The 57,671-nt window shown below is 61.1% G+C and carries 47 protein-coding genes, 3 tRNA genes, 2 pseudogenes and 1 riboswitch (2 of these 53 only partly in view); of the genes and pseudogenes, 26 read left to right on the top strand and 26 right to left on the bottom strand.

The window, feature by feature from the left end:
• Positions 1-7,106, bottom strand: the 5' portion of a protein-coding gene (locus tag ABTW55_RS18495) for a non-ribosomal peptide synthetase (protein WP_319864442.1). Its footprint begins 2,911 nt before the window's first position; 7,106 of the gene's 10,017 nt are visible here — the first part of the coding sequence; it begins with the start codon at positions 7,104-7,106; the stop codon falls past the left edge of the window.
• A 527-nt stretch (positions 7,107-7,633) separates the two neighbouring features.
• On the opposite strand from ABTW55_RS18495, the gene pqqU reads away from it, so the two are divergent.
• The 4 genes from pqqU to ABTW55_RS18475 all read left to right on the top strand — a co-directional run bounded on the left by pqqU (position 7,634) and on the right by ABTW55_RS18475 (position 12,872).
• Positions 7,634-9,763: a TonB-dependent receptor PqqU gene (gene pqqU, locus ABTW55_RS18490; protein ID WP_060421668.1), complete on the top strand. Its 2,130-nt coding sequence runs from the start codon at positions 7,634-7,636 to the stop codon at positions 9,761-9,763.
• Positions 9,764-9,910: 147 nt separating this feature from the next.
• Complete coding sequence (locus ABTW55_RS18485) at positions 9,911-12,283, top strand: glucose/quinate/shikimate family membrane-bound PQQ-dependent dehydrogenase (protein WP_041035770.1); 2,373 nt, start codon at positions 9,911-9,913, stop codon at positions 12,281-12,283.
• A 227-nt stretch (positions 12,284-12,510) separates the two neighbouring features.
• Positions 12,511-12,696, top strand: coding sequence for a hypothetical protein (locus ABTW55_RS18480; RefSeq protein WP_033648139.1), 186 nt, complete (start codon positions 12,511-12,513; stop codon positions 12,694-12,696).
• Entirely contained in the window at positions 12,693-12,872 is a 180-nt protein-coding gene (locus ABTW55_RS18475; RefSeq protein ID WP_033635123.1) for a hypothetical protein, read from the top strand. Before ABTW55_RS18480 ends, ABTW55_RS18475 begins: the two co-directional genes overlap by 4 nt.
• Here ABTW55_RS18475 and ABTW55_RS18470 read toward each other — a convergent pair.
• The 10 genes from ABTW55_RS18470 to ABTW55_RS18425 all read right to left on the bottom strand — a co-directional run bounded on the left by ABTW55_RS18470 (position 12,837) and on the right by ABTW55_RS18425 (position 21,329).
• Positions 12,837-13,538 (bottom strand): LuxR C-terminal-related transcriptional regulator, encoded by a 702-nt coding sequence (locus ABTW55_RS18470; protein ID WP_079656596.1) that lies wholly within the window; start codon positions 13,536-13,538, stop codon positions 12,837-12,839. The two genes, ABTW55_RS18475 and ABTW55_RS18470, sit on opposite strands and share 36 nt — an antisense overlap.
• A 109-nt stretch (positions 13,539-13,647) precedes the next feature.
• Entirely contained in the window at positions 13,648-14,469 is an 822-nt protein-coding gene (locus ABTW55_RS18465; protein WP_223181969.1) for an adhesin, read from the bottom strand.
• Positions 14,470-14,542: 73 nt separating this feature from the next.
• Positions 14,543-15,085, bottom strand: coding sequence for a fimbrial protein (locus ABTW55_RS18460; protein WP_369783166.1), 543 nt, complete (start codon positions 15,083-15,085; stop codon positions 14,543-14,545).
• Positions 15,086-15,099: 14 nt separating this feature from the next.
• Positions 15,100-15,591 carry a fimbrial protein gene (locus ABTW55_RS18455; protein WP_050438937.1) on the bottom strand — a complete coding sequence of 164 codons (492 nt, stop codon included), beginning with the start codon at positions 15,589-15,591 and terminating at the stop codon, positions 15,100-15,102.
• Between the two features lie 15 nt (positions 15,592-15,606).
• A complete protein-coding gene (locus ABTW55_RS18450; RefSeq protein ID WP_033638535.1) occupies positions 15,607-16,089 on the bottom strand; it encodes a fimbrial protein in 483 nt (160 codons plus the stop codon).
• A gap of 21 nt (positions 16,090-16,110) precedes the next feature.
• Complete coding sequence (locus ABTW55_RS18445) at positions 16,111-16,740, bottom strand: fimbrial protein (RefSeq protein WP_194243208.1); 630 nt, start codon at positions 16,738-16,740, stop codon at positions 16,111-16,113.
• Positions 16,741-16,788: 48 nt separating this feature from the next.
• Positions 16,789-17,547 (bottom strand): fimbria/pilus periplasmic chaperone, encoded by a 759-nt coding sequence (locus ABTW55_RS18440; RefSeq protein ID WP_060421670.1) that lies wholly within the window; start codon positions 17,545-17,547, stop codon positions 16,789-16,791.
• 33 nt (positions 17,548-17,580) lie between these two features.
• A complete protein-coding gene (locus ABTW55_RS18435; RefSeq protein ID WP_049197304.1) occupies positions 17,581-20,106 on the bottom strand; it encodes an outer membrane usher protein in 2,526 nt (841 codons plus the stop codon).
• Between the two features lie 61 nt (positions 20,107-20,167).
• The gene (locus ABTW55_RS18430; RefSeq protein WP_033647884.1) at positions 20,168-20,713 is read right to left on the bottom strand and encodes a fimbrial protein; all 546 of its coding nucleotides are present in this window, start codon (positions 20,711-20,713) and stop codon (positions 20,168-20,170) included.
• A 91-nt stretch (positions 20,714-20,804) separates the two neighbouring features.
• Entirely contained in the window at positions 20,805-21,329 is a 525-nt protein-coding gene (locus tag ABTW55_RS18425; protein WP_033653555.1) for a fimbrial protein, read from the bottom strand.
• A 775-nt stretch (positions 21,330-22,104) separates the two neighbouring features.
• Between ABTW55_RS18425 and ABTW55_RS18420 the strand changes: the two genes are divergently transcribed.
• A complete protein-coding gene (locus ABTW55_RS18420; RefSeq protein WP_039565339.1) occupies positions 22,105-22,377 on the top strand; it encodes a hypothetical protein in 273 nt (90 codons plus the stop codon).
• 62 nt (positions 22,378-22,439) lie between these two features.
• On the opposite strand, the gene ABTW55_RS18415 is transcribed toward ABTW55_RS18420, so the two are convergent.
• The 3 genes from ABTW55_RS18415 to ABTW55_RS18405 form a co-directional block, all read right to left on the bottom strand.
• Entirely contained in the window at positions 22,440-23,873 is a 1,434-nt protein-coding gene (locus ABTW55_RS18415) for an EmmdR/YeeO family multidrug/toxin efflux MATE transporter (protein ID WP_033653553.1), read from the bottom strand.
• Between the two features lie 114 nt (positions 23,874-23,987).
• Positions 23,988-24,386, bottom strand: coding sequence for a type II secretion system pilot lipoprotein GspS (gene gspS / locus ABTW55_RS18410; RefSeq protein WP_033635132.1), 399 nt, complete (start codon positions 24,384-24,386; stop codon positions 23,988-23,990).
• 76 nt (positions 24,387-24,462) lie between these two features.
• A complete protein-coding gene (locus ABTW55_RS18405; RefSeq protein ID WP_015378375.1) occupies positions 24,463-24,663 on the bottom strand; it encodes a hypothetical protein in 201 nt (66 codons plus the stop codon).
• Between the two features lie 217 nt (positions 24,664-24,880).
• Here ABTW55_RS18405 and ABTW55_RS18400 point away from each other — a divergent pair, with 217 nt between their 5' ends.
• Complete coding sequence (locus tag ABTW55_RS18400) at positions 24,881-25,315, top strand: DoxX family protein (protein WP_060421674.1); 435 nt, start codon at positions 24,881-24,883, stop codon at positions 25,313-25,315.
• 56 nt (positions 25,316-25,371) lie between these two features.
• On the opposite strand, the gene ABTW55_RS18395 is transcribed toward ABTW55_RS18400, so the two are convergent.
• On the bottom strand, positions 25,372-26,004 hold the full coding sequence (locus ABTW55_RS18395; RefSeq protein ID WP_033647887.1) for a helix-turn-helix domain-containing protein: 633 nt from the start codon (positions 26,002-26,004) through the stop codon (positions 25,372-25,374).
• Positions 26,005-26,139: 135 nt separating this feature from the next.
• Complete coding sequence (locus tag ABTW55_RS18390; RefSeq protein WP_033635136.1) at positions 26,140-26,946, bottom strand: IclR family transcriptional regulator C-terminal domain-containing protein; 807 nt, start codon at positions 26,944-26,946, stop codon at positions 26,140-26,142.
• Between the two features lie 190 nt (positions 26,947-27,136).
• Here ABTW55_RS18390 and ABTW55_RS18385 point away from each other — a divergent pair, with 190 nt between their 5' ends.
• From ABTW55_RS18385 to pcaC, 6 genes and pseudogenes are all read left to right on the top strand, one after another.
• A complete protein-coding gene (locus tag ABTW55_RS18385; RefSeq protein WP_033647888.1) occupies positions 27,137-27,826 on the top strand; it encodes a 3-oxoacid CoA-transferase subunit A in 690 nt (229 codons plus the stop codon).
• A 10-nt stretch (positions 27,827-27,836) separates the two neighbouring features.
• The gene (locus tag ABTW55_RS18380) at positions 27,837-28,490 is read left to right on the top strand and encodes a 3-oxoacid CoA-transferase subunit B (RefSeq protein WP_033647889.1); all 654 of its coding nucleotides are present in this window, start codon (positions 27,837-27,839) and stop codon (positions 28,488-28,490) included.
• Between the two features lie 10 nt (positions 28,491-28,500).
• Complete coding sequence (gene pcaF, locus ABTW55_RS18375) at positions 28,501-29,703, top strand: 3-oxoadipyl-CoA thiolase (protein ID WP_033647890.1); 1,203 nt, start codon at positions 28,501-28,503, stop codon at positions 29,701-29,703.
• A gap of 3 nt (positions 29,704-29,706) precedes the next feature.
• On the top strand, positions 29,707-31,050 hold the full coding sequence (locus ABTW55_RS18370; RefSeq protein ID WP_041035779.1) for a 3-carboxy-cis,cis-muconate cycloisomerase: 1,344 nt from the start codon (positions 29,707-29,709) through the stop codon (positions 31,048-31,050).
• A pseudogene (pcaD, locus tag ABTW55_RS18365) lies at positions 31,047-31,790 on the top strand (3-oxoadipate enol-lactonase); the annotation flags it as partial. The gene ABTW55_RS18370 and the pseudogene pcaD, both read left to right, overlap by 4 nt.
• Entirely contained in the window at positions 31,791-32,201 is a 411-nt protein-coding gene (gene pcaC / locus ABTW55_RS18360; RefSeq protein WP_223182120.1) for a 4-carboxymuconolactone decarboxylase, read from the top strand. It abuts the pseudogene before it with no gap.
• A 9-nt stretch (positions 32,202-32,210) separates the two neighbouring features.
• On the opposite strand, the gene ABTW55_RS18355 is transcribed toward pcaC, so the two are convergent.
• Genes ABTW55_RS18355 through pcaH form a run of 3 tightly spaced genes read right to left on the bottom strand, consistent with a single transcriptional unit; the run spans position 32,211 to position 34,559 of the window.
• Positions 32,211-33,143, bottom strand: a complete 933-nt coding sequence (locus tag ABTW55_RS18355) for a LysR substrate-binding domain-containing protein (protein WP_060421677.1) — start codon at positions 33,141-33,143, stop codon at positions 32,211-32,213.
• A 58-nt stretch (positions 33,144-33,201) separates the two neighbouring features.
• Positions 33,202-33,822 (bottom strand): protocatechuate 3,4-dioxygenase subunit alpha, encoded by a 621-nt coding sequence (gene pcaG / locus ABTW55_RS18350; protein WP_033635143.1) that lies wholly within the window; start codon positions 33,820-33,822, stop codon positions 33,202-33,204.
• Positions 33,822-34,559 (bottom strand): protocatechuate 3,4-dioxygenase subunit beta, encoded by a 738-nt coding sequence (pcaH, locus tag ABTW55_RS18345; RefSeq protein ID WP_033647894.1) that lies wholly within the window; start codon positions 34,557-34,559, stop codon positions 33,822-33,824. Before pcaH ends, pcaG begins: the two co-directional genes overlap by 1 nt.
• A 229-nt stretch (positions 34,560-34,788) precedes the next feature.
• On the opposite strand from pcaH, the gene ABTW55_RS18340 reads away from it, so the two are divergent.
• From ABTW55_RS18340 to ABTW55_RS18330, 3 genes are all read left to right on the top strand, one after another.
• Complete coding sequence (locus ABTW55_RS18340) at positions 34,789-36,684, top strand: bifunctional sugar phosphate isomerase/epimerase/4-hydroxyphenylpyruvate dioxygenase family protein (protein WP_060421680.1); 1,896 nt, start codon at positions 34,789-34,791, stop codon at positions 36,682-36,684.
• Positions 36,685-36,939: 255 nt separating this feature from the next.
• On the top strand, positions 36,940-38,316 hold the full coding sequence (locus ABTW55_RS18335; RefSeq protein WP_033653547.1) for an aromatic acid/H+ symport family MFS transporter: 1,377 nt from the start codon (positions 36,940-36,942) through the stop codon (positions 38,314-38,316).
• Positions 38,317-38,496: 180 nt separating this feature from the next.
• Complete coding sequence (locus ABTW55_RS18330) at positions 38,497-40,866, top strand: glucose/quinate/shikimate family membrane-bound PQQ-dependent dehydrogenase (protein ID WP_060421683.1); 2,370 nt, start codon at positions 38,497-38,499, stop codon at positions 40,864-40,866.
• A 235-nt stretch (positions 40,867-41,101) separates the two neighbouring features.
• Here the strand turns inward: ABTW55_RS18330 and ABTW55_RS18325 are convergent.
• Positions 41,102-41,191, bottom strand: a tRNA-Ser gene (locus tag ABTW55_RS18325).
• 92 nt (positions 41,192-41,283) lie between these two features.
• Here ABTW55_RS18325 and mtfA point away from each other — a divergent pair.
• Both mtfA and ABTW55_RS18315 read left to right on the top strand, forming a co-directional pair.
• Entirely contained in the window at positions 41,284-42,084 is an 801-nt protein-coding gene (mtfA, locus tag ABTW55_RS18320; RefSeq protein WP_033635147.1) for a DgsA anti-repressor MtfA, read from the top strand.
• Between the two features lie 99 nt (positions 42,085-42,183).
• Positions 42,184-42,259, top strand: a tRNA-Asn gene (locus tag ABTW55_RS18315).
• A 54-nt stretch (positions 42,260-42,313) separates the two neighbouring features.
• Here the strand turns inward: ABTW55_RS18315 and gap are convergent.
• The 4 genes from gap to ABTW55_RS18295 form a co-directional block, all read right to left on the bottom strand.
• Positions 42,314-43,324 carry a type I glyceraldehyde-3-phosphate dehydrogenase gene (gene gap, locus ABTW55_RS18310; RefSeq protein WP_047571446.1) on the bottom strand — a complete coding sequence of 337 codons (1,011 nt, stop codon included), beginning with the start codon at positions 43,322-43,324 and terminating at the stop codon, positions 42,314-42,316.
• Positions 43,325-43,400: 76 nt separating this feature from the next.
• The gene (locus ABTW55_RS18305; RefSeq protein ID WP_060421686.1) at positions 43,401-44,375 is read right to left on the bottom strand and encodes a GlxA family transcriptional regulator; all 975 of its coding nucleotides are present in this window, start codon (positions 44,373-44,375) and stop codon (positions 43,401-43,403) included.
• Between the two features lie 126 nt (positions 44,376-44,501).
• Positions 44,502-45,236 (bottom strand): SDR family NAD(P)-dependent oxidoreductase, encoded by a 735-nt coding sequence (locus tag ABTW55_RS18300; RefSeq protein ID WP_060421688.1) that lies wholly within the window; start codon positions 45,234-45,236, stop codon positions 44,502-44,504.
• Positions 45,237-45,249: 13 nt separating this feature from the next.
• A complete protein-coding gene (locus tag ABTW55_RS18295; RefSeq protein ID WP_033635151.1) occupies positions 45,250-46,272 on the bottom strand; it encodes an LLM class flavin-dependent oxidoreductase in 1,023 nt (340 codons plus the stop codon).
• A 149-nt stretch (positions 46,273-46,421) separates the two neighbouring features.
• Positions 46,422-46,524, top strand: a riboswitch (TPP riboswitch).
• Between the two features lie 62 nt (positions 46,525-46,586).
• Here ABTW55_RS18295 and ABTW55_RS18290 point away from each other — a divergent pair.
• From ABTW55_RS18290 to ABTW55_RS18275, 4 genes are read left to right on the top strand one after another with little or no spacing between them, the layout of a single operon-like run.
• Entirely contained in the window at positions 46,587-47,270 is a 684-nt protein-coding gene (locus ABTW55_RS18290; protein WP_060421691.1) for a TenA family protein, read from the top strand.
• Complete coding sequence (locus tag ABTW55_RS18285) at positions 47,267-48,007, top strand: ABC transporter ATP-binding protein (RefSeq protein ID WP_060421693.1); 741 nt, start codon at positions 47,267-47,269, stop codon at positions 48,005-48,007. Before ABTW55_RS18290 ends, ABTW55_RS18285 begins: the two co-directional genes overlap by 4 nt.
• Positions 48,004-48,771 (top strand): ABC transporter permease, encoded by a 768-nt coding sequence (locus tag ABTW55_RS18280; RefSeq protein WP_060421696.1) that lies wholly within the window; start codon positions 48,004-48,006, stop codon positions 48,769-48,771. Before ABTW55_RS18285 ends, ABTW55_RS18280 begins: the two co-directional genes overlap by 4 nt.
• A gap of 35 nt (positions 48,772-48,806) precedes the next feature.
• Positions 48,807-49,742: an ABC transporter substrate-binding protein gene (locus tag ABTW55_RS18275; protein WP_060421698.1), complete on the top strand. Its 936-nt coding sequence runs from the start codon at positions 48,807-48,809 to the stop codon at positions 49,740-49,742.
• On the opposite strand, the gene ABTW55_RS18270 is transcribed toward ABTW55_RS18275, so the two are convergent.
• Positions 49,743-50,483, bottom strand: a complete 741-nt coding sequence (locus ABTW55_RS18270; protein ID WP_047571435.1) for a transporter substrate-binding domain-containing protein — start codon at positions 50,481-50,483, stop codon at positions 49,743-49,745. It abuts the gene before it with no gap.
• Between the two features lie 286 nt (positions 50,484-50,769).
• On the opposite strand from ABTW55_RS18270, the gene opgB reads away from it, so the two are divergent.
• The gene (gene opgB / locus ABTW55_RS18265) at positions 50,770-53,073 is read left to right on the top strand and encodes a phosphatidylglycerol--membrane-oligosaccharide glycerophosphotransferase (protein ID WP_060421701.1); all 2,304 of its coding nucleotides are present in this window, start codon (positions 50,770-50,772) and stop codon (positions 53,071-53,073) included.
• A gap of 138 nt (positions 53,074-53,211) precedes the next feature.
• Positions 53,212-54,675, top strand: a complete 1,464-nt coding sequence (locus ABTW55_RS18260) for an AMP nucleosidase (RefSeq protein ID WP_060421704.1) — start codon at positions 53,212-53,214, stop codon at positions 54,673-54,675.
• Positions 54,676-54,711: 36 nt separating this feature from the next.
• Here ABTW55_RS18260 and nac read toward each other — a convergent pair whose 3' ends face one another.
• Positions 54,712-55,635, bottom strand: coding sequence for a nitrogen assimilation transcriptional regulator NAC (gene nac / locus ABTW55_RS18255; RefSeq protein ID WP_033635160.1), 924 nt, complete (start codon positions 55,633-55,635; stop codon positions 54,712-54,714).
• Positions 55,636-55,973: 338 nt separating this feature from the next.
• On the opposite strand from nac, the gene ABTW55_RS18250 reads away from it, so the two are divergent.
• From ABTW55_RS18250 to ABTW55_RS18240, 3 genes and pseudogenes are all read left to right on the top strand, one after another.
• Positions 55,974-56,049: transfer RNA gene (locus ABTW55_RS18250), tRNA-Asn, on the top strand.
• Between the two features lie 177 nt (positions 56,050-56,226).
• Positions 56,227-57,500: pseudogene (locus ABTW55_RS18245) on the top strand (tyrosine-type recombinase/integrase).
• A 116-nt stretch (positions 57,501-57,616) separates the two neighbouring features.
• A protein-coding gene (locus tag ABTW55_RS18240) for a hypothetical protein (protein ID WP_060421707.1) crosses the window boundary here: on the top strand, positions 57,617-57,671 show its start. 851 nt of this gene lie beyond the right edge of the window; the window shows 55 of its 906 coding nt (coding positions 1-55); it begins with the start codon at positions 57,617-57,619; its stop codon lies beyond the right edge, outside the window.

Here is a 57,671-nt window from a genome sequence, read left to right as displayed (position 1 = left end):
AGCGGCAGCGTATTGACGAAGAACCCGATCGCCGAGCGGGTCTCCGCCACCGGCCGGTTGGCGACCGGCGTGCCGACCAGAATGTCTTGCTGGCCGCTGAAGTAACCGAGCAGCAGGTTAAAGGCCGCGAGATACAGCGCAAACGGCGTGACGCCCTGGCGCCGGGCGAACTGCGTCGCCTGCATCGTCAGGGTCTCCGGCAGCGCGATGACGTGGTTGGCGCCGCGATGATCGAAGCGGGCCGGCCGCACGAAATCGAGCGGTATTTCCAGCGCCTGCCACCCATCCAGCGCTTGTCGCCAATACGCCTTCGCCTCATCCGCCTGAGCGGATTCCAGCCAGCGCCGCTGCCAGACGGCATAGTCGCCATAGTGCAACGGCAACGCCGCCAGCCCGGCCTCTTGCCCTTGCCGCTGCGCCTGATACAGCACATCCAGCTCCTGCAACAGCACCGGCTGCGACCAGCCGTCAAACGCCAGGTGATGCACCAGAATCAGGCTGTAAGTCACCCACCCGCCATCCGGCTGCGCCACCCGGTAAACGGCTGCCCGGATCGGCAATTCCGCCCCCAGCGCGAACGGCCGGTCGATATCCTGCCGCAGCCTGTCCGGCCAGTGCGCCGCCGCCAGCGTCACGCGCTCCAGCGAAAGCGTCAGTTCACAGGCACGGGCGACGGCGCTTTGGGATGGCATCTGGACAATCAGGCTGTGCAAGACCTGATGCCGGGCGACCACCGCCTGCAAACTGCGCTCGTAAGCCGCCAGGCACACCCCGTCGCCGAGACGGAACAGCATCGGCACGTGGTAGAGATTGCCGCCGCCGTTCAAATTCTCGATAAACCACAGCTGCAGCTGTGAAGAAGAGAGCGGATACTCGCGCTGCCGCAGCGGCGGGATCGACACCGGCGCGGCGCCCTGCTCCTGTTGCGGCAACGCGCGGCACAGCGAGCGGATCGTCGGGAAGCGCCCCAGCTCGCTCAGCGTGACCTCGCGCGCCAGCCGCCGGCCGATCTGATAGCAGGCCTGAATAGCCAGAAGAGAGTTGCCCCCCAGCGAGAAGAAATTGTCCTCCACGCCGATATCCTGCCGCTGCAGCAGATCGCGCCACACCGCCAGACAAGCGTTCTCCCATTCGCTCTGCGCCGCGACAAACTCACGCGCCGCCCTTTCCGGCTGCGGCAACGCCTGTCGCGCTATCTTGCCGTTTTCGGTCAGCGGCAGCTGCGCCAACTGCATCAGCGCCTGCGGCACCATGTAAGGAGGCAGTTGGCGGCTCAAATGCTGAGCCAGCGCCTGAGGGGCGATCGCCTCATCGGCAACGTAATACGCGGCCAGGCAGGGCTGCGGTTGCGTGACGAGCATGCAGCAACAGGCGGTCACGCCCGGATAGGCGAGCGCGGCATGTTCTATCTCCCCCAGTTCGATGCGATAGCCGTTCAGTTTGATCTGCTGATCGAGGCGCCCCATAAACTCCACGTTGCCATCCTCCAGCCATCGGCCCGCATCGCCGGTGCGATACACCCGCTCCTGCAGCTCGTCATGCCAGAAGAAACTCTCGGCGGTGCGTTGCGGATCGCCGTAATACCCGCGCGCCAGGCCTTCCCCCGCCAGATAGATTTCGCCTCGGACACCCGGCGCGGCGGGCCGCCGCCCGGCATCCAGGATATAGCAACGCTGGTGCGGCAACGGTTTGCCGTAAGGAATGCTGACCGACCGAATTTTCTGACCGCGCGGCACTTCGTACAGCATGGTGAAGATCGCCGCCTCCGTAGCGCCGCCGGCGCTGCAAAAACGGCCGTGCGGCGCCCAGGCCAGGCAGCGTTCCGGCAGTGAGGTGGCGATCCAGTCGCCCCCCACCATCACCGCCCGCAGCGCCGGTGCCGGCCCGGCCGTCAACCCCGCGCCGTTCACATAATCCAGCAACAGCTCCATCAGCGCCGGTGCGCTCAGCCATTGCGTCACCCGATGGGTCATCATCAGCTGATACCAGGCCTGCGGATTGGTCCGATCCCGCTCGGCCGGCATTACGACCGCGCCGCCGGCGCTCAACGGGCTGAAAATGTCGAAGATCGCCAGATCGAAGCTCAACGCGCTGAGGGCCAGGCTGCGATCCCGCTCGTTGAGGCCGAAATACCGCCGCACGCCTTCCAGCATATTCACCGCGCTGCGATGTTCGATCGCCACGCCTTTCGGTGTGCCGGTCGATCCCGAGGTGAAAATGATATAGGCCAGGCTGTCGGGCCCAGCATCCAGCGCCGGCAGGCGCTGTTCCGGCAGCGGCAGCTGCGCCGCCAGCCCTGCGGCATTCAGTTCGATCAGATTGATCTCGTCGCAGGCCCAGGGCGCATCGCTGAGCAGCGTATTGATGCCGGCCTGCGCCATCACGTTCAGCCGCCGCTGCGGCGGCCATGCCGCCTCCATCGGCAAAAACGCCTTGCCGCACATCAGCGCCGCCAGCAGGGCTACCGGTTGCCGGCGCCCCTTGTCGGCAATGACGGCGATGGCGTCACCGGTCATCCGCCCTTGCACGCGCAGCTGAGTGGCAAGCGTCAGCGCCGCCGCGTGCAGCTCGCCGTAAGTCATTTCGCCCTGCTCGTCGACAACCGCCACGGCCTGCGGATTGCGCCGCGCATGCTGCACGAAGTCCTGTTGCAGGCTGCGTTCAAACGCATAGCCGAAGGCGGGCGACGCCGGCAGCGCCTGGCTCTGCGGTTGCAGACGGATATTTTCCAGCGGCCAGTCGTCGTGGTGCGCCATCTGCTGCAACACGGCGAGATAGTAGCCGGCCAGCCGATCCATCGACGCTTTGCTGAACAGCGCCGAAGCAAAGTTGAAGCGCGCGCGCATCTGCTCCCCCTGCGGCGTCAGCGTGAGCGTAAGATCAAACTTGGCGGTGCGTTCATAAGCGCTCAGATCGACCACCGACAGCCAGTCCGGGCGCGCCTGCGCGCCGCCCTCGCTCTCCAACGCGAACATGACCTGGAACAGCGGATGGCGCGAAAAATCGCGCGGCAGCGCCAGGTCGTCCACCAGCGCTTCCAGCGACAGCGTCTGATGCTGCTGCGCCTGCAGCGTCGTGGCCGCGACCTGCCGCACAAACTCCACGACGCGATGGCGCGGGTCGATCTGCCGGCGCAAAGGCAGCGTATTGACGAAGAACCCGATCAGATTCTCCAGTTCAGGGCGGCTGCGGTTGGCCAACGGCGTGCCGACCATGACATCGTTCTGGCCGCTGTAGCGGGACAGCAGCAACATGAACCCCGCCAGCATCACCGCATGCAGCGTCACCCCCTCTCTGCGCGCCAGCGCATCCAGCGCCTTCACCAGCGCCGCCGGCAACGGCACTTCGCTGTTGTCGCCGCGCTCGTCGAAGACCGCCGGCCGCAAAAAGTCCAACGGCAGCGAGAGTTGCTGGCAGCCCGCCAGCGCTTGCCGCCAAAAGGCCAATTCTTCCGCCCGGCGCTGCACATTTTCCGGCGCTTGTTGCCAGCACGCATAGTCGAGGTATTGCAACGCCGGCTCTGTCGCCTCGCGCCACGTTCCCCGATAGCGCGCGTCCAATTCCTGCAGCAGCACCTCAAGCGACCAGCCGTCAAAGACGATGTGATGGAACACCAACAGGCAAACGGTCGTTTCCCGCTCCGCCGCATCGCGGTAACGGTAGCGTGTGGCGCGCAGCGGCAGCTCGCGCGTCAAATCCATCGGCTGGCTGCAGGCTTGCGTCAGCGCGGCGTCAAATTCATCGGCGCTCAGCGTTAGCACAGGCACCGGCAACGCGGTGTCGCTGACCCACTGGCTGGCTTCGCCCCGATCATTCTGGCGAATCAGGCTGCGCAAGATCTGGTGGCGCTCGACGATCGCCTGCAGGCACTGCGCAAAACGTTCGTCATCGATATCCGGCGACAGCCGCAGCAGCACCGGCGACAGATAATGCGTGGCGTTCACCGACAGTTGCTGAACAAACCACAGCCGCGACTGCTGAAGCGACAGCGGCGCCTCCCGCAGCCCGCCGGGGAGGATCGGCAGCTCGTCCGGCGGCGCCTGACGCTGGGCAGCGATGTGCTCGCTCAGCGCGGCCACCGTCGGGTGCTGATTCAACGTCAGCACCGAGATCTTCGCCCCCGGCAGTTTATTCACTTCGTGGCACAGCCTGATCGCCATCATGGAGTTGCCGCCGAGGCGGAAGAAGTTGTCATCCACGCCGACATCGCCCCCCAGCAGCCGATTGAACAGTGCCGACAGGCGAATCTCCAGCGGCGAACACGGCCGGCGAAACGCCGTTTGCGGCTCGATCGGCAGCGGTTCCGGCAATGCCCGGTAATCGACCTTGCGGCTCACCGTCAGCGGCAGCGCCGCCAGCGCCCGCATCGCCGAGGGCAACATGTAGTGCGGCAGCTGCGCCGCCAGCCGTTGCAAGATGTCGCCGGCCTCCGGCTCCGCGCCAGGTTGCGGCACATACCAGGCCGCCAGCTGGTCCGTAGTGCCGGGACGCAGACTCACCACCGCCTCGGCCACCCCAGGCAGCGCACGCAGCTGCATTTCTATCTCGCCCAATTCGATGCGATAGCCGTTGATCTTGATTTGCTGATCGTGCCGTCCGAGGTACTCCAGACTGCCGTCGGCCAAGCGCCGCACTCTGTCGCCGGTGCGGTACAGGCGCCGGTACGGCTCACGCAGTTCAAAAGGATTGGCGATGAACGCGGCCTCCGTCAACGTCGGCAGGTTCAGGTATCCGCGCGCCAGGCCGGCGCCGGCCAGGCACAGCTCGCCTTCCGCCCCCAGCGGCAGCAAGTTATCGTGCTCGTCAACCACATAGCAGCGCATGTTGGCGATGGCGTTACCGATATTGCGCGCGCCGTTGCGGCGATAAATATTCAGGCTGGCGCTGACCGAAGCTTCGGTCGGGCCATACATGTTGGCGACCTGCATGCCGCGGGCCAGGTAATGGTCGAGCGCTTCCTGCGCGCTCGCCTCGCCGCCGGTCGCGAGATAGCGCACCGAAGCCGGCAATTCAGGGAAGGTGCCAAGCAGCGCCGGCGGCAAGAAGCAGGCCTCGATGCACCAGGCCGCCATCTGTTCGCACAACAACGCCGGATCTCGTCGCTGCGCTTCGCTCGCGATGAACAGCCGGTGGCCGTTGCCCAGGGCCATGAACACCTCAAAGACGTGCGCATCAAAGGCCAGCGACGCGAACTGCAGGCAGTTGAGCGCATCAGGCTCATTACGCAACAAACGCTGCTTATGGCCACGCACCATATTGGCCGCTCCCCGGTGTTCGCACAGCGTGCCCTTCGGCCGCCCGCTGGTGCCGGAGGTGTAAATCACGTAGGCCAACTGCCGGGCGTCCACACGCGGCAAGCTCGCGGCATCCGCGTCGGCGAGCGGTTCATCCGCCGACAGGCAAAGATCGCCCGGCGCCAATCGCTGCGCCGCGGCCTGCAACGCGCTTTCGGTCAGGACGATCGGGCTGTTCACCTCTTGCAGGATATAATCCAGCCGCTGCGCCGGCGCGGCGGGATCCAGCGGCACATAGGCACCGCCCGCCTTCATGATGGCCAGCATCGCCACCACCGCCTCCGCGCTGCGCTGCAGATACAGCGGGATCAGCGTCTCCGGCGGCATGGCCACGCCGCGCAGCCGTTGATACTCCGCCCGCAGCCGCAGCGCCAGACGATCGCTGCGCTGCGCCAGCTGGCGGTAGCTGAGCGATCCTTTGGCGTCGGTCACGGCGATGCGTTCCGGGTGACGGCGCGCCTGGCGGGCCAGGCCGTCGAGCAGCGTCGCTTCCGCGTCGGCCGTTGCAGGCCCGCTCTCCCAGGCGTCGCGGCAGCGCAAAACCTGTTGCGCCGTCAGCTGCGGCCAAGCGGCAATCGGCGCATCCGGTTCGGTTAACGCGCGCTGCAATAGCCAGAGATACTGCTCCGCCATCTCCGCCATCTGGGTCGCGTCGAACAGATCGGGGCGGTAGCGCAGGCGAAACTCAAAGGCCTGCTCGGTGGGCTGATACTCCAGCAGCAGTTCCGAACCGGCCAGATCGACATTGAACCGGTGATTGACGCCAATGCGACACCCCTCGAGCGCCAGCGGCGCATCTTTCAGGTAAGCCTGGGTAAAGTTGACGTTCAGCTGACGCACCGGACTGAGGCTCAGCATGTCATAAACCGGTAATTGGCTGTGCCGCAGCTTGCCAGCCACCTTGAGCGCTTTGCTGTAGGCCAGCGTCGCGCGGTACAGCTGATTGAACGTGGCTCCCGGGGCGAGGGTCAAGGGAAACACCGCAGTGTTGACCTGTGCGCCGAAGAACAGCGCCTCGCCACCCTCCGGCGCGATGGGATAACCGATATGCACCGTTTCCTGCGCAGATTGTCGGGCGATCAGCAGCGCCCACAGCGTTTTGAAGATCAGGAAAGGATTGGCATACCTGACGCCGGATTTCAGCGCTTGCCACTCAGCGAACGGCAACGCAAAGCGCACTTCGCCGGCGCCGGGCGCTTCGGCCGCAGCGCCGGGGAGATAAGGCAACGCCACGCGCGGGGCGCATTCGGCCAGCATGTCGCCCCAGAATGACGCGGAACCGAACTCGTGTTTCAACGCCGCGATATCCGCCTCATAGCGCCGGTACAATGTGCTGATGTCCGTTTCATCCGCCTGCGGCGGCGTCACCGCCGTGCCGCGATTGTAATAGGCAGAAACGGCGCTGTAGAACTCCTGTCCGGACAGGCCGTCGATCAGGATGTGATGAACGACAATGATCAGGTTATAGCGCTGCGGAGCCAGCTCAATCAGGTAGAAGCGGCACAGCGGCCCTTCCCGGAGATCGAACGGCGCATTGATTAACTTACCGACATCGCAATCGGCATCGAGCGTTTCCAGCGCAATTTTTTTCGCCGACCTTACCCAGCGTAATTGCGAGGCGCTGTCATCCAGAACGTGGTGAAACAGAATATAGTCACGGCAAACCCCGTCGATCGCCGCGCGCAGTCGGCCGACGTCCAATTCTCCCTCAATCGTCTGATCCAGCACCAGGTTGTACTCGCAGGAGTGTGGATTGAGCATGTACTCATTCCAAAATGTGTGGGTATAGGGTGAAGCGATGAGCGCGTCCATAAATCAATTCCCTTTTAATATATTCCGTAAATGTATAAATAGATACTTATGCATGACATAAATACCGTAAGCGTTATACGATTGAGCTGTTAACTGAAAACCTAAAAAACATAAGAGGGAATATTATTTTATTTTTATAAAAAATAAAGCCACAAAAATACAAATAAATAAATATAATAAAAATCAATCAGATATAATATGTTTTTATTTTTCACCAATGAATTAACCACGTTGCATTCATTAATAAAATAAATGAGATGAACAAATTAAAAAAACGAATAGGATTATGTTTAAGATAAGCCTGGGTAATTTAAAAACGCCCGGCACATCGCTATTGAATAGAGAATTTTCTTAATTGAAAACACGCCTCTTTCGGCTGCGCTATTCCAAAGCACACGATATCGGAATATCCTATACTCTTTGCAGGATGCAGTTTCCTTCCCCTTGAATGCCGGTACAGGGAGTCAAAATGACTATTTTCGCCCCCTTGCGAGCAACTCTTTCAGCATTATTGGCAGAATTATCTGATGAATAAAAAACGTCCCGCCTTGACCCCGGCAACCCTGTTATTGCTACAGCCGATCTATATCGGCTCGGCCCTGGCGGCGGAGCAAAAAGACAGCGACACCCTGGTGGTGATGGCGCAACCCACCGGATTGACGGAGCTGGGGTCGCCGGTCTCCGTCAGCGTGATCGACGGCGAAGACCTGCGCAACGCCGCGCCGCAGATTAACCTGTCGGAAAACCTCGGCAGCGTGCCGGGCCTGCAGATCCAAAACCGGCAAAATTATGCGCAGGATCTGCAGCTGTCGATACGCGGGTTCGGTAGCCGCTCGATGTTCGGCGTGCGCGGGGTGCGCATGTATGTCGACGGCATTCCCGCCACCATGCCCGACGGCCAGGGGCAAACCTCCAATATCGACATCAATTCCGTCGAACGTATCGAGGTGCTGCGCGGCCCCTATTCCGCGCTGTACGGCAACGCCTCGGGCGGGGTCATCAATGTTGACACTATTACCGGCACCCAGCCGCCGACGCTGGAAGCCGGCGGCTATTTCGGCAGCGACAACACCTGGCGCTACGGGGTGAAAGCGACCGGCGCCACCGGCGACGGCACCCAGGCCGGCGACGTCAACTACGCCATCTCCGGCACCCGCTTTACCACCCAGGGCTACCGCGATCACAGCGCCGCGCGGAAAAACCTCGGCAACGGCAAGCTCGGCGTGCGGCTGGACGACGTCAGCACCCTGACGCTGATGTTCAACAGCGTCTCGATTGACGCCGGCGATCCGGGCGGCCTGACCGAGGCGGAATGGAAGGAAAACCCGCGCCAGGCGCCGCGCGCGGATCAATACAACACCCGCAAATCGCTCGACCAGACCCAGGCCGGCCTGCGCTATCAGCGCCAGATGAGCGAGCGCGACGAACTGACCCTGACCGCCTACCACGGCGAGCGCCACACCACGCAGTACCAATCGATCCCGATGGGGCCGCAGCTCAACCCCACCCACGCCGGCGGGGTGATCGTGCTGGAAAGAAAATATCAGGGCATTGACACTCGCTGGAAGCATGAGGATACTCTCGCATCGTTACCGGTAACACTGATCGGCGGTCTGGATTATGAAACCATGACCGAACGCCGGCAGGGGTTCGAAAACTTTATTCTGCGAGACGGCACAGTGGACTACGGCGAGAAAGGCGACCAGCGGCGCAACGAGAAGAACCGCATCTGGAACCTGGATCCTTACCTGCAAACCTCCTGGCAACTGACGCCGCACTGGACGCTGGATGCCGGCCTGCGTTACAGCACGGTCAGCTTCGACTCGACCGACTATTACATCACGCCGCGCAACGGCGACGACAGCGGCAGCAAGCGCTACCACCAGTGGCTGCCGATGGGCTCGCTCAACTACAAGATCAATCCGGCGTGGAACGTTTATCTCTCCGCCGGCCGCGGCTTTGAAACCCCCACCATCAACGAGCTCTCATACCGCCCCGACGGCCAGGCGGGCCTCAACATCGGCCTGCAGCCGTCTACCAGTGACACCGTCGAGCTGGGCAGCAAGCTGCGCCTCGGCAACGGCCTGGTGAGCGCCGCCCTGTTCCAGACCGAGACCGACAACGAACTGGTGGTGGCGGAAAGCAGCGGCGGGCGCACCAGCTATGCCAACGCCGGTAAAACCCGGCGGCGCGGCCTCGAGCTGGCGCTGGATCAGGAGTTTGCGCTGGACTGGCGCCTGAATATGGCCTGGACGCTGCTGGACGCCACCTACCGCAGCGATATGTGCGGTAAATCCGGCTGTACCCCCGCCGGCAATCGCCTGCCGGGCATCGCGCGCAATATGGGCTACGCCTCGCTGGCCTGGGCGCCGCCGGAAGGCTGGCACGCCGGCGCGGAGCTGCGCTACATGAGCGACATTCAGGCCAACGACGCCAACAGCGCGCAGGCGCCCTCTTACACCGTGGCCGGCGTAAACGCCGGTTATCGCTTTACCTGGAACCGCTGGGCGCTGGACGTCTTCAGCCGGGTAGACAATGTGTTCGATCGCCGTTACGTCGGTTCGGTGATCGTCAACGAAGGCAACGGCCGCTATTTCGAGCCGGCGCCGGGTCGCAACTGGGGTGGCGGCGCCACCTTGTCTTACCGCTTTGAATAAGGCAAAGCACCTTAAGGTTAAAAAACGGGATGGGTTTTACGTCACCCTAGCGGCTTCCCGCTGAAATATTAGGGATAAACCGCGTGTTTTTTCCGATTTGGCTTAATCTCTAAATCGGGGACTTTCATTTTTGGTAAGGGTATTGCTATGCAAAATAAAGCGTCACTATCGCCGCTTATCGTCATAACGGCGCTATTTGCCGCGCTGAGCGGGCTTTATCTGCTCGGCGGCGGCATTTGGCTGGCCAAGTTGGGCGGTTCGCTGTATTACATCATCGCCGGGCTGGTGCTGCTGGCGACCTCCTGGCTGCTGTTCCGCCGCCGCGCCACCGCGCTGCTGCTGTACGCGGTATTCCTGCTGGGCACCACTATTTGGGCCCTGTGGGAAGTCGGCCCGGACTTCTGGGCGCTGACGCCGCGCCTGGACGTCACCTTCTTCTTCGGCCTGTGGCTGGTGCTGCCGTTTATCTACCGTAAGCTGGTCGCCAACGGCAAGTTCGCCTACGGTGCGCTGAGCGCGGCGCTGGCAATCACCGTCATCGCGCTGGCCTATGCCGTATTCAACGATCCGCAAGAGATCAACGGCACTCTCGACGCCGCGCAGGTGCAGCCGAAAGACGCCAACGGCGCCGACTGGCCGGCCTATGGCCGCACCCAGGAAGGCACCCGTTACTCGCCGCTGAGCCAGATCAACGACAAAAACGTTGGCCAGCTGCAAGAGGTTTGGCGTTTCCAGACCGGCGATCTTAAGACCGCCAACGATCCGGGTGAGATCACCAACGAAGTCACGCCGATCAAGATCCGCGATACCCTTTACATGTGTACGCCGCACCAGAAGCTGTTCGCGCTGGATGCCGCCACCGGTAAAGAAAAGTGGAAATTTGATCCGCAGCTGAAGTACAACCCGACCTTCCAGCACATCACCTGCCGCGGCGTGTCTTACCACGAAACCGCTGCAGCCGCGGGCGCCGCCGGCGATGCCGCACCGGCGATGTGCTCGCGCCGCATCATTCTGCCGGTCAACGACGGCCGCCTGTTCGCGCTGGACGCCGACACTGGCAAACCCTGCCCGGACTTCGCCAACAACGGCGAGCTGAACCTGCAGAGCAACATGCCGTATGCGACGCCGGGCCACTACGAGCCGACTTCGCCGCCGGTGATCACCGATAAAGTGATCGTCATCGCCGGCGCCGTGACCGACAACTACTCCAACCGCGAGCCTTCCGGCGTCATTCGCGGCTTCGACGTCAACAGCGGCAAGCTGCTGTGGGCCTTCGATCCGGGCGCGAAAGATCCGAACGCCATCCCGGCGGACGAGCATCACTTCGTGCCGAACTCGCCGAACTCCTGGGCGCCGGCCGCCTATGACGCCAAGCTGGATATCGTCTATCTGCCGATGGGCGTTTCCACGCCGGACATCTGGGGCGGCGATCGCACCCCGGAAATGGAGCGCTACGCCAGCGGCCTGTTGGCGCTGAACGCCTCCACCGGCAAGCTGGCCTGGTTCTATCAGACGGTACACCACGACCTGTGGGATATGGACGTGCCGGCGCAGCCGACCCTGGCGGACATTACCGACAAGAGCGGTAAAAAAGTGCCGGTCATCTACGTGCCGACCAAAACCGGCAACATCTTCGTGCTGAACCGCACCAACGGCGAGTTGGTGGTGCCGGCGCCGGAGAAACCGGTACCGCAGGGCCCGGCCAAAGGCGACCGCCTGTCGCCGACCCAGCCGTTCTCCGAGCTGACCTTCCGTCCTGAGAAGAAGCTGACCGGTGCGGACATGTGGGGCGCGACCATCTATGACCAGCTGGTCTGCCGCGTTATGTTCCACAGCCTGCGTTACGAAGGCACCTTCACCCCGCCGTCCGAGCAGGGCACGCTGGTGTTCCCGGGTAACCTCGGCATGTTCGAGTGGGGCGGCCTGGCCGTCGATACCGATCGCGAAATCGCCATCGCCAACCCGATCGCGCTGCCGTTCGTGTCCAAGCTGATCCCACGCGGCCCAGGCAACCCGATTGAACCGCCGGAAGGCGACAAGGGCGGCAGCGGCACCGAATCCGGCGTACAGCCGCAGTATGGCGTGCCGTTCGGCGTGACCCTGAACCCGTTCCTGTCACCGTTCGGTCTGCCGTGCAAACAGCCGGCCTGGGGTTACATTTCCGCCGTGGATCTGAAAACCAACGACATCGTGTGGAAAAAACGCATCGGCACCGTGCGCGACAGCTCCCCGCTGCCGCTGCCGTTCAAAATGGGCATGCCGATGCTGGGCGGCCCGGTGACCACCGCCGGTAACGTGTTCTTCATCGGCGCCACCGCAGACAACTACCTGCGCGCCTTCAGCGTGACCAACGGTGAAAAACTGTGGGAAGCGCGCTTGCCGGCCGGCGGCCAGGCGACGCCGATGACCTATGAGGTCAACGGCAAGCAGTACGTGCTGATCTTCGCCGGCGGCCACGGTTCCTTCGGCACCAAGCTGGGTGACTATCTGGTCGCTTACGCCCTGCCCGACCAGAAGTAACCGCTGCAGTTAATACCGCGCAAAGCACGCCGCAAGGCGTGCTTTTTCTTTTCCCGCCCCGCCGACTGCCCCTCGTAATACCCTTAATTTTTTCACTCTCATTGTTGATAATGGTTATCATTCGCAATATTATGAGTGCGTGGCCCCGGCAGCGGCCCAAAATCCTTATCCAGCTTAATGGGCAATACAACGATCGGCCGCCTGCGGGCGGCTTTATTCGGAGGCGCATGGTCGACCATACTCGGAAGCATCGGAAGAAAATTCTGCAAGCGGCGGTGAAGACGCGGCGCGCCGCTCTGCCGCTCGCGGCGAACTCCCCCGCCACTGCGCATTTTATTGGTTTGCCCCATCAGACGGAGGCCGTGCTGGTGCACCTGGTCGGCGATGATGACGCACAAGAGGAGCATGAATGAACCTGCAGCCCTTTACCGCCATGCTGATGTTCGCCTACGTGCTGTTGATGGTGCCGCTGCTCTACATCATCGACAGCCGGCTGAGCGCCAGCAAACTGGTGCGCAAAGCCACACAAAACGTCATCATCATCGTGTTGACGCTACTGTTCTTCAGCGCGATGACGCTGCTGTATTGACGCCGCAGCGGTTCCGGCGCCAAGCCGCGCACCTGAACCGCACCCCTCTCCTCGCGACCGCTCTACGGTTTTCAGGCCCCCTTGCCGCAGCCAGTGGTATAAATCGACGTTGCGTTTAAACCCCAACTTTCTCATCGCTGCCTGCTTGTGGTTACTGACGGTCTTCACGCTCAACGCCAAATAACGCGCTATCGCCGTCGGCGGCATTTCCCAGGCCAGATAGCGCATCACATCCTGTTCGCGGCGGGTAATGCGCTGCCGCTCGCACCAATAACAGCGGCGCGCTTCGCTATCAGACGTCTGCAACGCCAGCGCCTGTTCCACCCGGCTCAGCACGAGGCCGATCGTATCGTTGCGAAAGATCACACCCGATTCGCTGATGCAGCGCGGCTTGTCGCGCCAACGGGTGTCATCCGGCGCACGCAGAGAAAAATTAATCTGTTTACCGCCCTCCGCGGCACGCAGGCAGAATCGCGCCTGCCAATCCCTTTCCACGGACTGGAACACCATATCCGCCTGCGCCGCCGCGGCGGGATCCAGCAATCGAACCGGAATCGCCCTGCGGGCAAAATAAGACAGCAGCACCCGCTGCAGCCCTTCAATAAAAAAGCGGTCGTTATCGATGAACGCCAGGGACAGACTATTTCCCATCGGTACCTTCTCCATGAAATCTCCCTTTTCGCACCCAGATGCACGTCATCCTTTCCGCTTATCAGCGCTAAAAAGACCGATGACGGCCTTGCGGTGATACGCGGCCTTAAGCGCGACCAAGCGGCTACGGCAGCGCCAGAATGGCGACCGACTGTCCAGAGTAATCACCGGCTTTGACCGTTCCGGTCACGCCGAGCGTTGAAGTGACCGGCAACGTGATGCCGCTCGTGTCGGCAGTGAACGGATAGCCCTGATTGCCCAACACGCCATTGATGCGCAGCGTGCTGTAGACGCCCGAGTTGTTGCCCAGATCCAAACGGCCGCTGCTGCCGGTGCGGATATACATGACGATATTCATCTTCTGCGAACACACCACCCGCAGACTGCCGCGCGCGGTATTACCCGCCAGTTCAGTGTCCTGCAGCACGCCATGGTTCAAATCGAGCTGCTGCTCATCAATGCCGCACACCCCGACCGGCGGCGGCGCGATGCCGCAGACGCTGCTGGGCATCAGGCGCGCATTGCTCCCCGTTACCGCGGAACCGGAGCGCGTGTTGTAAAACAACCCGACGCACTCCTGAGTGATCGACTCCCCCACGTGCGAAGTGCTCCCCTGTATCGGCAACGGATAGATGCTTTGATAAAAACGGCTGAGCTCGCCCATCGTCGCCAATTGAGTAATTTGCGGATAACGCGTCGAGCCGACAACGTAGGCAGACGGTGACACCGAAGATGTGCCCCCGGTGTTGGTGCTGGTATGCCGGTGGTTAATGCCGATAGCGCAATTTGCCTGCTGATAGCAGGGATTGGGCGACAGGTCGTCCATATCCCAGCTTTCAAGCACGAACTTATAGCTAGCGTTGGAGGGAGAGCCGGTGCTTTGGGTGACGTACGAATAGATTTGTGCCGAGCACAGCCCCGGCGCCAGGCCAAGCAGTAGAGACATCCATCTGAAGTGAGCACGCTGCATCGCGTCAGGTCCTTATTCTGTTTTGCCGAATGCCGGGCCGGCCCGGCGTTTATTGATAGTCCAGGTTGAAAGTCGCAATGGCGTTGAACGCGCCGCGACCGATGGTCTTCTTCGCCAGCGCCTCCGGTTCGCCCCGCACATAAGCCTGCACGGCGATCACCGTACTGCCGTTCTGCAACGGGTATTTGCCGCCGGCGCTGTTGAGCGGCAATGGCCGCCCTTGCGCGGTTTCCATGCCGATGGCGATCCCGCTGGCCTCGCTGCTCGCCGCCAGCGCCAACAACCCCGGCAACTGCGGGTTTTCCTCGCCCTTGAAGGTGATCGACACCGTTTTTCCCAGGCTCAGATCGCATTCGGACAGCCGCAGCTCGAACGGTTGGCTCAACGTGCGCTGATTCAGGTACAGGTATTTGTCGACCACGGTGCCGAAATCCAGTTGGATATCTTCGTCGCCCGGCTGAATGACACAGGGCTCCGCCACCAGCGCGCCGTGCATATAGAGATTGTCCGCCGCTCGCGCCATGCCGCTCGTGCCCAGTGAAAACAGCAACAGCCCCGCCGTCGCCCAGCGGCGTCTTGGCGTCATTTTCATACGTGTTCCCTCCTTCACTGGTAGTCAGCCTGCAGGGTCGCCGTGGCGTCGAACGCCCCTTCCGTCAAGGTTTCCCCCGCCTTGCCGACCGGCACCGCTTCCAGCACCGGTGGCTTGAGCGGATCGATGGGCAGCGAACTGCCCACTTTGAATGGCGCGGCATTTTGGTAAATGCGAATGCCCAGATAACGGTGGTTGGTTTGCACCGCCGCCTCATCGAAAGAGGTCGCCGTGCCGTTCAGGCGCAACATCATGTCCCACTTGCCGATCCCCGGCTCGCAGGTAATGCGATAGCCGATGGTTTGCCGGTAATTCACGCCGTCGACCTTATTGATACCGACGCGATCGCCGAAATCCACATCGATCACGCCATCATCGTTGATGGTGCAGGGCGGCGGCTCGATCAGCGTGCCGCGGAACTGCATATCGACCGTTTTTTCCGCCCAGGCGAAGTGGCACACCACGCCGGCGCACAGCAGCACGCTCGCCGTTAAACGCTGTTTCATGCTCTAGCTCCTGCGTTACTGATAGTCCACTTTCATCGTCGCGCCGGCGGTGAATTCGCCCGCTGTCAGTTTGGCAGTGGCCGATTTCACCGGCACCGCCTCAAGCGTCGGCGTGACGGGATAGGTAAAACTCAACCACTGATTGATCGGCCAGCGGCCGCCCCCGTGAAGCAGCGCGATGCCCAGTCCGTCCTGGCTGGTGCGCAACAATTGACCGTCGAAACCGGCCGCCGCCCCCTGAACCTGCAGTTTGAGAGCGTTGCTGCTCTGCCCGTTGCACGTCAGCGTATAGTTCACCGGCCGCCGATAGTTGCTGCCGTCGATCCGGGTGGTCATCACTTCATCGCCGAAATTCACCTCGATAGGCTGCCCACCGTTGATAACGCAGGGAGGGGAAAGCACGGTGACCCGCACGTTCACCAGGGTGTTCGCCTCAGCCGACAGTTGAACCAGCGCCAACAGCCCCGCCAGCCAGAGCGCCGTTCGGCTTCGTTTCATCATCTGCGCCATCTCGCCGCCTCAGTCATAACTCAGCCTAAAATCCACCGCCGCCCGATAAGCGCCGGCCATCAACGGCGCCGCGGTTCGCTCCGGCGCGACGGTGTAGCTCAAGGTATTCTGCCCCGGCGTCAGCATCAGCGGCTCACCGCGGCTGCCCAGGCGAACGTCGCGGCCGCGGCCGTCCAGCAGGCGCAGCCCCAGACCAGACACGCCCTGCGCTTTCACCAACTGTGGGTTGTCCATATCCGCCGGCGCGCCGAAGCTGACCGTCACCGCCGGTTGGTTCGGCGCCCAGGTCAGCGCGCCGGTGCGCGCATCGCGCTGGCTGGTCGAGGCGCGCAGACAATCTTGCAGACGCAGCTCGAACGCCACCGGCAGCCCGCGATCGCCGGCCTGCCGCAAGCGTGCGGTGCCGGTTTCCCCCAGCCAAATATCCTGCCGCGCGCTGGTCATCTCCAACCGACAGGCACTCTCCGTCAGCGCGCCGCGTACCTGCAACACGCCGTTGGCGCCTTCCACCTGCCAGTTGTCGGCCGCGACGGCTTTCGGCAATAGCAGCGGCAACATCAGCGCCAGGCCGCCCATCGCGGCGTAATAGCGCCATTCGCAGCGCTGCGGCAGGCTGTCCTTTTTCAGTTTTCGTTTCATCCTTTGCACCTGAGTCACTCTCCCGTCGATAACGGCCTGAACAGAGGGTTATGAAGCCGGTTTCTTTTCCGGCACCACTTTGCAACTGCCGCCGCTGCAGCTGAAACTGAGCTGCGGCCGGCCGCCGTAGTCGTTGATATAGGTCAGCACCGGGCTGCCGCCCAGGGCCGCCGCGCTCACGGTCAACCGCGCATTGCTCTTGGGCGCGATCATGAAGGGCTCGAAACCCTGCGCGCCTTCGCCGTGCTTTTTGCTCCCGGCATCGACAATGGTGATGTAATAAGGGGTCGGGTTATTGACCTTATAGCCGTCTCCCTGCCGCGTCAGTGTCAGTTGCTCTTGCCACGGCGTCGCCATGTCGGCGCGGCTCGGCACGATCGCCGTCGGCCGGTAAAACAGCTTGATGCGCGTTTGCAGCGCGATCTGCAGCGTGTTCGGTTTGTCGCTCTTCGGCGGGATCTCGCGCAAATTGAAGTAGTACAGGCTCTCGCGATCCTGCGGCAGCTGTTTGGCCGCCGGCAGCGCCTGAATCTTTATCTGGCTCGGTTTGCCCGGCTCGATGCGCTGCACCGGCGGCAGCACCACCAGCGGGCTCTGAATCTTGTTGCCCTGCTCGTCCTCCAGCCAACCCTGCGCCAGATACGGCAGCTGTTTGTTCTGGTTGCTGAGGTTCAGGCTGACCGAGCTCTGGCCGCCGTCAAAGATCACCCGGGTACGATCGAGCGCGATCGCCGCCGATGCCTGCTGCGACATCGCTGTGCTCAACAGGGCGATCGCCGCCGCGGTCTTCAGGGAAATGTTCTGCATGTTGTCGATTACTCCAGATTCAGAATGATGAATTTATTCAGCCGGGGCGAGCGGCCGGCAAGGCAGCAACAATGTGCGCATCAGCATGTCGGCCGGCAGCGAAGACGGCAGCTGTATTTGGCACTGTGCGGCGCCATTCCAGTGGACCGTCATGGTTTCACCGGCGTTGATGCCGCTCAGGTAGACGCTGCCGCCGTCGTTGACGATGCCGGTTTCCTGTTTGCGGGCGTTCAACACCGTAGCGCCGAACGGCGGCGTACTGCCGTCCGCCAGTTTGACGATCGCCATTGCCTTCTCACCGGCGATCACATCGAACTTGCGGTAGCCAATCGCCCCTTCCGTCAGGGTGGCCTGCACCACCGATCGGGTGGCCTCGGCGTTGTCTCCCAGCTTGTTCAGATCGATGCTGGCCTTGTTGCGGTAATAGCTGTTGACGTCCGCCACCACAGCCTTGCCGAAGCGGTTGGTGCTCACGGTGCTGCCGTAGCCGCGCACCGGTACCCCGGCTACGCCGTTGGTGTCCAGCAACAGGCGCGTACCGCCCATAACGGTAGAGCGATGCAGCGCGCCGCCTTCCTGCGTGACGGTCATCCCTCCCTGCGCGGACAGGCCAACGGCGCTGTAGCGCCCGGCCTGATAGCTGGCGTTGGCGCTCAGACGCGCCACGTCGCCCTCGTGGTTGTAGTAGCCGTTCAAATTGGCGCCGCTACGCGCGCTGCCGGCACTCACCTGATAGTTGTTGTGTTCGTCGACGCGGTTGTAGTACCCCACGCGATGAGTGTTGTCGTTGCGATTCACCGTGGTGTTGTAGCTGAGAGTGGCACCATTGCCCCACGGCATTGACAGCGACAGATACATGCCGTCGTCGTTGGTCTCGTTGTAACGGTTGCGATAAGCCGACAACGACAGGCTCAGGTTTTTGAAGTCGCCGATGTCGAAATAGCGCGACGCCGTCAGGCTGTAACGGTCATTGGCCGGACGATCCCAATAAGTCTGATGGTTGTAGTTGAGGTAGGTGCTCAACCCCCAGTCGCGGAACTGCTTGTTAAAGGTGATGGTGTACATCTCCTTGTTGTTGCCGACCCGATTACCGTAATAACGCGCGTCGAGGTATTCGCTCATGCTCATGTAGTCTTCTTCCGAGAAACGGTAGCCGGCGAAGGTGACCTGGCTGTCCAGCTCATCGAAGGTTTTCGAATAGCTCACCCGGTAAGAACCGCCGCTCAGCGTTTTTTCCTGCTGCGGCAGGCGCGCCCGCGATTGGGTGGCGTCGAACGACAGCGCGCCGAACATCATCAGATCGCGCCCCACGCCCAGCGAAAGGGCGTTATAATCGCCGCCCGCCAACGCGCCGCCATACAACGACCAGCCGTTGCTGATGCCCCATGAGAATTCGCCGGTGCCAAACAGCGGCCCGCGAGCGTGGTGTTGCCAGTCGGACGGCTTGCCCGCCGCCAGTTTGAAACGCCACGAGCCCGGGCGGGTCAGATACGGAATGCTGGCGGTGTTCATCTTGAACGCCTGTACGCTGCCGTCCTGTTCTTCCACCCGCACATCCAACTCGCCGGAGATGGCGTCATTGATGTCCTGAATACGGAACGGCCCCGCCGCCACCTGGGTTTCATAAATGACCCGCCCCTGCTGACTGATGGTCACCTTGGCGTTGGTTTTGGCCACGCCGACCACCTCTGGCGCATAGCCGCGCAGGTTGGGCGGCAGCATATTGTCGTCGGAGACCAGACTCGCGCCTGAAAAACGGAAGCTCTCGAAAATGCCCGAATCCAAATAGTCTTCACCCAGCGTCAGGCGCGAACGCAGCGCGGGGATGGCGCGGTAGGCGTAATAGCGGCTCCACTCCAACTTCTTATCGGTAGGCTGCCCGACACCGGTTTGATGGTTAAGCTGCCCCTGCCAGTCGGCGCGCAGACGCCAGGCGCCGAGGTTGGCGCCGGCGGTACCGTTGCCGCTGACGCTATACTCGCGAGTGCCCTCCTTTTGCTGATGCCGGCTTTGAGCATTGAGGTTATAGTCGAACAACAACCCCGGAATGCCCTCATCCCAGCGCGACGGCGGATCCCAGTCTTCCGAGCTGTACTCCATATAAGCCTGCGGCACGCTCAGATAGAGCGCAGCCGTCGCAAGATCGCCGCGCGACGCCATGCCTTTCAGGCTGGATTCGTCCAGACACTCACCCTGATGCCACCAGCTGAGCGATCGCATCATCTCTTGCTTCAGCCCCAATTGTTCGACCAACGCTTTGGTGATGCAGGCCCGGCTGCCGTCCGGATCGCTGTCCGGCGGATAAAACGATATTTTTTGCTCCGGCAGTTCGTTTTTATTGATATGAACCACCATGCTGTAACTCCCCGGCATAATGTAGCCGCTGCGGGAAAATTGGCTTAGGTCGATATTTTTCCGATCGTTAACATCCAGAATGTCGGTATTAAATTGAATACCGTCTTCAGCGTAAACACGCGTTGATGAACTTCCCAGTGCCAGCGTGATACATAACCCCAAAACCTGAAATCGAAATAGCTTCCCAGCAGGTGATAACATCATATCCCTAACCTTTATCGTATATTTCCGTCGTTGCGGCCCACCGTAAGCCGTAATAAAAACTTCAGTAATAATCCAGCTTGAAGCGCACCGCAGAAAAATAGCTTCCGGCATGCAGCGGTTGCTTATTGGCAACCAGCTTGATGGAATAGTTGAGCGACATGCTTCCTGGTGAAATATCGCCACGCGGCAAAGGCACGCCGGGCGCCGCGATATTCCCTTGGCCATCGGATATTTGCAGCGCCACACCCTTCGCGTCTCCGCGCACGCCGAATAACTCGCCATCGGCATCGCCGTCAAAAACAACCTGGAATTGCTTCCAGTTCGGCAAATTGGGCTTTGGCCGTTCAAACGTGCAGTTGATTAATTCGATGGTGAATGGGCGCGTATTGCCCTGTCCATCGCGCGCAATATTTCCCAGCGGCAACACATCCATATCGATAGTCTGATCGCGACTGCCGGCGGCAATGGCGCAAGCGGTATCGATAATGGCTCCTTGCATATTCACTCGCCCCCATCCCTGAACCTTGGGAGCAGCCTGAGTGGCCGGAATAACTAGCATGGTCATCAATATGCAAGGAGACACTAAATGGTAAATAAACCGGTTCATTGAATACCCCTGACAAATACCCTTCATCCTGGGAAAATGCATGCGGGATATCCCGCATGCATAAAAGACGTCACGCCAATGGCGATGAGACTTATTGGTAAGCCAGTTTGAAATCGGCTACGGCGGTGAAATCACCTGGAACCACGGTGGCGGAAGCGCCGTCACCCTGCAGGTAAGCCGCGAAGCGCAGCGTGTTGTTGCCGTCGTTCAACGTCTGAGGAGCCGTTGCGGTGCCCAGTTTGATCGGATTGCTCGCCATGTCGGTAATGGCGATGCTGGCGCCGCTGGCGGTACCGATGATGCCCAGCAGATCAGGGTTCGCGGCGGAAGCCTTGCCGTCAAAAGTGGTGGTGACGGTTTTCAGCGTGGAGGTGTCGCACTGTTCCAGTTTAATATCGAACTGACGCGGCGCTGATTTGCCGCCATTTTTCAGCGCGACATTGGAAATCTGCCCCATTTCCACAGTTTGATCGGCCGATTCAGGCGCAATGGAGCAAGGAGCATCAATAATAGAACCGGTAAAAGTCACTTTGCCATGACCCTGATCGGCGGCATTCGCCAGAGAAGACACGCCAAACGCCAGAACAGTTGCCAGCATGATTTTGTTCAGTTTCATAATTCACTTATTCCTTTAATATTGTGTAAAAAGCGCAGGATTGCTCCCGTTCCTTTAACAGCCATTTATACATTCCAGAATGAATAACGGTATTACTCTTCGCCAAAAAGAAAGACGTCGCAATTGTGAAATCGCGACTGTCAATTCATTACCACCCAATTAGGGTTATAAACGAATAGCTAAACAGGCAAAAGAAAAACACGCTTAAATAAAGATCGTCTAAAGACTTACCCTTCAGAGATATTTAAAATAAGCTTCGTCTTACCCGCTCATTTTGGCCTGGTTATTCTTACAAAAACACTCACACCTTGGAAAGCCATTTTAATCAAAACCAATAAATACAAAATATAAGCCCAAAAACCACGAGACGAATATATTTTTGCGAGACAACAGATCGTAAAAGCAATAACACCAGTCAATTGTATCGAAAAACATATTTTCCACGACATTAACGATCGCCATTTTGCTATTTGCGTTATAATGCGCCGAGAAAGAGAAGGAAGACTTAACGATCCGAACAGGTGAAAACCAGGCTCGGAAGTACACCATGGAGCAAAACAATGAAATACAGCCAATACACACAGCCGGCCGGGCCCCCGGCAACGGCATTCTCCATCCTGCCCCTTGCGCGCCGCCGGGTTATAGCGGCGAAAATATCAGGTTCAGACGGCCGTCCGGGAATAGCTCAGGAGCGTCTTGTCGGCAACCGGCACTATTCTCTGACCCATCTTTTACCGCTATATCAAAACTCACCTGAAGTTTAAGGGAGGCTTACATGGCAAAACGCATCTCAAAACAACAAGAATTGCAGAACCTGCAGCAACATTTACTCACGACGCTACACAACCTGTGCCCTTCAGCCATGGAAACGCCGCCGCCGCCCCCCGGCGAATGGCCCACCACGCGCCAATTGGCCGAGTCCAACGACTTGACGATTTATCAGGCGCGCAATTTGCTGCTGAGCCTGGCGGGCAAGGGAAAAGTGCTGGTCACCCAAGGCCCTGTCAATAACTCACTGCGCTGGTATCCTTCGACTCACCACTCCTGACGACGCCATTTTCTTGTCGGCGGCCGTTCAATCGGCGCCGGCAGTTCCCCGATAATACACGGTTAACCTTTCCTCTCTCGCCTCATCCGCGGATATTTCCACAGCCAGCGCCCGCTGACCATGCGCCAATAGAACAAGGCGCCGCGCACTGCCCAATCGAGGAACATCCCCAACCAGACGCCCACCACGCCCATGCCCAGTTCAATGCCCAGCGCGTAGCCCGCCACCACGCGGCAGCCCCACATGCCCAGCATCGTCACCCACATGGCAAAGCGGGCATCGCGCGCGCCTTTCAGCCCGGCAGGCAACACCCAGGAAGCGGCCCAGATCGGCATAAAGGCGGCGTTGAGCCAAATCAGGGTTTTCACCACCGATTTCACGTCATCCTGCGAGGTATAAAACGCGGCGAATACCCCGGCCAGCGGCGCCGTGCCCCAGGCGATGGCGGTTAGCCCAAGGGTAGACAGCCAGAAAATATGACGCAGCTGCCGCTCCGCCTGGCCGATCTCGCCTTTGCCGAGCCGCCGGCCGACGATGATGGTCGAGGCCGATCCCAACGCGTTGCCCGGCAAGTTGATCAACGAAGCGATGGAGAAGGCGATGAAGTTACCGGCGATCACGTTGGTGCCCATGCCGGCGACGAACATCTGCGTCAACAGCTTGCCGCCGTTGAACAACACCGATTCGACGCTGGCGGGAATGCCGATCCCCAGCACTTCCCACAGGATGCTCATCTTCAGCGGCGTGAAATAGCTTTTCAGCGTGATGTGCAGCGCCGGGTTAAAACCGATCGCCAGCACATAGAGAATGGCGATGGCGCCGATATAGCGGGAAATCGTCAGCCCCAGCCCGGCGCCGACGAAGCCCAGCCCGTGCCAACCCAGCATGCCGTAAATCAGGATGCTGCTGATGATGATATTGAGGATATTCATGCCGCCATTGATCAGCAGCGGGATCTTGGTGTTGCCCGCGCCGCGCAGGGCGCCGCTGCCGATCAGCGCAATCGCCGCCGCCGGGTAGCTCCACACCGTGGTCTGCAGGTAAGAGAGCGCCAGCGCTTTCACTTCCGGCGAGGCCGCGCCGGCGATCACATCGATGATCGGTTCGCCCGCCAGATGAATGCCCGCCGCCAACAGCAGCGCCACGCCGGTCATCAAGACCAACGACTGACGCGCCGCCGCCCGCGCGCGCCTGCGATCCCGCTTGCCGAGGCTGAAGGCCACCACCACGGTGGTGCCGAGATCCACCGCGGCAAAAAAGGCGATGATCACCATGTTGAAGCTGTCCGCCAGCCCCACCCCGGCCATCGCCTCTTTGCCGAGCCAGCTCACCAGAAAGGTGCTCAGCACCCCCATCAGCAGCACGCAGGCGTTCTCCAGGAAGATCGGCACCGCCAGCGGCGTGATCTCGCGCCAGAACAGCACGCGGTAGCTTTTCCGTTTGGCGTACCAGGGCGTATTTTCCACGCGCTGACGCAGGGCGGCATACAGGTTCAAGGTGGGCTCGGTGGATAAAAGTGAAACATCATTTCAAATGATGATCGATAAATCGTTATCCTGCAAAGAATTTTTGGGCGCCCGTGACGAGCACCCGACAGGCTTGCCGCAACGCTACTCCATGTAGTCTTCCTGATCGGCCTGCGCCGCCGCGATAAAGCGCGCGGTGCTGCGGCTGAGCGTGGCGCATTTATCCGTCAGCAGCTGATTATCCTGTTGCAGAGCCAGATAGCGCGCCTGGGTGAGCGCCGGCAGCTGCCGATACCCTGCCGCATGCGTGTCCCAGCCGCGGTGCTGCGCCGTACGCATCGCGGTGCGCTGCAATTTCACATCGTCCGGCACTTCGCTGCGCCCGCACGCCACGCGCAGGAAATGCCCGCCGGCCAGCATCAGAGCGATGTGATCCAACTGCGCCTGCAGCGGCGGCGCCGGTTTATGCGCCGTCTGCTGACAACCCGCAAGCAGCAGCAACGCCACCGCGCCGCAAAGAGAAGTGCGAAACAGAGTAGACATGGGCGCTCCCGGAAACCTGTGGGTGATGCAATGATCTTAGGTGAGCGGATGCCGGGCGGCAAGGCGGGCTACACGCTTAGCGCCGGCCGCTGCTGACCTTGGTGGCGCGGGCGGGGTTGCCGGCGACGAACTCCAGCGTGGGGGAATAGTAAAACGGCAGCCAGGCGTTATAGCCGCTCTCCCACTCCCATTTGACCGGGCAGGGCCACAGCATGTCTTCATGCAGGATGTAATAGATCCACCGCCCGGGCGGACGGCGCGGTTTGCGCGTTTTCATAGCGGGTTCGACGGCCTGATGGAATGCGATAGGGTGAACTGCTGCATTTTACCGCGATTTGGGTCGCAGGGACAGCCTGCGTTGCCGTGCGCAATGCCCGCCGAACCTCGCCCGCTGATTCGGCGTAAAGCCCGCCGTTTTACTGATCCAGAACATCTTTCGCATTCACCTTGCTGATATATTGATTGAAAATCATTCCTATTCAGGAGGAAAGGTCATGGTTAAGTCACTGAATGCGGTATTCACGCGCCTTTTTGATCGCCCGGACGCCGGCAAGTTGGCGCTCAGACTGACCTTCGGCGGGCTGATGCTGTTTCACGGCGTGGCGAAAATTCAGCATGGCGTCGGCTGGATCGCCGATGCGTTACAACAACAGGGGCTGCCTGCCTTCATCGCCTATGGCGTGTATGTTGGGGAGATCCTGGCGCCGATACTGATCGTTTTGGGGCTGTTCACCCGCCCCGCCGCGCTGGTTTACGCCCTCACGCTGGTGGTGGCGTTTCTGATGGTGGGCACCGGCAAGGTGTTTACCGTCACCGACGTCGGCGCCTGGGGCATTGAAAACGAACTGGTGTTCTTTATGGGTGGGGTCGTCATCCTGCTGCTGGGCAGCGGGAAATACGCGATCGCGCGCAATGAAGCCTATCGGTAAGCGGCACTATTAAAAGGAGGTTCCTGATTCGAACCTCCTTTTTGCTGAAACGACAATTAACTCTCGGCCAGGCGGTACACCGGGACCTTGCGCGTCGTGCCGGTCAGGGTGTCGAAGATCTCGGTTTCCGCCGTCACGATCGCCATGCCGGTTTTTCTTAGCCTGCGCACCTCGGCGGCAATGCGCTGAATGCCGAACCAGAACAATCCATCCAGCGCCGTTACCGGCAGCCCCTGCTCCAGCGCCAGCTTGAGCCGCTCACGCGGCGCTTTGAGCGCCTTGGCGATTTCCCGGTAAGGCAGCGCGTCCACGCCCGACGCCGAGGTTCGATGAATACGGGTCGACAGGCTGTACTGAAAGGCCTCCGGCACGCCGCTCAAATCGCTTTTCAGGCTGTAGACACAGCCGAAACGCTTGCCGTTGAACACCACATTTTTTTGACTTATCGACAGCTCATCGCGCAGGCCGGCGATCAGCTGCGGCGCCCGCACCAGCAATAAGCGAAACGGCAATTCGAAACTGGTCACATAGTCCACGTTGAGCAGCGCAATGCGCAGACGCTCTTCCGCCCCGGCCTGCGTCTCGCGGCACTCGTTCAGCACCTCACGCCACTGGTGCGCAAGCCGCGGGGCCTCATCCAGCGGCGCGAAATGGTATTTCTCGATGTGATAGTCGATTTTCTCGTTCATGTCCGTTGGCCCCCGCGTCAGTCATCTTTGCCAACAGCAAATTACCTTACCCGCGGGCAACAGTACAACACCGCATGACTCACCTGGCGCGGTAAAAAACCGGCGTTAACTCCGGCAGGGGCCCAAAGTTCAAGATTAGTCGTGCAACAGCAGCGATATCTCTTCGGCGGCCGAGCGCAATAAAGGCAAGTGGTGCTGATACAAACGCTCTGCGGAAACCTGGCTGGCATGCACACCGACGTTCAACGCCGCGGCGATACGGCCATCCGGCGTGGTGAGCGGCACCGCCAGTGAACGCAGGCCAATCTCCAGTTCCTGATCGTTGATGGCATATCCCTGCTGACGCACGCGCGCCAGCTCTTCCCGCAATGCGCTAACGCTCACCAGGGTATGGCTGGTGTAACGCAGTTGCGTCAGCCGCGCCAAATAGTCATTCAACGGCTCATTGGCAAGCCCGCTCAGCAGAACCCGCCCCATCGACGTCGTGCTGGCAGGTAAGCGACTGCCGACGTGCAAATCGATGGTCATGATCCGCGAAGTCGATGCGCGGGCGATATAAAGAATGTCATCACCGTCCAATATGGCCATGGAACAGGACTCATTGAGCGTCTGGCTGAGTTGCCTCAACACCGGTTGCGCGGCGTTGGCCAACGGCGAAGCCGCCAGCCAGTTATGGCCCAGCGACAAGACGCGCGGGCGCAGCTCATAATTCTTGCCGTCTTCCGCGTACACAAAGCCCAGCTTACTCAGGGTGTAAAGGCAGCGGCGCACCGCCGCGCGCGGAATGCCGGTACGCTGGCTAATCTGCGATACCGACATCAGCCGCCGCTGCGGCGTAAAAGCCTGCAGGACTTCCAATCCTCGCGCCAAAGAGGCCATAAAGTCGGGATCCCCTTTCCAGGGATCGGTGCTGCTGCGCGTAATTTCCTGTCCTTTTTCCATTCTCGTTACCCCGCTGTCTGCCTGAAATTTCGGTGTGCCGACGATCACAGCCTGCGAACCTTTGTTAAACAATAGCCGATAATCGCACACTTTTTCGATAATCGGTATTGTTTGCCTGAAAGGGACGATCTACTTTTCCCATTGACGATAGACACTCCCCCCGGCGGGCATCGAACAAAAGGAACAACAGATGATCGATAAAAGTGTGGCCACCCTGGAAGATGCCGTGTCCATCATTCCGGACGGCGCGAGCATCATGATTGGCGGCTTTGGCCCCGCGGGACAGCCGCTGGAACTGATCGATGCGCTGATTGAACGTGGTGCTCGCGAGCTGACGGTAATCAGCAATAACGCCGGCAACGGCGACAGCGGCCTCGCGGCGCTGCTCAAGACCGGCTGTGTGCGAAAGATGATTTGCTCCTTCCCGCGCCAGGCCGATTCGTGGGTCTTCGACGATCTTTATCGCCGCGGCGCGATCGAACTGGAACTGGTGCCGCAGGGCAACCTGGCGGCCCGCATGCAGGCCGCCGGCAGCGGGTTGGGCGGCATTTTCACCCCAACCGCCTTTGGCACGCCGCTGGCGCAAGGCAAAGAAACGCGTGAAATCGACGGGCGTCATTACGTGTTTGAAACGCCCTTAAAGGCGGATTTCGCCTTGATAAAGGCCCATCGGGGTGACCGCTGGGGCAATCTGGTTTACCGCAAAGCGGCGCGTAATTTTGGCCCGGTGATGGCGATGGCCGCCGCCACGACGATAGCGCAGGTGGCTGAATTGGTGCCGTTGGGCGCACTGGATCCGGAAAACGTGATAACGCCGGGCATTTTCGTCCAGCGCCTGGTGGCGGTGGCGCGCCCCGCGACCTTTTCCCTCTCTGCCTGAGGAGTACAACATGCAAAAATTAACCCGCGACCAATTAGCCCAACGGGTGGCGCGCGATATTCCGGAAGGCGCCTACGTCAACCTCGGAATAGGGCTGCCGACCCGCATCGCTAACTACCTGCCCGCCGACAAAGAAGTGATTCTGCACAGCGAAAACGGCCTGCTCGGCATGGGGCCGTCACCCGCGCCGGGCGAAGAAGATCCGGAACTCATCAACGCCGGCAAAGAGCTGGTGACCTTGCTGCCCGGCGGCAGTTATTTCCATCACGCCGACTCTTTTACCATGATGCGCGGCGGCCATCTCGATATCTGCGTGATGGGGGCGTATCAGGTCTCGGCTGCCGGCGATCTGGCCAACTGGAGCACCGGCGCCGAAGACGCGATCCCGGCAGTGGGCGGCGCCATGGATCTGGCCATCGGCGCGCGCAAAGTCTATGTGATGATGGACTACCTGACCAAGACCGGCGAATGCAAGCTGGTGGAACAGTGCAGCTACCCGTTGACCGGGTTGGCCTGCGTCAGCCGCATCTATTCGGATATGGCAATCATTGATATCACCCCGGACGGCCCGCAGGTGCTGGAGCTGTGTCCGGGACTCACCTTTGACGCGCTGCAAGCGTTAACCCCGATACGTTTACTGCAATCTGACCTGATCCCCGCTTGAGGAAATCGCCATGCAACAGGCTTTAATCTGCGATGCCGTTCGTACGCCCTTTGGCCGTTACGGCGGCGCATTATCCGCGCTGCGCGCCGACGATTTGGCCGCTCTGCCCCTGAAGGCGCTGCTTGCCAGACTGCCGCAGCTGGATCCCCAGGCCATTGATGACGTTATTCTGGGGTGCGCCAACCAGGCCGGTGAAGACAACCGCAACGTGGCGCGAATGGCGCTGCTGCTGGCCGGATTGCCGCACTCCGTGCCGGGCACCACCCTCAATCGCCTGTGCGGTTCGGGATTGGACGCGGTAGGGATGGCGGCGCGCGCCATTAAATGCGGCGAAGCGGAGGTCATCATCGCGGGCGGCGTGGAAAGCATGTCGCGCGCGCCCTTTGTCACCGGCAAAGCGGACAGCGCCTTCAGCCGATCGCTGAAAATGGAAGATACGACGATGGGATGGCGCTTTATCAATCCGCAAATGCGCGCTCAGTTCGGTGTCGAAACCATGCCTGAAACCGCCGAAAATGTGGCTCGCGAATTCGCCGTCAGCCGCGCCGATCAAGACGCCTTTGCATTGCGCAGCCAACAACGCACCGCCCGCGCTCAGGAGCTGGGCCTGTTTGATGAGGAACTGATCGCCGTCAGCATTCCGCAACGCAAAGGCGAACCGCTCAACTTGGTTCGCGACGAACATCCCCGCAGCACCTCTTTGGCCGCGCTGTCCGCACTGAAGGGCGTCGTACACGCCGAGGGGAGCGTCACCGCCGGCAACGCCTCGGGCATCAACGACGGGGCCAGCGCCCTGCTCATTGCCAGCGAACGCGCGGCGGTGCAGTATGGACTCGCCCCGCTGGCGCGGGTGGTCGCCATGTCCGCCTGCGGCGTAGAGCCGCGCATCATGGGTTACGGGCCGGTTCCCGCGGTCCGCAAGGTACTGGCGCAAACCGGTTTGAGCCTGGCGCAAATGGACGTCATCGAGTTGAATGAGGCCTTTGCCGCCCAGGCGCTGGCCGTGACGCGCGCCCTGGGGTTACCGGATGATGCGGAACAGGTCAACCCTAACGGCGGCGCCATCGCGCTGGGCCATCCTCTGGGCGCATCCGGCGGCAGGCTGGCCATGACCGCCGCTTATCAGCTGCGTCGCACCGGCGGGCGCTTTGCCCTGTGCACCATGTGCGTAGGTGTTGGGCAGGGCGTCGCCTTGATTCTGGAACGGATATAACCAATGTCACTCTATAGCGCAATGTTTATGACGTCGCCATTAACGCCCTGCTTCAGCGATACGGCCCTGCTACAGGGCATGCTCGATTTCGAAGCCGGCCTGGCACAAGCCCTGGCATCTGCAGGGATTATCGATGACGAGTCGGCTCAAATCATACGCAGCCACTGCCGGGCGGAAAAACTCGACGCCGCCGCGCTGGCGCAGTCCGCCGGATTGGCGGGCAACTTAGCGATTCCGCTCGTCAAACAGTTGACGGCGCTGGTGGCTCAACGCTCGCCGGACGCGGCGCGCTTCGTTCACTGGGGGGCAACCAGTCAGGATGCGATTGACAGCGGGCTGGTGCTGCAACTGCGCAGCGCGCTCAACCAAACCGACACGCTGCTCAATCATCTGATTGCGGCGCTGACGGCGCAATGTCGGCGCCATAGCGCAACGTTAATGGTCGGCCGCACCTGGCTGCAACACGCGTTACCCACGACGCTGGGGCTGAAGTTGGCCGGCACGCTGGACGCCCTGCTGCGCTTTCGGGTTCGTCTGGCTGAAATGCGGCCACGCGTGCTGGCGCTGCAATTCGGCGGTGCCGCCGGCACGCTCGCCTCATTCGGCGAGCAGGGAGAACGCGTCGAGCAGGCGCTGGCGGAAGCGCTGGCGCTGCCGCGCAGCGCCACGCCGTGGCATACCCAACGCGACCGGTTGCTGGAACTGGCCGGCTGGTATGCCGGACTCACGGGCACGCTCGGCAAGCTGGCGCGTGACATGTCGCTGTTGATGCAAACCGAGGTCGCTGAAATCAGCGAACCTTCGGCCCCCGGTCGCGGCGGCTCCTCCACCATGCCGCATAAGCGCAATCCGGTACTCTGCGCCGCCATCCTCAGCGCGGCTAACCGCTTGCCTGCGCTGATGGCGGGATTGTATGCCGGCCAGGTGCAAGAGCACGAACGCGCGCTGGGAGGCTGGCAGGCCGAGTGGCAAAGCCTGCCGCAGCTCCTGGTGCTGAGCGGAGCGGCAATGGCGCAAAGCCTTGACCTCGTTAACGGCCTGGAGGTGCATGAAGCGGCGATGCGGCGCAATCTGGCGCTGACGCAGGGGCAGATCATGGCTGAATCGGTTTCCCTGGCCTTAGCCCCGCTTCTCGGCCGCCAGCAGGCGCACCAGCATATCGCGCAATGTTGCCGCCAGGCTCAGGCAACGCAGCAATCCCTGTTAACCCTGCTGTGCGCCGATGCGGAAGTCTCTTCCCGACTCAGCCGGGAAGCTCTGGAGACGTTGCTCGATCCGGCCAATGCCACAGGCAGCGCACAGCGTTTCATTCAACAAGTTCTGGCATCGGCCGAAAAGGAGCAATGATGTTGAATTATGTCCTGGAAGGGCCCGAAAACGCCCCGGTCATTCTGTTCAGCAACTCGCTGGGGACGTCATTGGCAATGTGGCAACCGCAGCGCGACGCGCTCATCTCCCACTATCGCATTCTGCGCTACGACGTTGCCGGCCACGGCGCATCGCCGCCCGGTGAACAACCCGGATCGCTGGCGCTGCTGGGCAGACAGGTGCTGTCATTGCTGGACGCTCTGGCGATTGAGCGCGTCCATTTTTGCGGTATCTCCATGGGGGGGTTAACGGGATTATGGCTGGCGCGTTTTCATCCCGAGCGCTTGCTGACGTTGACCATCGCCAATAGCGCAGCAAAAATTGGAACGGCGGCGAATTGGCGACAACGCGCCGCGCAAGTGCGTCAGTCGGGGATGTCCGCCGTCAGCGATGGCGCAGCATCACGCTGGTTCACGCCGGCATTTTGCCAATCCGCCCCCGCCAGGGTGCAAGCATTATTGAATCAGCTGACGGCCTGCGATCCCAACAGCTATGCCGCTTGCTGCGAAGCATTGGCAAACGCCGATTTACGCGCCGAGCTGGAAGGGATCCTCGTGCCGACGCTGATTATCGCCGGACATGACGACGCGGTAACCACCGTCGATGATGCCAAAGCGTTAGTGGCGGGCATTCCCGGCGCTCAATGCGTCATCTTGCCCGCCTCTCACCTTTCCAGCGTCGAGGCCTGGCGGGCATTCAATCGCACTTTCCGGGCCTTTTTGGATGAACAGCTCACGCAGCGGCAACGCTATCAGCAAGGCATGACGGTGCGCAGAGCCGTATTGGGCGATGAACATGTCGATAATACCCTCGCGGCGCTGTCGCCGTTCAACGAGGAATTTCAACATTTCATCACTCGCTACGCCTGGGGGGAAATGTGGACGCGTCCGGGTCTGTCGCGCCATACCCGCAGCCTGATCACCATCGCGATGTTGATCGCCTTGAATCGCGAAGCTGAACTGAAAATGCATATACGAGCCGCCTTCAACAACGGCGTCACGCGCGAAGAGCTCAAAGAAGTCCTGATGCATGCGGCGCTTTACTGCGGCCTGCCCGCCTCGAACGCCGCCTTTCATTTGGCGCAATCCGTCTTTGCCGAACACGATGCCGGGCAGCCACCGGTCGAATAGAACAGCCGTTTATACCGGCACATCCAGTACTCTCTGACGCAGCGCTGCGACCAGGCGCTGCTGCTCAGGGGGCGTGAACGCCTCTTGCCGGGTAATGATGCCCAACGGTTCTGCCATTCCCTGAGTAGGCAACGGCAGCGCACGCAGGTGATTGCCGAACAGATCGTCGCGCACCGCGCCGTAAGGCACCAGCCAAACATAGCCATACTGCAACGTCAGGCAGCGCGCCAGCGTGACCGACAAAGTCTCGACGCAGCCTTCCGGCACGGCCAGCCCGTGGCTGACAATGAGCGCCTCCGCATTCTGGCGCGGTACGGTCCCACGCGGTGAGAGCACCAATGGCCAACTCAGGGCCTCCGCCAGCGTGACATCCGCATGCAGCAGCGGATGATGGGGGGAAACCACCAGCCGCAGCGTTTCATGATACAGCAGCTCGAAATTGAGCCCCTCCATGCGAGAGGGGTCTGACATACGCCCTATCCCTAAGGTTAATTGCCCGGATCTCACCGCCATCATCAGCGCATCGTTGGCCAGCGTCGAAACCTGCACGCGCCAACCTGGCGATTGCTGCTGCAACCCCACCACGACCGGCGCGACCAAACTCACCAGCGTGGTGGGCAGCGCCCCGATATGCAGCGGCGCCGGCAGCGCCTCGCTGTCCGATGCGACCGTACGCCCCAACACATTCAGCGCATCCAAAACGCGCCCCGCATCCTGCAGGAAACGCGCCCCGGCGGCGGTCAGCTCTGCCCCCTGCCGGCTGCGCGAAAACAGGCGCTCGCCGGCCAGGCTTTCCAGTTCATTGAGCGTTTTGGAGAGGGCGGGCTGCGTGATGCCCAATTGCTGTGCGGCGCGCACCAGCGTCCCCTGCTGCGCGGTAGCGACAAAGGCGTGCAGATGACGCAGGCGGATGCGTTGGCTAAAGCGAGAAGTCATGTTCATGATTTATAGTATTAACTTGCCGCCGACGCGGCAAGCTCATTCACAGGGCAAACGGAGGTCAAATATCAAAAAAAACGGTCTCGTTCTCGCCCTGTAGCCAGATATCGAAATGGTATACCGTCTGATCACCGCGCTGCCGCCTTTGCGCCAATAACGTGCCGCGCCGTTTCTCCCATTCAATGAGGTTCAACACCGGATCTTCAGCGTTCGCCGCCTGCTCGTCGGCGAAGTAAAGACGCGTGTTCAACCCGATGTTGATGCCGCGGGCCACGATCCATAAATTGAGATGAGGCGCCATCAGCCGGCCGTCGCGCCCCATCACTCTGCCCGGTTTGATCGTCTCAAATTGCCACAGGCCGCTGGTGAAATCCGAACAGGTTCGCCCCCAGCCGCGAAAAGCGGGGTCGTCGGGTTTATCTCGTTGGCCGTCGGCGGGATGCTGATATCGCCCGGCGGCGTTGGCCTGCCAGACTTCAACCAGCGCGTCTCGCACCGGCGTGCCGGTACCGTCATAAACATGCCCTTCCACCACGATGCGTTCCCCGCGCGTTTCCGGTTGCGTCAACACATGGGTGAAATTACGCTCAAAAATGTCAAAACCGGCGGCATGCGGCGCCAAACCGATGTGCACATAAGGGCCGGCGGTTTGCGAGGCCGTTTCAGACAAATACTTTTTCATCACGCGGCTCCCTGTGTACGGTTCTCAAACCACGTGGCCCGATGGCCGCGCAGCACCAGATCGAAGCGGTAGGCCAGGCTGTCCAGCGGCACGGCGGCGTGCATATCCAGCTCGGCAATCAGCGTGCGCATCGCATCGTCGCTGCCTACCGACTGCAAGATGGGGCAACGAACGAGCAACGGATCGCCTTCGAAATACATCTGCGTGATCAACCGCTGCGCGAACGCCTCGCCGGAGAGCGAGAAGTGAATATGCGCCGGACGCCAGTCGCTGACCTGATTGCGCCAGGGGTACGGGCCCGGCTTGATGGTGCGAAAACAGTAATACCCGTTGTCGTCGGTCAGCATCCTGCCGCAGCCGCCAAAATTGGGATCGATAGGCGCCAGATACTGATCCTTCTTGTGACGATAGCGCCCTCCCGCATTGGCCTGCCATACCTCGACCAGGGCGTTGCGCACCGGCGCACCGAAGGCATCGCGCACATATCCATGCACGATGATCCGCTCGCCGATCGGTAAGCCGTCTTTGGCGTAGTTCAGAATCAGATCGTGATCAATCGGGCCGATATCCGTTGGCGTGAACACGGGTGCGGTCAGTTCAGACAGCGAGTTTTGCAATGAAATTAATGCATTGCGCGGCGATCGCAGCACGCTGGTTTTATACAGCGGCGCCAGCGCAGGCGGGTGATGGCTGTAATCGCGATGCACCAGTTCTCGCGCCATCCAATCACTTTTCATCCCGGTATCCTTATTATTTGAGGGTACATGTCGACAGAGTGTAGGAAGCGCAATATGTAAAAGTAAAGTGAGAAAACCGATCGCTTTATATAACCAAAAGTCATGGAATGTTCTGAATTGACGAAACATTTCATTTGGTCCATAACAGGTTTCAATTCCCGTCGGTGGTCCGCCTCGCTACTGAATGGTCGCTTTCAGGTCATCCATGACCGCTTAACTGGAGGCAATGATGAAACGTTCTATCGCGACGGTCTCGGTATCGGGCTCGCTGCCGGAAAAACTGCGGGCTATCGCCGCCGCAGGCTTTGATGGCGTCGAAATTTTCGATAACGATCTGGTCTATTACCCCGGTTCACCGGCGCAAATCCGTGAGCTGTGCGCCGAACTGGGCCTGGAAATTTTGCTGTTCCAGCCGTTTCGAGACTTCGAAGGCGGCCCGCGCGAAAGCCTGGCGCAGAACCTTTCACGCGCAGCGCGCAAGTTCGACGTCATGCAGCAATTGGGCTGCTCGCGCATGCTGCTCTGCAGTAATGTCTCGCCCGACAGCAGCGAAGACATGGCCACGCAAGTGAGCGATTTGCGCGCGTTGGCGGAGTTGGCCGCCGAGTATGATATTACTGTCGGTTATGAAGCGCTGGCATGGGGACGTCACGTGAACCTGTGGCGCGACGCCTGGGCGCGGGTTAAGGCCGTAGACCATCCGGCGCTGGGGATCATTCTCGATAGTTTTCATATCCTGTCGCGCGGCGATAATCTTGACGGCCTTGATGAAGTCCCCCCCGAGAAAATTGTGTTTGTACAACTGGCGGACGCCCCGCTGCTGAAGATGGACGTGCTCGCCTGGAGCCGCCATTTCCGCTGTTTCCCCGGCCAAGGGGAGCTGAACCTGGCTCAGTTCATGACTCAACTTTCCGCGCATGGCTATCGCGGCGCCTGGTCGCTGGAGATATTTAACGATGGTTTCCGCGCCTCGCCGGTGCTTCCCACGGCTCAGGACGGTTTCCGATCGTTGTTGTGGCTGGAGGAACAAACCTATGACTGGTTGGCCAAACAGCCTCTGCTGCCCAACGCCATGGCCTCGCTCATAGAACATTCATTATTTCATTCAGAAGCGCATCCCCCCTTGCTGGCGCTGGAGTTTATCGAATTTGCCGTCTCGCACAGCGATGGGCTGGCGATGGGCCAATGGCTGACGCAGTTGGGATTGGTTCACGCCGGCGAACACCGCTCCAAAAGCGTCGCGCTCTATCGCAACGGCAAAGTGAATGTCATTCTGAATGCCCAGCCGGAAAGTCAGGCCAGCGGCTATTATCACTTGCACGGCATTTCTCTTTGCGCCGTGGCGTGGCGGGTTCGCGGCGTAGCGCGTTTACTGCAACGGGCGCAAGACTACGGTTACGCCCTCTGGCAAGGAGAAACCGGCCCCAACGAGCGGCAAATTCCCGCCCTGTGCGCACCGGACGGCAGCCTGATTTATCTGGTCGAGGCGGACGAAGATCCCAAGAACGATATTTATCACACCGATTTTCATCTGACTCATCGCAGCGCGCCGCCGCCTGCACTGCAGAGCATCGATCACCTCGCGATAGCGCTGACGGACGAATCTTGCGGCAACTGGATCATGTTCCTGCGCAGCGTGCCGGGTTTTGTGCAGGACAACGAGTGGGAATTGCCCGATCCGTTGGGTTTGGTCCGCAGCCGCGTGTTGCGCAGCCCCAACGACGCCATCCGGCTGCCGCTGAATATGTCGGTGAGCCGGGAAACCCAAATCGCCCAGGCATTAACCACCTATCAGGGCGCGGGGTTACAGCATGTCGCCTTTGGCTGTGAGGATTTGTTCAGCGTCGTGAAAGCGGCTCAGCAGCGTGGATTAAAAACGCTGCGCATCCCCGATAACTACTATCAAGACCTCAGAGCGCGTTTCGATCTTGATCCCGTTTTCCTTTCGCAGCTGCAAGCGTTCAATGTGCTCTACGATCGAGACGAGCAAGGTGGAGAATTACTGCACGTCTACACCGTCGCCTACGAGAAAGGGCGCTTCTTCTTCGAGTTATTGGAACGTCGGGGCGGCTACCGCGGCTTCGGGGCCGCCAACGCCCCGGTTCGGCTCACCGCCATGCGTTAACCGTGCGGGCCATCAAGGCCCGCTCAATCTTTCATCTTACTGAAAAGGTTAATGATCGCGCTCACACTCTCAACCGCTTCCGGCTCAGCCATTCCCACGGCAATCCCTTTTCATAACATAAGGTTAACATTCCACCCTCACTTCCCTCTCACCTCATCGTCCGATAAACGCACATTATTTCGATAATCGACATTTATTGCCCCACCAACGGCTGCTTATAGTGATGACACTCAACTACTGCACCGGGAGCCCCCCATGTCGGGAAACAACGCAATCAATGTTCGGGCGCTGATCGACAGCCGCCCCTTAGGGAAATGGCAAAAGATGGTCGTGCTGCTCGGCTTTTGCATCATTGCTCTGGATGGATTCGATATCGTTATCATGGGATTTATTGCGCCAGAGCTTAAGGCCGATTGGCAAATCACTAATCGCGAGCTGGGGCTGGTGATCAGCGCGGCGCTGATTGGCCTGTCGCTGGGCGCGATGCTTTCCGGGCCATTGTCAGACAGGTTCGGCCGCAAAGTGGTCATCATCAACAGCGTATTCTTTTTTGGCGTTTGGACGCTGGTGACGGCGTTTTCTCAAAATATGGAGCAGATGATGTTATTTCGCCTGCTCACCGGCTTGGGGCTGGGCGCCGCCATGCCGAATGTCGGCACCCTGGTGGCGGAATTCGCGCCTGCCCGGCGCCGCGCTTTCTTGATTACCGTGGTCTTCTGCGGCTTCACCTTTGGCGCCGCCTTGGGCGGATTCGCCGCCTCCTGGCTGATGCCACGCTTCGGCTGGCATTCCGTGCTGCTGCTCGGCGGGATCTTGCCCCTGCTGTTCGCGCCCGTGCTGATGGCGGCGTTACCCGAATCGGTGTGTTTCCTGGTGGAGAAACGGGCGAAAAACGACGGAATTCAGCGGATTTTGGCGAAACTGGCGCCCGACCTCGATCTTCGGCACAGCACCATCATATTGCCCCCGCCAAACCAGGCCTGCGCGCACCCCATCAAATTAGTGGTGAGCTCGCAGTACCGTTTCGGCAGTTTAATGCTGTGGGGATCGTATTTTTCCGCGCTGTTTCTGTTCTATACGTTGGGCAGTTGGCTGCCGTTGCTGATTAAAGACGGCGGCTTCAACGTCACGCAAGCGGCGATCATCACCGCCCTGTTTCAGGCGGGCGGCACGCTGGGCTCACTGTTTTCCGGCTGGCTGATGGACAGATCCGAACCGCATCGCGCTTTGGCGTCCATTTATGGGATGGGGGCGCTGTTCACCCTGCTTATGGGGCCGGCGATGGGCTACCCCGTCCTGATGGGAGGCTGCGCGATGGCGATCGGATTCTGCATCGGAGGAGCCAACACCGGCATGAACGCCCTGTCGGCCAGTTTTTATCCCACCGAAGCCCGGGCTACCGGCTCCAGCTGGATGCACGGCATCGGTCGTTTGGGCGCCATATTGAGCGCGCTGGCCGGCGCTGAAATGCTGGCGCTCGGTTGGAGCTTAAGCACCATTTTCACCGTGCTGGCGCTGCCGGCGCTATTGACGGTGGCGATGATCGTCGCCAAAGGGCGCCATCAAGTTCGCCAAGCGGCAGGGCATGGGTATAAGGCTTACCTTGACGCACGTTCAAATGACATGCGCTGAACGCGCGGAGTAGCCCCTGTTTGAACAGCGCGACAGGATAGCGGGAATGACATTCCCTCCCTTCCTTTCTTCGGTACAGACGCCTTCCGGCTGCAAGCGCGCGACGCCTGAGCCGGAAGGCGCAACGCCACCTCATTCCCCTTTTTAACCGCCTCAGAGAAAAATCACTAAGGAGCTCATATGCAAAAAGCGCACAGGACGCGGGACGGGAAGAAATACCTCCTGTGGTTTCTTGCCGGATTGATGTTCATTATCGGCCTGGCAATCTGCCTTCTCGGCGCCAGATTGGCCTTCGTCGGCGGAACGTTTTATTTCGTGGCGATGGGTCTGGCGATGATTATCGCCGCCGTACTGATTGCCCGGCGCCGTCGCAGCGGCATTATCCTGTACGCGATCGCCTTCGTCGCCTCCCTGTTTTGGGCCGTCGCCGATGCCGGCTGGCATTACTGGCCGCTGTTCTCGCGCCTTTTCACCCTCGGCGTTTTAGCGTTTCTTTGCGCTATCGCCTGGCCATTGATGCCCGGTCATTCGGCCAAAAAAGGCCCGGCTTTCGGCTTAGCGGCGATCCTGGCCATCGGGCTGGGGGTCAGCTTCGGGTGGATGTTCAGATCCCAACCGCTGGTCAGCGCGACGAAAGCCATCCCCGTATTTCCAGTAGCCGCCGGCGAGCAACAAAAGAATTGGGAGCACTGGGGAAATACCCCGTACGGCGATCGCTTCGCCGCACTTGATCAAATAAACAAGCAGAACGTTTCCCGCTTGCAGGTGGCCTGGACTGCCCATACCGGCGATCTTCCCGTGAGCAAAGGCTCGGGCGCGGAAGATCAGAATACGCCTTTGCAGGTCGGCGACACGCTGTATGTCTGCACCCCGTACAGTAAAGTGCTGGCTTTAGATGTGGATAGCGGGAAAGAAAAATGGCGTTTCGATCCGCAAGCCGCCTCGCCGAACTGGCAGCGCTGCCGGGGCCTGGGTTACTACGAGGATCACGCCGCTCCTGCAGCAACAGGCTCGAGTCACCCACCCGCGATCTGTTCGCGTCGTTTGTTCCTGCCCACAATTGACGCCAGACTCATCGCCCTTGATGCCGACACGGGAAAATTGTGCGACGCCTTTGGCGATCGCGGTACCGTCGATCTCGGCAGCGGCATGGGCGAAATCAAACCGGGCTATTATCAACAAACCTCCACGCCGCTGGTGGCCGGAGAAATCGTCGTCGTGGGGGGACGCGTAGCGGACAACTTTTCCACCGATGAGCCTCCCGGCGTTGTTCGAGCTTATGATGTTCACTCCGGCAACCTCGTGTGGGCCTGGGATCCGGGCAACCCTGAACTGAGCGGCCTGCCGCCGCAGGGGCAAACCTATACTCGCGGCACGCCGAATGTCTGGTCAGCCATGTCCTATGACAAGCGGTTGAACCTCATCTATTTACCCACAGGCAACGCGACGCCAGACTTTTTCGGCGGCACTCGCAGCGCGCTGGACGATAAATACAGCTCCGCCGTCGTCGCCATAGACGCCGCTACCGGCAAAGTTCGCTGGCACTATCAGACGACCCACCACGATTTGTGGGACTTCGATCTGCCCTCACAGCCGCTGTTGTTCGATTTGCCCGACGGCAAAGGCGGCATTACGCCGGTTCTGGTGCAAACCAGCAAGCAAGGCATGATTTTCATGCTCAACCGCGTGACCGGCGAGCCCGTCGCGCAAGTTGAAGAACGCCCGGTGCCAACGGGAGCTATCAAGGGTGAACGCTATTCCCCTACCCAGCCGTACTCAGTGGGGATGCCGATGATTGGCAATGAACAACTGAAAGAGTCGGATATGTGGGGCGCAACGCCGATTGACCTGCTGTTATGCCGCATTCAGTTTAAAGAAATGCGCTATCAAGGCATTTTCACCCCGCCGGGTGAAGACCGCGCCCTGCAATACCCAGGCTCCCTGGGAGGAATGAACTGGGGCAGCGTCGCCGTGGATCCCCACAATAACCTGATGTTCGTTAACGATATGCGTCTGGGATTGGCGCATTATCTGGTGCCGAGGGATAAGGTGCCGACTAACGCCAGCGGTATTGAAATGGGGATAGTCCCGATGGAGGGCACCCCGTTCGGGGCCCTGCGAGAACGGTTCCTCTCCCCGCTGGGGATCCCCTGCCAGAAACCGCCGTTCGGCACGATGTCCGCCGTGGACCTGACTACCGGCAAATTGGTGTGGCAGGTCCCTGTCGGGACAGTCGAGGATACCGGGCCGCTCGGCATCAGCATGCATATGCCGATCCCGATCGGCATGCCAACGCTGGGCGCGCCGCTGTCGACGCAGTCGGGTCTTCTGTTTTTCGCCGGCACGCAAGACTTCTATTTACGCGCCTTTGACACCGCCAACGGTAAAGAGATTTGGAAATCGCGCTTGCCGGTCGGGAGCCAATCCGGCCCGATGACTTACCTTTCGCCGAAAACCGGCAAACAGTACATTGTCATCAATGCGGGGGGCGCACGCCAATCACCGATGCGCGGCGACTACATTATCGCCTATGCGCTGCCGGACAAATAATCCCGCACGAGAAATATCAAGGCGCATCGGGTTTACAGAGTGAGTCAATCCCATAGGCAACGGGCGGCGTCAAACCCGCCCTATCGTTCACAACATGACAAACGGTAAGACGAAAAGACAGTTTGATAACGTCGGCAAAGGGTCGGCACAGGGAAATAAGAACGACAGCCGATCAGAACGGTGGTTTTACTGTGATGGGGATCGTTGAAAGGTTTATTCGTAAGTGATTGAATAGTGGCGGAGAGAGGGGGATTTGAACCCCCGGTAGAGTTGCCCCTACTCCAGTTTTCGAGACTGGTCCGTTCAGCCGCTCCGGCATCTCTCCTGACAACGCTTGCTATCATGCCCGCTTTTGCGGCATTTTTACAGCATTAGCATACCGCTGAACGTTCAAGTGATGAGTTTACGAGCAACCTGATGATTAAATGGCCGTGGAAAGCGACTCAACCCTCTCAATCCCAGGCAGACATCGAGGCCCAGTGGCAGGACGCGCTGGCGATCCCGCTGCTGTCGCCGCTGAATGAGCAGGAGCGGCAGCGGCTGGTGGCCGTCGCCGGGCAAATCTTGCAGCAAAAGCGCATCGTGCCGCTGCAGGGGCTGCAGCTCACCTCACAAATGCAGGCGCGCATCGCCCTGCTGTTCGCCCTGCCGGTGCTGGAGCTCGGCGCGGAGTGCCTCGACGGCTTCAACGAAATCCTGCTCTACCCCACCCCGTTCGTGGTGGAAGACGAATGGCAGGACGAAATCGGCCTGGTGCACTCGGGGCCGGTGGTGCAGTCAGGCCAGAGCTGGGAACAAGGGCCGATCGTGCTCAATTGGCAAGACGTGCAGGACTCTTTCGATCTCTCCGGTTTCAATCTGGTGATCCACGAAGCGGTGCACAAGCTGGATATGCGCAACGGCGGCGTCGCCACCGGCGTGCCGCCGATCCCGCTGCGCGAAGTGGCCGCCTGGGAACATGACCTGCACGCCGCGATGGAAAGTCTGCAGGACGAGATCGACATGGTCGGCGAAGAGGCCGCCAGCATGGACGCCTACGCCGCCACCGATGCGGCCGAGTGCTTCGCCGTGCTGTCGGAGTATTTTTTCAGCGCCCCCGAGCTGCTGGCAGAACGCTTTCCGGCGCTGTATCAGCACTTTTGCCGCTTCTACCGCCAGGATCCGCTGGCGCGCCTGCTGCGCGGCCAGGCGGAAAACGATGCGCAATGGGCTGACTGACGGGCATATTGCTCAGATACCGAGCAGTCGCGCCGCCTGGGGCAATTTAGCGTTGACACACCCGGGGCGGCTGGATATGATGCGCCCCGTTCACACGATTCCTCTGTAGTTCAGTCGGTAGAACGGCGGACTGTTAATCCGTATGTCACTGGTTCGAGTCCAGTCAGAGGAGCCATATTTAGAGAAGCCCGCTTAAGGAAACTTAAGCGGGCTTTTTGCTGTTGGGCGTTTACAGCCCGCGTTTTTCCATCAGCAGCGCCAGATCGACCAAGCGGTTGGAGAAGCCCCACTCGTTGTCATACCAGGCGAGCACCTTCACCAGATTGCCGCCGATGACCAGCGTGGACAGGCCGTCGATGATCGACGAGCGCGCGTCGCCCCGATAGTCGCTCGACACCAGCGGTTCATCGCTGTACCCCAGGATCCCTTTCAGCGGGCCGGACGCCGCCGCCGCGCGGAAAGCGGCATTGATCTCCTCCACCGTCGCCGGGCGTTTCAGCGTCACCGTCAGATCGACGATCGAGACGACCGGCACCGGCACCCGCAGCGAGTAACCGGTCAACCTGCCGTCGAGATCCGGGATCACCTTGCCGAGCGCCTTGGCCGCGCCGCTGGAGTAAGGCACGATCGACTCCGCCGCCGCTCGCGCGCCGCGCAGATCTTTTTCCGGCTGATCGTGCAGCGCCTGGCTGTTGGTATAGGCGTGAGTGGTGTTCATCAGCCCGTATTCGATGCCGAACGCCTGATGCAGCACCTGCGCGGCGGGCGCCAGCCCGTTGGTGGTACAGCTGCCGTTGCTGACCACTTTATGCCGCGCCGGATCGTAGAGCTGGTCGTTAACCCCCATGACGATGGTGATGTCGTCGTTCTTGGCCGGCGCCGAGATAATCACCCGCTTAGCGCCGCCGTGCGTGATGTGCACTTCCGCCTTGGCTTTATCGGTAAAGAAGCCCGTCGCTTCGATCACCACGTCCACGCCCACGCTGCGCCAGGGGATCTCGGCGGGATCGCGCTGGGAAAACACCTGAATTGGCCGGCCGTCCAGCAGCAGCTGATTGTCGCCGGCTTCCACTTTGGCCGCCAGCGTACCGGAAAGCGTGTCGTATTTCAGCAGGTGCGCCAGCGTTTTGCTGTCCGTCAGATCGTTGATCGCCACCACTTCAAAATCGCTGCGCCCCAGCGCCGCGCGCAGCACGTTGCGCCCGATCCTGCCGAAGCCGTTAATGCCTACTTTCACCATGATGCTCTCCTCGTTTGGGCTTTGCCTCAAATCTAGCCCTGCCCCGAGGCGGCGTAAATGACGTTTAACGATCAATTTACGCCAAATTGCGCGCGTGGAAGCGTTCGCGGTATTCGCTCGGGGTCAGCTGCAGTTTGCGCTCAAACACCCGCCGCAGGTTAAGGCCGTTGCCGAAGCCGGTGGCCAGCGCGATCTGTTCGATGCCCTCCGTACTCTGCTCGAGGCGCTGCCTGGCAGTATGCAACCGCCCCTCTTCGACGAATTTGGCGGGAGAAATGCCCGTCTCGCGGGTGAACACGCGGGTAAAGTTGCGCGGGCTCATCGCCACGCGTTCGGCCAACCGATCGACGCTGAGATCGTCGGCGAGGTTTTCCAGGATCCAGGACTGCAGGTCGCGGATCGGGCCCGGCGATTTGGCCTGGTTGAGCGGGTAGCGGCTGAACTGCGCCTGCCCGCCGGGGCGACGCAGAAACATCACCAGATCCTGTGCCACTTCGCGTGCCTGCACGAAGCCGTAGTCGTCCTCCACCAGCGCCAGCGTCAGATCGAAGCCGGAACTGACGCCGCCGGAGGTCCAGATCGGCCCGTCCTGTACGTAGATCGGGCCGTTCTCGACCTGCACCCGCGGGAAGCGCGCTTGCAACGTTTCCGCCAGCCGCCAGTGGGTAGTCGCCCGCCGCCCGTTCAGCAACCCGGCCTCGGCCAGCAGCAGAGCCCCGCCGCAAACGGAAGCGATACGGCGCGCCTGCGGGGCCGCGCGGCGCAGCCAATCCGCCACCAGGGCGCCCTCTTCTTCGGTCGCCCCCTTGCCGGCGACAATGACGGTATCGCGCGGCAGGGCCGGATCGAGATCCGCCAGGCGGTGGTCGGCCAACAGGCTCAGCCCGGACAGGCCATGTACCACCCGATGGGATTGCGTGGTGGCGACCGCGATCTGATACAGCGGCGCCTCGGCAGGGCTCAGACGGTTAGCCTGCATCAGGATATCGGCGATGCCCGCCGCTTCGAACAGCATGCCCCCTTCAGGGACGATAATCAGGAATGTATGCATGGCGATAATAGGAAGAACAAGCAAAACAGGTCAGACAGCCACTGTATAAGAAAAGACTCGCCGGTTCACCCTGCGGGCATAAAAAAGCCCGCCGGCAAGCGCCGACGGGCCAACAAAGCACTGTCCTCAAGCCTGCGGCAGGCTCACCCCGCCGGCGCGCGCCAATTGCGCCAGCAGCGCCGTTTGAAACGCCTCGTCGTATACCGCGGCGTGGGGATCGAAGCGCTGTTGATGGTGCCAATAACCGCCGGACGCCAGAGCCTGCGGCTCATCGCTGCTCACCAGCCACGCCTGCGTCACATGCCCCAGCGCCAGATCGTCGGGCGCATCCGCGCCGCCCATTTTGGTCGGCACCCAGCCGGGATCGACCGCGCTGCTGATCACGTCAGGCCACAGGCGCGCCACGGCGGCGGCCAGCGCGGTGACGAACAGTTTGCTGTCCGAATAGGAGCCGGCTGCGCCGCCAAGCCAGTCCACGCCGCTCAGTTCCGCCACGCCGTCAAAGTGCATGCTGCTGCTCAGATAGACGATACGCTTGGGGCGTTCGATCAGGGCCGTCAGCAGGTAGGGCGCAACGACGTTTACCGGCATCACCTGCGGCCCGGTAAACATACCGGCGTTGTGGATCACCGCGTCCGGGCGGCCGAGGCGGTTGACCTGCTCGGCAAGCTGCCGGATCTGCTGCACATCGGACAGATCGCCGATCGTCGCCTGTGCGCCGCGATCCAGCAGATCGCGCACCGCGTCCAAACGGCCGGGCTCACGCGCATGCAGAATTACCTGATGCCCTTCGTCCAACAGCGTTTGCGCGGCGGCGCGGCCCAGCCCGTCTACCGAACCGGTAATGAAAATGCGTGACATGCCACTCCTCCGTTTAGCGCCAGCCGAGCGCCGGCGCGACATGGGTTAAAATCGATTCGATGACGTGGGCGTTGTAATCCACGCCCAGCTGGTTAGGCACGGTCAGCAGCAAGGTATCCGCTTCGGCGATGGCCTCGTCCTGCGCCAGCTGCTTGATCAGCTCGTCCGGCTCGGCGGCATAGCTGCGGCCGAAGATCGCCCGGGTCTGCGCGTCGATATACCCCAGTTGATCGCCCTCCTTGCCGCCGCCGCCGAAGTAGTTGCGATCCCGCTGATCCACCAGCGCGAAGATGCTGCGGCTGACGGAAACCCGCGGCTCGCGCGCATGACCCGCCTCTTGCCAGGCGGCGCGGTAGGCGCGGATCTGCTTGGCCTGCTGGATATGGAAGGGTTCGCCGGTTTCGTCGTTCTTGAGCGTCGAGCTTTGCAGGTTCATGCCCAGCTTCGCCGCCCAGACGGCGGTGGCGTTCGAACCGGCGCCCCACCAGATGCGATCGCGCAGCCCGGCGGAAAACGGCTCCGGCCGCAGCAGCCCGGGCGGATTCGGGAACATCGGCTGTGGATTGGGTTCGGCGAACCCTTCGCCGCGCAGCGCTTCCAGAAACACTTCGGTATGGCGGCGGGCCATGTCCGCGTCGCTCTCGCCGTCAGCCGGGGCATAGCCGAAATAGCGCCAGCCGTCGATCACCTGCTCCGGCGAGCCGCGGCTGATGCCAAGCTGCAGCCGCCCGCCGGCGATCAGATCCGCCGCGCCGGCGTCTTCCACCATATACAGCGGATTTTCATAACGCATGTCGATCACGCCGGTGCCGATCTCGATGCGTTGGGTTTTGGCGCCGATGGCGGCCAGCAGCGGGAACGGCGACCCCAGCTGGCGTGCGAAGTGGTGTACGCGAAAATAGGCGCCATCCGCCCCCAGATCTTCGGCGGCGACCGCCAGATCGATGGACTGCAGCAGCGCATCCGCCGCGGAACGGGTGCCGGACTGGGCGGAAGGCGACCAGTGGCCAAACGAGAGAAAACCAATCTTTTTCATCGGGCATCATCCTCAAAGGCAAATCATCGGCCTACAGTGACAAAAACCGCGCGCCCTGCGCCAGCAAAATCGCCCCCGATCGCACTAAACGAACCGATTGCCGCCGCGCCGCCCGGCGATTGTAATCAAAAAACAAATGTCGTATAACAAGCAGCTCCGAGGGGTGTCCTGTTACGGGCTGAGATGGCGCAAGCCGAACCCTTTGAACCTGATCTGGGTCATGCCAGCGAAGGGACGGTTAGGCAACAACGCTCTCACCCGTTGCCTGTTCATACCCCAGCGTGCCCGGATCTCCACTGACTCAAGGAGGTCCCATGTCCATCACTACCCTGTTCGAAAGCGGTCTTTACGGCCGGCTGCGCCAACATGCCGGCAGCCACTGGCAAGACTACGTCGATCACTCGTTTCTGCAGCAGCTGGCCGCCGGCACCTTGCCTGAACGCGCTTTTCGCCGCTACCTGACCCAGGACTATCTGTTCCTGCTGCACTTCGCCCGCGCCTACGCGCTGCTGGTCAGCAAGCTGCGCACCCTGCCGGAGATGCGCGCCGCCACCGCCTCGCTCAACGGTATCGTCGCCGAACTGCCGCTGCACGTGGCCTACTGCGCCGAATGGGGGCTGAGCGAAGCGCAGATCGCCGCCCAGCCGGAAACGGCGGAAACCATGAACTATACCCGCTACGTGCTGGATATCGGCCATGCCGGCGACGCCCTCGATCTGCTGGCCGGCCTGCTGCCCTGCGTGGCCGGCTATGCCGAAATCGGCCTGCGGCTGCTGCACGATCCCGCCACCCAAATGGAGGGCAATCCTTACGCCTCCTGGATCCGCAACTACGGCGACGAGGGCTATCTGGCCGGCGTGCGCGCCGCCATCGAGCTGCTGGAAACCGTCGGCCACCAGCGCGGCGCACCAGGCCGCTTCCCCGAGCTGGCGCAGATTTTCACCACCGCCACCCAGCTGGAATCGGCATTTTGGCAAATGGGGCTGAACGCCTCATGACCTCCCCGCGTCTCCCGCCCGGCATCCAGGTGCGGGATCTCACTCTGCGCTTCGGTCAACAGACGGTCTTTGAGCGGCTGAGCTTCGACATCGCCGGCGGCAGCTTCGTCGCCCTGCTCGGCGCCAGCGGCGCCGGCAAAACCAGCCTGCTGAAGATCATCGCCGGCCTGGCGCAGGCCACCTCAGGCACGGTGACCGGCAGCGACGGCCTGCCGATCGCCGGGCGCATCGCCTACATGGGGCAAAAAGACCTGCTCTACCCGTGGCTGACCGTCGAAGAAAACGTCGCCCTCGGCGCGCGGCTGCGCGGCGAAACGCCGGATCGGGCGTGGGCGGCGCACCTGCTGGAGCGCGTGGGCCTGGCCGCTCATGGCCGCAGCCTGCCCGCCGCGCTGTCCGGCGGCATGCGCCAGCGCGCCGCCATCGCCCGCACGCTCTATGAACGCCAGCCGATCGTGCTGATGGATGAACCCTTTTCGGCGCTGGACGCCATCACCCGCGCCGAGATCCAGAGCCTGGCCGCCGAACTGCTGGCGCAAAACACCGTGCTGCTGATCACCCACGACCCGATGGAAGCCTGCCGCCTGAGCCACCGGCTGCTGGTGCTGTCGCCCTGGCCGCTGGGCCTCGATGATAGCCACCGCATCAGCGGGCGGCCGCCGCGCGCACCGGATGACGCCGGCCTGCTGAAAAGCCAGGCCGAGCTGCTGCAGCAGATGGTGAGGGCCGCGCAATGAATATCGCCAAAGAGCGCGGCCTCACCCGCCTGCGGCGCGGGCTGACGGTGTTCGTCGGCCTGCTGCTGCTGTGGTGGCTGGCGGCGCAAAGCGGCATTCCGGCCTTTCTGCTGCCCACGCCGGGCGCGGTGGCGCAGGCGCTGTGGGACGGGCACGGCTATCTCGCCTGGCACACGCTGATCACCGCTTCGGAGATCGTCAGCGGGCTGGCGCTGGGCGTGCTGCTCGGCGCGGCGCTGGCGCTGTGCATGATCTTCTCGCCGCGCCTGCAGCGCTGGCTGATGCCGCTGGTGCTCACCAGCCAGGCGATACCGGTGTTCGCCCTGGCGCCGCTGCTGGTGCTGTGGTTCGGCTTCGGCATGAGCGCCAAGGTGGCGATGGCGGTGCTGGTGATCTTCTTCCCGGTGGTGTCGGCCTTTTTCGACGGGCTGCGCCGGGTCAACAACGACTATCTCGATCTGGCGCGCACGATGCGCGCTTCGCGCTGGGCGCAGCTGCGGCACGTGCGGCTGATGGCGGCGCTGCCGGCCTTCGGCTCCGGCCTGCGCATGGCCGCCGCCGTCGCGCCGATCGGCGCCATCATCGGCGAATGGGTCGGCTCGGCCGAAGGGCTGGGCTACGTGATGCTGAACGCCAACGCGCGCATGCAGACCGACGTCTGCTTCGCCGCGCTGTTTATTTTGGTGCTGATGACCGTGCTGCTGTGGGCCGCGGTGGATGCGCTGCTGCGGCGCCTGATCGCCTGGGCGCCGGAAAACGACTGATGATTGCAACCATAACCAGGGATAAAGGAACGACCATGATCAAACAAACCGTTTGCGGACTGCTGCTCGGCGCCGCCATCACCGGCCAGGCCGGCGCGGCCGAAAAGCTGACGCTGGTGCTCGACTGGTACATCAACCCCGATCACGCGCCGATTATGGTGGCCGAGCAGATCGGCGCCTTCAAGGCCGAAGGGCTGGACGTCAAGATCGTGCCGCCGTCCGATCCGGCGCTGCCGCCGCGGCTGGTGGCCGCCAAACAGGCCGACCTCGCCATCACTTACCAACCGCAGCTGCATTTCTTCGCCGATCAGGGCCTGCCGCTGATGCGCGTCGGCACGCTGATCAACACGCCGCTGAATACGGTGATCGCGCTGGATAAAAGCATCACGTCGCCGGCGGATCTCAAGGGCAAGACGGTGGGTTACTCGGTCAGCGGCATCGAACAGGCGACGCTGGCCACCATGGTCGAACACGAACACCTCAAGCCGCAGGACATCAAGCTCATCAACGTCAACTTCCAGCTGACCAGCGCCCTGCTGGCGGGCCAGGTCGATGCGGTGATCGGCGGCTACCGCAACATCGAAGCGCTGGAGCTGAAGCTGCAGGGCAAGACGCCGGTGGTGTTCAACGTCGAAGATTACGGCGTGCCGGCCTACGACGAGCTGATCATCGTCGCCCACCGCGATGCGGTAAACGAGCCGAAAATCCGCAAGTTCCTCGCCGCGCTGAAGCAAGGCAGCGACTACCTGCACGCGCACCCGCAGGACACCTGGCTGGCGTTCGCCAAGGCGCGCCCAGAGCTGAATACCGAGCTGAACAAACAGGCGTGGCAAGCCAGCCTGCCGCTGTTCGCGCGCGATCCGGCCAAGCTGGATCGCGCCCGCTACCAGGCTTACGAACAGTTCCTGTTCGACAACAAGCTGATCAAGAAAATCACCCCGGTGGAACAGTACGCGGTGGAGTTGAACTGATCACGCCGAGGCGGCCGGCGGCGCCACCGTCACCTCACCCTGGCCGCTGCGCTGCAAGGCCGCCTTCACCAGCCCGTTGGCCTTGCAGCGCTCGATAAAATCGTTCACGTAGGCGGCGCCCTGCGTTTTTTGCCGCGGCACCGCCATTGCCTGGCGGATAGCGGTGAAATGCCCGTCCAGCACCCGGTAGCCGGGATGGGCGGCCGCAGCGGCCAGCAGCGGTTGGCGCACGCCGGCCGCCGCCTCCAGCCCCCGGTCGAAAAACAGCGCGATCGCCTCGGCAGAGGTTGCCGCCCGCACCAGTTGCGCCTGCTGCAGCGTGCGCGATAAAAACAGATCGTACGCCGCCCCCTGGCCGACCGCGATGCGCACCTCCGGCCTGTCGAGCTGCGCCACCTCAAAGTAAGGCGCGTCGTTCGCCACCAGGTAAGTCCCCTCGATGATCACGTACGGCTCGCTGAAGGCGATCTGCGCCGCGCGCACCGGCTCGATGGCCATAAACGCCAGGTTCCAGGCGCCGCTGTCCAGATCGGCGAACACCTTGCCCGCCGCGTCATAGGTGACCAGTTCGAGCGCCACGCCCAGCTCCTGGGCCAGCGCGGTGGCCAGCTCCACCGAAGCGCCTTGCGGTTTGCCGCCGGCTCCGGCCTGCGCCAGCACCGGATTGCCGTAGTTGATCGCCGCGCGCAACACGCCTTGCGGGGCCAGATCGTCGAGTACCGCGGCGGGAATCGTCTGCATACTTCCTCCTGAATGGCTGATGGGCGCGCCGTCGTGGCGCTCATTAAGCGTAGAGCGAAACCTCCGACCAGCAAACTTTCGCCGCCGAAGCCGCCGTCGGCGTGATTAACGTCACACTATTGTCATAAAAATGTACAATAGCCGCCGTTCGTCGGCCGTAGCGGGAGATCGCGCGTTGTTCCACCGCCGGCAATAGGCTATACCCTTCACTTTTCGCGCCGCGGCACGCTCGGCGGCGCAGACCAGGGCAGCAACGGTTTTATTTCAATCAGACAGGGTTTGGCGGATGGTTTTAGCAGTCGTTTCGTTTGTTCTCTTTTTGGCGTCGATTTTGATTTATCGCACCCGGGCCGCCGCCAACCGCTGGTGGTTCGCCATTCTGCTGACGCTGCTCGGCAGCTATCTGGTGCTGAACGTCATCCTGATCGCCAGCAACTACTTCACCGGCGACGGCATCACCGACGCGGTGATTTACACCGTCACCAGCAGCCTCAAAGGCGCGGGCATCAGCAAATACGTGCTGCCGTTTATCGGCCTGCTGGCGGCGCTGGGGCTTATCTTCGCGGTGCTGGCTCGCAGCCTGCTGCGCCGCAAGGCCAAAGGCAGCAGCGTGGCCTACAGCATCGTCGCCGTGCTGCTGGCGCTGTTCTCGGTCGGCACCACCCCGGCGTTTCAGGACATCTCGCTGCTGGTCAAGAGCCAGATCGCCGGCGATACCGCCGATTTCAGCACCTACTACAAGGCGCCGAAAAAGACCGTGCAGGGCAAGCGGCCGAACCTGGTGTACATCTATGCCGAGAGCCTGGAGCGCACCTACTTCGACGCCGAGCTGTTCCCCGGCCTGGCCGACGAGCTGAACGCCCTGCGCACGGACAGCATCGATTTCAGCAACACCCAGCAGCTGCCGGGCACCGGCTATACCATCGCCGGCATGGTCGCCTCGCAGTGCGGCATTCCGCTGTTCGCGCCCTTCGACGGCAACGCCTCCAGCGCGGTCTCCACCTTCTACCCGGAGAACGTCTGCCTGGGCGACGTGCTGAAGGCCGCCGGCTACAGCAACTATTTCTATCAGGGCGCCGAGCTGGCGTTCGCCGGTAAAGACACCTTCCTGAAATCCCACGGCTTCGACCACGTTTATGGCTTCAAAGAGCTGCGCGAACAGGTCGCCGATCCGAGCTACAAAAACGACTGGGGCTGGTACGACGACAGCGTGCTGGACGTGGTGTACGGCAAGTTCGTCGAGCTGTCCAAACAGCGCCAACCCTTCTCGCTGTTTACCCTGACCGTCGATACCCATCACCCGGACGGCTTTATCTCCGCCGGCTGCAGCAAGAACAGTTACGCCTGGCAGAACAAGGAAAACCGCTCGCTGAGCGCAGTGGCCTGCAGCCAGCAACACATCGCCGCGCTGATCGACAAGATCAAACGCTCGCCCTATTTCAGCAACACCGTGATCGTGGTGTCCTCCGATCATCTGGCGATGAACAACACCGCCTACGATATCCTGACCAAACAGAAGCGCCGCAACCTGTTCTTCATCATCGACGGCACCCGGCCGCTGGCGGAACAGCGCAACGAGAAGCGCAGCACGCTGGACAACGGCGCCACGGTGCTGGACGTGATGGGCGGCGACAACTACATCGGCCTCGGCCGCAGCAGCCTGTCGGCGCCGTCGCTGTCTACGGTGTTCCTGAACATCGAAGAGAAAATCAACGGCTGGAAACCGGCGGTGATCAACCAGTGGGGCCTGCCGAACCGCATCAGCGACTACAGCGTGGACACGCGCCAGCGCAGCTTCAGCTTCTCCGGCGTCACCTACAAGGTGCCGTTCATCCTGCGGGTGGGCGATAACCGCATCGAACCGATGTTTAACGTCTACCTCTCCACCCCGCTGCGCAAGCAGCTGGCCGGGCTGGGCGCGGGGGAGAAATTCGTCTGGGTCGATAAATGCTACGAGATCGGCCGGGTCTGGGCGCCGCAGCTGGCGCTGAGCACCGACATCTGCGTGGCCTCCGGCACCCTGGCCTCGCCGCCGCAGATCGTGCAGGCCAGCGGCGAACGCTTCCGCGGCAAGGTGAGCTTTACCGCCCCGCCGGCGGACAGCGTCGCCGATTATCAAAACGCCGTCGCCCGCCTGCAGGTGGACGACGCGGCGATGAAGTACCGGGCGGACAGCATCGAGTTCATGCTGCCCGGCCTGCCGGAGCAGGTGAAGGCCATCACCGGCGTTTCCGGCGTCGAGGAGTGGGGCCGCTGGTCCGACGCCAACCTGGCGCCGGCGGTCGACATCGATTACGTCGATCCGCTGCCGAAGACCTTCGATCTGGTGCTGCGCGCCCGCGCCTACGGCAATAACGTCGGCGAACCGATTTCGGTGCGCGTCGGCGACGAAGAGCGTTTCGTGTCGCTCGGCGAACAGGACAGCACCGTCACCCTGCGCTTCGACAACCCGCGCGGCACGCAGAAGATCAGCATTACCCCGCCGGCGCCGACCGAGCCGAAAGAGAGCGCCAGCGGCGGCTTCACGCCGAAGAAGCTGGGCATCGGCCTGGTGTCGCTGAAGGTCGAGGCGGCAAGCCCCTCCTCCTGATCCACACGCCTTCACGGGCGCGGTATTTTCTTTGCTGCGCCCGTCATTTCGACCAAGCTTTTACGCCCTTCTTCGGCTAACCTGTGACGGTAAAACGCCGCAACCCCGCCACAGAGCCGGGACATCCAAGGAGAAAGTATGAGCTATGCCCCACCTCGCAGCGGCCTCAGCGCCGATCAGGCACTCGATCAACTGGAAGCCCTGTATGACGCCGCGGTAGACGCGCTGCGTCAGGCGGTCAGCGACTTTATCAGCCACGGCACGCTGCCGGATGCGCAGGCGCGCGCCGCCGGGCTGTTCGTGTATCCCGAGCTGCGCGTCAGCTGGGACGGGCAGCAGTCCGGCCCGAACAAAACCCGCGCCTTCGGCCGCTTTACCCATCCCGGCAGCTACAGCACCACCGTGACCCGGCCGCAGCTGTTCCGCCACTATCTGGCCGAACAGCTGGCGATGCTGGAGCACGATTACGCCGCCCATATCGAAGTGGCGCCGTCGCAGCAGGAGATCCCGTTCCCTTACGTGATCGACGGCTCCAGCCTGGCGCTCGATCGCTCGATGAGCGCCGGCATCGCGCAGCATTTCCCCACCACCGAGCTGGCGCAGATCGGTGACGAGACCGCCGACGGCCTGTACCACGCCACCGACAACCATTTCCCGCTGTCGCATTTCGATGCGCTGCGCGCGGATTTCTCGCTGGCGCGGCTGCGGCACTACACCGGCACGCCGGTGGAACACTTCCAGCCGTTCGTGCTGTTCACCAACTACACCCGCTATGTAGATGAGTTCGTGCGCTGGGCCTGCGCCCAGATCGCCGATCCGGCCAGCCCCTACATCGCCCTCTCCAGCGCCGGCGGCACCTACATCACGCCGGAAACCCGTGCCCCAGAGCAGGCAGTGTCCGATCTGGCGTGGAAAAACCACCAGATGCCGGCCTATCACCTGATCTCGCGCACCGGCCAGGGCATTACGCTGATCAACATCGGCGTCGGTCCGTCCAACGCCAAGACCATCTGCGATCACCTGGCGGTGTTGCGCCCGAGCGCCTGGCTGATGATCGGCCACTGCGGCGGCCTGCGCGAAAGCCAGAAGATCGGCGATTACGTGCTGGCCCACGCCTATCTGCGCGACGATCACGTGCTGGATGCGGTGCTGCCGCCGGATATCCCGATCCCGAGCATCGCCGAGGTGCAGCGCGCCCTGTACGACGCCACCAAGATGGTCAGCGGCATGCCCGGCGAAGAGGTCAAACAGCGTTTGCGCACCGGCACCGTGGTCACCACCGACGATCGCAACTGGGAGCTGCGCTATTCCGCTTCGGCACGGCGCTTCAACCTCAGCCGCGCGGTGGCGGTCGACATGGAGAGCGCCACCATCGCCGCCCAGGGTTACCGCTTCCGGGTGCCGTACGGCACGCTGCTGTGCGTCTCCGACAAACCGTTGCACGGCGAAATAAAACTGCCGGGCCAGGCCAACCGCTTCTACGAAGGTGCGATCTCCGAGCACCTGCAGATCGGCATCTGCGCCATCGATCTGCTGCGCGCCGAGGGCGATCGCCTGCACTCGCGCAAGCTGCGCACCTTCAACGAGCCGCCGTTCCGGTAACGGTTCTCAGGCCCGCTGCGGCGGGCCATTTTTTCCTTAACGCACCAACGCCAGCGCGCGCTTCTCCTGGCTGCGGCCGCCGGCGATCGACAGCAGCAGGTCTTTGACCAGCAGCGCCGGGGCGGACAGCGCCTGTTGGCCCGACATGCACAGCGACAGCGGCACCGACATCGTCGGCGCATTGATGCGCGCCATCCAGGCCTTGGCCGGGCCGATCATCGCGCGCGCCACCGATTCCGGCAGCACGGTCGCCCCCAGCCCGCCGGCGATCGCGGCGCTCAGCGCGCCCGAGGATTCGATCTCCCCCACCACGTTGACAGCCAGCTTGCGCAGCGCCATCGCCTCTTCCAGCTGATTGCGTACCGCATCGCCCTCGCGCGGCAGGAACAGGTTTAGCCGCGCCACGTCCAGCAGCTCGACGCTGTTGCCGGGATGCGGCACCGCGCGCGTCGCCACCAGATAAAGATCTTCTCGCATCAGTGCGATGGCGTGCAGCCCGGCGGGCATTTTGGCGCCGTAGACCATCGCCATGTCCAGCGTCTGGTTAGCCACCTGCCCGGCCAGCGCCGCGCCGCCGTTTTCATGCAGGCTGAGCAGGATACCCGGCTGCTGATCGCGCAGGCTCTGCAGCAGCGGCAACGCCAGCTGCGCCGCGGTGCTGCCCGACGCCAGCCCGAGAGACACCTGGCCGCTCATCGCCTGCCCGGCGCTGTTGACCGCGCTCTGCGCCTGCTCGCACTGGCGCAGAATGGTTTGCGCGTGGGCATACAGAATGTTGCCGGCCTCGGTCGGCTGCACGCCGCGCTTGGTGCGGATCAGCAGCTGTTGCTTCAGCTCCCCCTCCAGCGTCGCCAGCTGCTGGCTGAGCGCCGGCTGGGCGATGTGCAACACCTCCGCCGCCTGGGTCAGGCTGCCGATATCGACGATTTTCACGAAGTACTTCAGACGTCTGAAATTCATAGTGCCTCCAGCGAGCCGCTAAATTGAGAATGCCGAAATCCGGTCAGGCAACCACAGCAAGATCCAGGCCAGAGTCGGTAAACGGCCACGGAAGCGGGATATACGGCGGTCAACGGCCGTTCGCCGGGCGGCACGCGCCACCGCGCAGGGCAGCCGTTGCACCATCGGCAGGCAAATGCGCCAAACAACGGGCAACCCGGCGGCACTGCGCGCGGGATAAGCGACAAAAGCGAGAAAAAGCAGCAGGTTGGGCAATCTTGCAGCAAACGGGCGCATCGGGCGTTTTCACGCTTTACAAGCCGCAACCGCCCCGCTATTATTCGCCCCGTTCACACGATTCCTCTGTAGTTCAGTCGGTAGAACGGCGGACTGTTAATCCGTATGTCACTGGTTCGAGTCCAGTCAGAGGAGCCATTTTCAAGGAAGCAGACGTTCACTAACGTCTGCTTCCTGCACTTCTATCAATTGGTTATCCCTCTTCAGTCGTTCACCCTCGTTCACTAAAAGCCACTCGAAGCCATATCATTTTGATGGTAAAAATGCTGGTAATGCTGGTTCGATTTCCCTTTTACCAACAATTGAGGGGGGGGCATGTCACTAACTGATATTAAAGCAAAAAATGCAAAACCCCTTGAGAAGGAATACAAGCTAACTGATGGCTTTGGTATGTTCCTTCGTGTTACCCCTAAAGGTTCAAAATACTGGCAAATGGCTTACCGTTTTGAAGGGAAGCAAAAACTCTTCTCTATTGGTGTTTACCCTGCTGTTTCTCTGTCTGACGCAAGACAACGCCGTGATGAGGCCAGAAGGCTTCTTGCTCAGGGCATTGACCCTAATGCAAAGAAACAGGCAGAGGTTAAAGAGCTAAAAGCCAAGCGTGATAAAACACGCTCTTTCAGGATGGTCGCTAAGGCTTGGTTTGCCACGAAAACAAAATGGTCTAAAGATTATGGTGATTCCGTATGGAAGCGCCTTGAAACCTATGTCTTCCCGACTATTGGAGACAAAGATGTTGACAAGCTGGATACAAGGAACCTGCTGGTTCCTGTGAAAAAGGTCGAGGCACTTGATTATCTTGAAATTGCCATGCACATTCAACAATACATTACTGCGATCCTCCGCCATTCTGTGCAACAAAAACTGATACGTCATAACCCCGCCTATAATATGGAAGGTGCAGTTCAGAAACCACAGACTGAACACCGCCCTGCACTGGGGCTAGAAGAAATCCTCCAACTACTGAAAAAATTGCCGAATACAAAGGTCACAGGCTAATCATACTGGTTATTCAACTCAATCTGATGATTTTCATTCGTTCCAGTGAGATTCGTTTCGCCCACTGGTCTGAAATTGATTTCAAAAGTAAGTTATGGGTGCCCCCCGAACAGCGTGAAGCGATTGAAAACGCCAAACATTCGACTTGTGGTGCCAAAATGAAGCGTAACCACTTCGTTCCCCTTTGTAAGCAGGCCATGAGAATACTGAAAGAGATCCGACAACTGACTTATGAAGAAGGCCATGATGACGGACTGATCTTCACTGGCTGTTATGGCTCGTTTAAGCCCATGAGCGAAAACACCATCAACAAAGCCCTGTGCAGTATGTGCTATGATACGAAGCAGGACATCTGTGGACACGGTTTTCGCACGCAGGCCTGTAGTGCCTTGATCGAATCCGGTTTGTGGTCAGAAGACGCTGTAGAGTTTCAAATGAGCGATAAGGAAAGCAACAGCGTCCGTGCTGCTTATACCCACAAAGCCAAGCACCTTGACCAGCGCCGCCTGATACTCCAGTGGTAGGCTGATTATCTTGAAGCTAACAGCAATGGAATGATCAGATCCTTTGAGTTTAGTCACAAAAAATAGCTACCCACACAGCCAAGGAAGGCTGCTCTTTGATTACATAGAATGTTTTGCATACAAATCAACAATGTAATAATATAAAAGAAAAATAGTGATACCTTTAAAAGAGTGGTATTTTTATGATTTTGGTTATAACATCAAGCTTTGATAAAACCATAGATTATTTAATTAAAA

The sequence above is a fragment of the Serratia sp. SM04 genome, assembly GCF_040280225.1.
GTDB classification, from domain to species: domain Bacteria; phylum Pseudomonadota; class Gammaproteobacteria; order Enterobacterales; family Enterobacteriaceae; genus Serratia; species Serratia sarumanii.
This window is presented reverse-complemented; position numbering and strand designations above follow the sequence as displayed.

Excerpts from the sequence above, each read along its gene's own strand:
- ABTW55_RS18480 (WP_033648139.1), top strand. The coding sequence starts at position 12,511 with ATGGTCGACCATACTCGGAAGCATCGGAAGAAAATTCTGCAAGCGGCG.
- pcaH (WP_033647894.1), bottom strand. The coding sequence starts at position 34,559 with ATGAAAAGTGATTGGATGGCGCGAGAACTGGTGCATCGCGATTACAGC.
- gspS (WP_033635132.1), bottom strand. The coding sequence starts at position 24,386 with ATGTCTACTCTGTTTCGCACTTCTCTTTGCGGCGCGGTGGCGTTGCTG.
- ABTW55_RS18425 (WP_033653555.1), bottom strand. The coding sequence starts at position 21,329 with ATGAAACTGAACAAAATCATGCTGGCAACTGTTCTGGCGTTTGGCGTG.
- ABTW55_RS18385 (WP_033647888.1), top strand. The coding sequence starts at position 27,137 with ATGATCGATAAAAGTGTGGCCACCCTGGAAGATGCCGTGTCCATCATT.
- ABTW55_RS18305 (WP_060421686.1), bottom strand. The coding sequence starts at position 44,375 with ATGCATACATTCCTGATTATCGTCCCTGAAGGGGGCATGCTGTTCGAA.
- ABTW55_RS18445 (WP_194243208.1), bottom strand. The coding sequence starts at position 16,740 with ATGAAACGAAAACTGAAAAAGGACAGCCTGCCGCAGCGCTGCGAATGG.
- ABTW55_RS18450 (WP_033638535.1), bottom strand. The coding sequence starts at position 16,089 with ATGAAACGAAGCCGAACGGCGCTCTGGCTGGCGGGGCTGTTGGCGCTG.
- pcaG (WP_033635143.1), bottom strand. The coding sequence starts at position 33,822 with ATGAAAAAGTATTTGTCTGAAACGGCCTCGCAAACCGCCGGCCCTTAT.
- ABTW55_RS18330 (WP_060421683.1), top strand. The coding sequence starts at position 38,497 with ATGCAAAAAGCGCACAGGACGCGGGACGGGAAGAAATACCTCCTGTGG.
- ABTW55_RS18370 (WP_041035779.1), top strand. The coding sequence starts at position 29,707 with ATGTCACTCTATAGCGCAATGTTTATGACGTCGCCATTAACGCCCTGC.
- pcaF (WP_033647890.1), top strand. The coding sequence starts at position 28,501 with ATGCAACAGGCTTTAATCTGCGATGCCGTTCGTACGCCCTTTGGCCGT.
- ABTW55_RS18395 (WP_033647887.1), bottom strand. The coding sequence starts at position 26,004 with ATGAACGAGAAAATCGACTATCACATCGAGAAATACCATTTCGCGCCG.
- ABTW55_RS18435 (WP_049197304.1), bottom strand. The coding sequence starts at position 20,106 with ATGATGTTATCACCTGCTGGGAAGCTATTTCGATTTCAGGTTTTGGGG.
- gap (WP_047571446.1), bottom strand. The coding sequence starts at position 43,324 with ATGGTGAAAGTAGGCATTAACGGCTTCGGCAGGATCGGGCGCAACGTG.
- nac (WP_033635160.1), bottom strand. The coding sequence starts at position 55,635 with ATGAATTTCAGACGTCTGAAGTACTTCGTGAAAATCGTCGATATCGGC.
- ABTW55_RS18475 (WP_033635123.1), top strand. The coding sequence starts at position 12,693 with ATGAACCTGCAGCCCTTTACCGCCATGCTGATGTTCGCCTACGTGCTG.
- ABTW55_RS18340 (WP_060421680.1), top strand. The coding sequence starts at position 34,789 with ATGAAACGTTCTATCGCGACGGTCTCGGTATCGGGCTCGCTGCCGGAA.
- ABTW55_RS18335 (WP_033653547.1), top strand. The coding sequence starts at position 36,940 with ATGTCGGGAAACAACGCAATCAATGTTCGGGCGCTGATCGACAGCCGC.
- ABTW55_RS18405 (WP_015378375.1), bottom strand. The coding sequence starts at position 24,663 with ATGAAAACGCGCAAACCGCGCCGTCCGCCCGGGCGGTGGATCTATTAC.
- ABTW55_RS18275 (WP_060421698.1), top strand. The coding sequence starts at position 48,807 with ATGATCAAACAAACCGTTTGCGGACTGCTGCTCGGCGCCGCCATCACC.
- ABTW55_RS18465 (WP_223181969.1), bottom strand. The coding sequence starts at position 14,469 with ATGTCTCTACTGCTTGGCCTGGCGCCGGGGCTGTGCTCGGCACAAATC.
- ABTW55_RS18280 (WP_060421696.1), top strand. The coding sequence starts at position 48,004 with ATGAATATCGCCAAAGAGCGCGGCCTCACCCGCCTGCGGCGCGGGCTG.
- ABTW55_RS18260 (WP_060421704.1), top strand. The coding sequence starts at position 53,212 with ATGAGCTATGCCCCACCTCGCAGCGGCCTCAGCGCCGATCAGGCACTC.
- ABTW55_RS18355 (WP_060421677.1), bottom strand. The coding sequence starts at position 33,143 with ATGAACATGACTTCTCGCTTTAGCCAACGCATCCGCCTGCGTCATCTG.
- ABTW55_RS18460 (WP_369783166.1), bottom strand. The coding sequence starts at position 15,085 with ATGAAAATGACGCCAAGACGCCGCTGGGCGACGGCGGGGCTGTTGCTG.
- ABTW55_RS18430 (WP_033647884.1), bottom strand. The coding sequence starts at position 20,713 with ATGAACCGGTTTATTTACCATTTAGTGTCTCCTTGCATATTGATGACC.
- ABTW55_RS18285 (WP_060421693.1), top strand. The coding sequence starts at position 47,267 with ATGACCTCCCCGCGTCTCCCGCCCGGCATCCAGGTGCGGGATCTCACT.
- mtfA (WP_033635147.1), top strand. The coding sequence starts at position 41,284 with ATGATTAAATGGCCGTGGAAAGCGACTCAACCCTCTCAATCCCAGGCA.
- pqqU (WP_060421668.1), top strand. The coding sequence starts at position 7,634 with ATGAATAAAAAACGTCCCGCCTTGACCCCGGCAACCCTGTTATTGCTA.
- ABTW55_RS18270 (WP_047571435.1), bottom strand. The coding sequence starts at position 50,483 with ATGCAGACGATTCCCGCCGCGGTACTCGACGATCTGGCCCCGCAAGGC.
- ABTW55_RS18470 (WP_079656596.1), bottom strand. The coding sequence starts at position 13,538 with ATGGAGAAGGTACCGATGGGAAATAGTCTGTCCCTGGCGTTCATCGAT.
- ABTW55_RS18440 (WP_060421670.1), bottom strand. The coding sequence starts at position 17,547 with ATGCAGAACATTTCCCTGAAGACCGCGGCGGCGATCGCCCTGTTGAGC.
- ABTW55_RS18300 (WP_060421688.1), bottom strand. The coding sequence starts at position 45,236 with ATGTCACGCATTTTCATTACCGGTTCGGTAGACGGGCTGGGCCGCGCC.
- ABTW55_RS18400 (WP_060421674.1), top strand. The coding sequence starts at position 24,881 with ATGGTTAAGTCACTGAATGCGGTATTCACGCGCCTTTTTGATCGCCCG.
- ABTW55_RS18420 (WP_039565339.1), top strand. The coding sequence starts at position 22,105 with ATGGCAAAACGCATCTCAAAACAACAAGAATTGCAGAACCTGCAGCAA.
- ABTW55_RS18455 (WP_050438937.1), bottom strand. The coding sequence starts at position 15,591 with ATGAAACAGCGTTTAACGGCGAGCGTGCTGCTGTGCGCCGGCGTGGTG.
- ABTW55_RS18485 (WP_041035770.1), top strand. The coding sequence starts at position 9,911 with ATGCAAAATAAAGCGTCACTATCGCCGCTTATCGTCATAACGGCGCTA.
- opgB (WP_060421701.1), top strand. The coding sequence starts at position 50,770 with ATGGTTTTAGCAGTCGTTTCGTTTGTTCTCTTTTTGGCGTCGATTTTG.
- ABTW55_RS18295 (WP_033635151.1), bottom strand. The coding sequence starts at position 46,272 with ATGAAAAAGATTGGTTTTCTCTCGTTTGGCCACTGGTCGCCTTCCGCC.
- ABTW55_RS18290 (WP_060421691.1), top strand. The coding sequence starts at position 46,587 with ATGTCCATCACTACCCTGTTCGAAAGCGGTCTTTACGGCCGGCTGCGC.
- ABTW55_RS18380 (WP_033647889.1), top strand. The coding sequence starts at position 27,837 with ATGCAAAAATTAACCCGCGACCAATTAGCCCAACGGGTGGCGCGCGAT.
- ABTW55_RS18390 (WP_033635136.1), bottom strand. The coding sequence starts at position 26,946 with ATGGAAAAAGGACAGGAAATTACGCGCAGCAGCACCGATCCCTGGAAA.